Source organism: Algoriphagus terrigena DSM 22685, assembly GCF_000429445.1.
In the GTDB taxonomy this organism is placed as follows: Bacteria; Bacteroidota; Bacteroidia; order Cytophagales; family Cyclobacteriaceae; genus Algoriphagus; species Algoriphagus terrigena.
This window is the reverse complement of record NZ_AUBW01000012.1, coordinates 57,325-114,995: the sequence shown is the minus strand read 5'-3', so window position 1 is coordinate 114,995 and position 57,671 is coordinate 57,325. Positions and strand designations below refer to the sequence as shown.

The following is a 57,671-nucleotide window of genomic DNA, read 5'->3' as shown; positions in this document are numbered from 1 at the left end:
GTGCCCGATGTAGCGGGGATGCCGCTGCGTGATGCGCTTTTCATCCTGGAGAATAAAGGCTTGAAAGTAAACTACAAAGGCAAAGGCCGGGTGGTCGGGCAATCGCTCGCTCCAGGCTCCAAGCTGGGATCAAATGCAACGATAAATCTGATTTTAGGATAAATGAAAGTGCTCAAGGACATCTTATATAAAGTATCGCTGACCTCGACCATGGGAGACATGGAGCGGGCCGTGAGCGGTATTGTCTTTGACAGTAGAAAAGTCGAATCGGGCAGCGCTTTCGTCGCTGTGGCCGGGACTCAGGTGGATGGACATGAGTATATCTCTACTGCCATCGACAAGGGCGCTTCGGTCATCATCTGCGAAAAACTCCCAGAGTCGCTGATCCCGACGATCACCTACGTGCAGGTAGCAAGCTCTGCCAAGGCGCTCGGGATCATGGCTTCCAATTTCTACGACAATCCCTCGGAGCAGATCAAAGTTGTCGCCGTCACTGGCACCAATGGCAAAACGACCACCGTCACCTTGCTCCACCAGCTGTTTGTAGCGATGGGTTACAGCACAGGATTGCTTTCTACGGTGGAAAACAAGATCAACGAGGAAGTCATCCCGGCTACCCATACCACTCCGGATGCGGTGAGCGTTCAGGCTTTGCTCAGCAGGATGGTGGAGGCAGGCTGTACGCATTGTTTCATGGAGGCGAGCTCCCATGCGATTGTACAGGAGCGAATCGCCGGATTGAAGCTGGCTGGAGCTGTCTTTACCAATATCACACACGATCATCTCGACTATCACGGGACGTTTGACGAGTACATCAAAGCGAAGAAGAAACTCTTTGATGAGCTTCCGAAGGATGCTTTCGCGCTGATCAACGGAGACGACAAGCGGGGTTCGGTGATGGTGCAAAATTGCAAGGGAATCCATCAGACTTTTGCCTTGAAGTCATCTGCGGATTTCAAAGGCAAAATCATTTCAAATACACTGGAAGGCCTCGAGCTGGAGATCAACAATAAATTGATCTGGTTTCGGATGATCGGCGCCTTCAATGCCTACAATCTCCTCGGAGTTCTTGGTGTGGCGGTGCTGCTCGGAGAGGACGAGGACGAAGTGCTTCGCACACTTTCCGGTATTCGTGGGGCAAAGGGAAGATTTGACCGGATCGCCATTGGCGGGATCATCGCCATCGTGGACTATGCCCACACACCGGATGCGCTGGATAATGTCCTCAAAACCATCAACGGTGTCCGTACCGGAGCCGAGCAGCTGATCACGGTCGTGGGTTGCGGCGGAAATCGCGACAAGACCAAGCGTCCTGTCATGGCCAAGCTCGCCGTGAGCGAAAGCACGAAAGCCATCTTCACCTCAGACAATCCGCGATTCGAAGAGCCAATGGACATCCTGCGGGACATGCAGGCTGGAATTGGTCCTACGGAAATGAGAAAGACGCTGACCATCGAAGACCGGCGTGAGGCAATCAAGACTGCCGTGATGCTTTGCCAAAAGGGAGACATCATTCTGATCGCGGGTAAAGGACATGAAGACTACCAGGAAGTCAAAGGGGTAAAACACCACTTTGATGACGCCGAAGTAGTGACGGAGATCTTAGAACAAATGACTAACCACTGATATGCTGTATCCCATTTTTGACTACTTAGATCGAGTGCTGGACATCCCGGGAACGGGTGTGTTCCGCTACATCTCGTTCCGTGCGGGGATGGCAGCCGTGTTTTCGTTGATCATTACCATCACTTTCGGACAAAACATCATCGCCTGGATCCGCGGAAAGCAGATCGGCGAGACGGTCCGTGATTTGGGATTGGATGGACAGACGCAGAAGAAAGGCACACCGACCATGGGCGGCCTGATGATGATCGCTGCGATCCTGATTCCGACGCTCCTTTTTGCCAATCTGAATAATATCTACATCATCCTCTTGCTCATCTCCACGGTCTGGCTGGGATTGATCGGCTTCTTGGATGATTACATCAAGGTTTTCAGAAAAAACAAAGAAGGGCTGGCTGGCAGATTCAAGATCATCGGTCAGATCGGCATCGGAATCATCGTCGGTTCGACACTTTACTACAACGATGACGTCGTGATTCGGGAGTTTTCGACTCCGGTCTCTATCGAGGAAGGCGTGGTAGAGACGCCCTCTTTCCAGGATGTGAAAGCGCTGAAGACGACCATTCCTTTCGTCAAAAACAACGAGCTGGACTATGGGAAGGTCCTTGGATTCTTCGGAGAATCTATGGTTCCCGTCATGTACATCCTGGTGGCGATCTTCATCATCACAGCGGTGTCCAACGGCGCAAACATCACAGACGGAATCGACGGGCTGGCGGCAGGGACTTCGGCGATCATCGGTTTGGCGATTGCCATTTTTGCCTACCTGAGTGGTAACGCGATCTTCTCCCAATACCTGAACATCATGTACATCCCCAACTCTGGTGAGCTGGTGATCTTTGCCTCAGCCTTTATCGGGGCATGTATCGGTTTCCTCTGGTACAACGCCTACCCGGCGCAGGTATTCATGGGCGACACGGGCTCACTCATGCTCGGTGGTGTCATTGCGGTTTTGGCTTTGACGCTGCGCAAAGAGCTCCTGATCCCGATTATGTGCGGGATTTTCCTGGTCGAAAATGTAAGTGTGATGCTCCAGGTGAGCTACTTCAAATACACCAGAAAGAAATACGGAGAGGGCAGAAGGATCTTCCTGATGTCTCCCCTTCACCACCATTATCAGAAAAAGGGAATTCCCGAAGCCAAGATCGTAACCCGGTTTTGGATCGTCGGAATCCTCTTGGCAGTGATCACTTTGGCCACTTTGAAACTGAGATAGAAATGAACCAGATAGCCATCCTAGGAGCCGGAGAAAGCGGATTGGGAGCAGCAATGCTCGCAAGACGGGAAGGCTATGGGGTTTGGGTATCTGATTTGGGTCTGATCTCAGAGGAGCGAAAGCACACCCTGGAAGTATTCGGGATCGACTTTGAAGAAGGCGGACACGATGACACCATAATCCTGTCCTGTGATCTGATCATCAAGAGCCCGGGAATTCCTGACAAAGCTCCTTTGGTGAAAAAGGCCGTGGAAGCGGGTATTCCTGTCATCGACGAACTGGAATTTGCCTATCGGTTTAGCAAAGGGAAGGTCATCGCGATCTCCGGAACCAACGGCAAAACTACCACCACGCTGCTCACTTACCATCTGCTGAAAGAAGCGGGACTCGATGTCGGGCTGGCGGGAAATGTAGGCAAGAGCTGGGCTGGTCAATTGGTCGATAGAGATCATGACTGGTGGGTCATCGAGGTATCGAGTTTTCAGATTGACGGGTTTCGGGCATTTAAGCCGACGGTTGCAATCTTGACCAATATCACTCCGGATCATCTGGACCGGTACGCCTACAAGTTGGAAAACTACATCCTTTCGAAGATGAGTCTGTTCAAAAACATGACGGCTCAGGAGAAAGCGATTCTCAATCTCGAAGATCCATTGACCGAGAAAGGATTGGAACTGAATCGGCCAAATGCCGATATCCACTGGATTTCTCTTTCGAAGAATCAAGAGAAAGGCGGCTTCAGCGATGGCGAAATACTTGAGATCTCCGCAGGAGGCACTTCGGTTGCCATTCCTGTTTCAGTGCTTTCGATCAGCGGGAAGCATAACGTTCTGAATGCGCTTTGCGCGGGTACGGCGGCAGTCTTGGCCGGTTTGACCGAAGAGCAGCTGATCGCTGGGTTTAAAACTTTCAAAAACGCTCCTCACCGCATGGAGTTGATCCGCGAGGTGGGCGGAGTTCGCTTTGTCAATGACAGCAAAGGGACCAATGTCGAAGCGACTTATTACGCGCTGGGAAGCTTTGCCGATCCGATGATCTGGATCGCAGGCGGCGTGGACAAGGGAAACGACTATTCGGTGGTAACTCACTTGGTCGAAAACGGCAAGGTGAAAACCCTGATCTGTCTGGGAACAGAAAATGAGAAGCTGAAGAAAGCTTTCGCGGGCATCATCGGAGAAATCAGAGAAACCCAGGACATCCGCGAGGCGGTAAGCTGGGGGCAGGAATTGGCAGAAAGCGGAGAAGTGGTGTTGCTATCACCCGCCTGCGCCAGTTTCGATTTATTTAAGAATTATGAAGACCGCGGGGAGCAATTTAGAGCCGCGGTATTGGGATTAAAAGAAAAACAACAGGCATGACAGCGCTAAAGGCATGGATAGACGAGCAGTTTAAGGGCGATCCCATCATCTGGGCGATCGTGATCTTGCTGTCTTTGTTCAGTATCCTGGTCGTGTACTCGGCCACAGGGACACTGGCATATAAGACTGCAGGCGGCAATACTGAATTGTACCTGTTCCGTCATTCGTTTCTGGTATTCCTCTCACTTTTTGTGATGTGGCTAGCACATAAGATGCCGTACAGGAAGTATGCGCTCTATGCACGTCTCTTCATGTATTTGTCGATTCCACTGTTGGTGTTTACTTATTTATTCGGGTCTAATATCAACGATGCCAATCGCTGGCTGACCATTCCGGTGATCAATCAGGCCTTTCAGCCTTCGGATCTGGCGAAGCTTTCGTTGATCGCCGCACTGGCAGCAATGCTCGCCAAGGGCCAAAGCAACATCAAGGACTTTACGGGCACTTTTCTCCCGATCATCCTGGCGATCGGCGTGATCTGCGGTCTGATCGGGATGGCAAATATGTCCACTGCGATCTTGCTTTTGGTCACCTGCTTGCTGATCATGTTTATCGGCCGAGTGCCGGTGAAATACCTGGGGCTGGTGGTCATGGTAGGGGTGATGGGGCTGACGATTGCGGTCTTTACCGGACAAAGAGGAGACACCTTCTGGTCACGGATCGAGGCCTTCTGGGAGTCGAAAGAGGATGACAGCAAGATTCCTTTTCAGGCGGAGCAGTCATACATCGCCATCGCCACCGGGGGGATCTCCGGGAAAGGTCCCGGCAACAGTGAGCAGCGAAATTCCCTGCCACACCCGTATTCGGATTTTATCTACGCGATCATCATTGAGGAATACGGCATGGTCGGCGGAGCCACTGTGCTATTCCTATACCTGGCCTTGCTCTATCGGGGCATGCGCATCGTGGCCAATTCCAATAAAGCCTTCGGAGGATTACTTTCCGCAGGGCTGAGTTTTGCCCTGGTGATCCAGGCCTTGGTCAATATGGCCGTCGCCGTGGGATTGGGGCCGATTACAGGTTTGCCGCTTCCGCTCTTGAGCATGGGCGGGACGTCTTTGGTCTTCACCGGCACTGCGCTGGGCATTATCCTCAGCGTAAGCCGCGGCGATCATTCCGATGAAGTTAGTGCCTCGGCCGCGGAAGAAGTCAGAGCTAGTAACAGATTGAGAACAGCATAAACCCAAAAGCTATCAACACAGCAGCAACATATCGAATTCTCATCAGCGGTGGAGGCACCGGCGGACACATCTATCCCGCCATCGCCATTGCCAATGCCTGGAAGGAAAAACATCCTGCCAGCGAGATTCTGTTTGTGGGTGCTCTGGGAAAGATGGAGATGCAAAAAGTACCGGAAGCCGGGTATCAGATCAAAGGTCTGCCGGTCGCTGGATTGCAGCGCAGCTTGACTTTGGACAACCTGAGCTTTCCTTTCAAACTTCTGAAAAGTCTGAGGATTGCCTCTGGGATCGTGAAGAATTTTCGTCCGGATGCCGTGGTCGGCGTCGGAGGATATGCGAGCGGGCCGGTGCTCTATGCTGCGCAAAAAAAAGGAATACCTACGCTGGTGCAGGAGCAAAACTCTTACGCTGGTCTTACAAATAAGCTTTTGGCGAAAAAAGCCAACACAATCTGCGTCGCCTATCCTGAGATGGAGAAGTTTTTTCCTGCGGGAAAAATCCGAATCACCGGCAACCCGGTGAGAAAAGACATCCTCGACTTGTCCGGAAAGCAGGAAAAGGCGATTGAGCATTTTGGATTGACCCCAGAGCGCAAGACAATCCTTGTTTTGGGAGGGTCTTTGGGAGCAAGGACGCTCAATCAAGCGGTACTGAAGGATATGAAGAAGCTGGACGCGGATGGCTTTCAGGTGCTGTGGCAGAGTGGCAAGTTTTACTTCAAAGACATGCAAGCCCAGCTTGAGGAGTCTGGCCTGAAGCACATTCATCTGAGGGAATTCATCCGCGAGATGGACTTGGCTTATGCTGCTGCCGACGTGATCGTGTCGCGGGCCGGTGCGCTGTCGGTATCGGAACTCAGCCTGGTGGGTAAGCCGGTGATCTTCATTCCATCCCCCAATGTGGCCGAAGATCATCAGACCAAAAACGCCATGGCGTATGTGAACCATCGTGCGGCCTTGCTGCTGAAGGATACCGAGGCGGTTGGTCAATTGAAAAGTAAGATCGAAGAACTGATGCAAACTCCTGAATTGGCGGATGCATTGGGAAAAAATATGAAGGATTTGGCGAAGCCGGATGCGGCCAACGCTATCGTAAACGAACTGGAAAAATTAGTCAAATGACATTCAAAGGTATAAATAAGGTCTACTTCCTCGGAATCGGCGGCATTGGCATGAGTGCCTTGGCGCGGTGGTTTCGACATGAAGGCTATCCTGTTGCGGGATACGACAAGACCCCTTCGCCTTTGACGGAGGAGCTGGAGAAAGAAGGCATGCTGATCAGCTTTGTCGACTCTGCCGCCGACGTTCCTTTTGAATTCACTACCGATCCGGATGAGGTGTTGGTGGTGTGGACGCCTGCAATTCCAAAAGACAGCGTGTTGCTCAATTTCTTTGAGGCACACTATCAAATGAAGAAACGCTCCGAGGTGCTCGGCATGATCACCAAAGAGTTTTATACCATCGCCGTAGCAGGCACACATGGCAAGACGAGCACTTCATCACTGGTTGCCCATTTGTTGAAATCTGCCGGAAAACCTGTTGCAGCATTCTTGGGAGGAATCACCCAGAACTACAACAGCAACCTGATCTTGCCGGGCAAATCCAAAGAGCCGACCCTGGTTGTGGTGGAAGCGGATGAGTTTGACCGCTCTTTTCTGCGGCTTTTCCCAAATGAAGCTGTAGTCACCAGCTCAGATCCGGATCATTTGGACATCTATGGCGACGAGGCTACGATCCTGAATGGTTTTAGGGACTTTATCAAGCTTTTGGACAAGAAGGGAAAGCTCTATATCCAATCCCACGCATGGTATCGCTTGGGAGAAAATCTAGGCATCAACGCTGGAATCAGAGAATATGGGCTGAGATCTTCCGGGATTCATGCCGAGAATATTATTGCGAAGCCGGGGATTTTCCTCTTCGACTACATCGGCGCCAAAGTGCAGATCAAAGGCCTGGAGCTTCATATTCCGGGATTCCACAACGTGGAAAATGCCCTAGCCGCCATCGCGATTGCGGTCGATCATGGTGCAACAGAGGAGCAGATCAGAGCGGGAGTCAAATCCTTCCGCGGTGTAAAACGCCGGTTTGAAATTCACTCCTCGGCGCCGGGTCATGTCTATATCGATGACTATGCCCACCATCCGGAAGAGATCAAGGCTTGTCTCAGCTCGGTGCGTGCGATGTATCCGACGCAGCGACTGACGGTGGTGTTCCAGCCGCATCTGTTCACGCGGACGCGGGATTTTGCAGCCGGATTTTCCGAAAGCCTTTCGTTGGCGGACGAGGTGATCTTGCTGGATATCTATCCTGCCCGAGAGTTGCCGATTCCGGGAGTGACATCAGAGATGCTTTTGGACGGGATAAAAACCGGGAAAAAGACTTTAATCAACAAAGCGCAGGTAATGGACTACCTGAAGGAATCCCAACCCGAAGTCCTCGTGACGATGGGCGCGGGAGATATCGACCGGTTGGTGCCGGGCATCGCCGCCTGGATGAATTCTAATGCTAAACCAGAGGCGGTATGAGGAAGGCTAGACTGAAGAAGATACTTGGATTCCTGACCCTTTGCCTGGTCCTGGTTGGGTTTATCGGGTTTGTGGAAAAACAAGCTCAACTGAAAACCTACGATGGATTGGAGATTGATTTGGAGGCTGTGAGTGGGGTTTATTTCGTGGAGGAAAAGGAGATTGGTGAGATCATCGGCGCTGCTTTTCCAGAGTTGAAAGCTGGATTTCCGGTGACAGAGATTCCGCTGTCAGCGGTTGAAACACGGCTTGCCGGACATCCTTTTATCAAGTCTGTGCAGGCATCGATCGGGCACAAGGGGATTTTGAAAGTGAAGATCCACCAGCACGAGCCGATAGCCCGAATCGCCAGACCGATGGGAGCGGATGGATACATCACCACGGAAGGATTGATCATTCCGACCTCTCCGACTTACACGAGCCGGGTACTGATCCTGGAGGGAGAGTATGCCGAGCAGCTCATGGATCAGGGAAGCGTGGACTCCATGCCGGAACTGATGCCGCTGATCCGCTTTGTGACCAAGGACGAGTTTTGGAGCGCTCAGGTGACCGAGTTGGAGGTAAATAAAAAAGACGACATCCGGCTGCATCAGCAGGTTGGTAAGCAGGTGATCGAGTTTGGAGATGCGTCGGATATCGAGAGCAAATTCAGACGGATCGAAGTGCTGTATAAAGAGATTTTACCGAGAAAAGGCTGGAATGCTTACGAGCGGATCAGCGTGAAATTTAAGAATCAAATTGTTTGTGAATAATAGCTTGGGTATGGAAAACGACAATCTTATTGTAGGTCTGGATATTGGTACCACCAAAATCTGTGCGATCATCGGCCGCAAAAACGAGTTTGGAAAACTCGAAGTGATGGGCATGGGCAAGGCCGTCTCTGACGGTGTAGACCGTGGGATCGTCACCAATATCGAGAAGACCGTCCATGCTATCCAAAAAGCTGTAGAAGACTGTGCTAACATGGCCGAAGTGGATATCGGAGATGTGATCGTGGGAATTGCGGGGCAGCATATCCAGAGCAAGATCATGCATGGCAGCATCATGCGGGCCCCTACCGAGGAAGAGATCACGGTCGAAGACGTCAGACGCCTTTCGTCTGATATGCACAACATCGTGGTACCTCCCGGCAATAGCATTATTCACGTGATGCCACAGGACTACACGGTGGACTACGAAGGCGGTATCAAGGATCCGGTGGGAATGGCAGGCACCAGACTGGAGGCTGACTTTCACATCATCACTGCACAGACTACTGCGATTCACAACATCAACAAGTGCGTCAGAAAGGCAAATCTGGAATCCAAGCAGCTGATACTGGAGCCTTTGGCAAGTTCGCTTTCCGTCCTCAGCGATGAGGAAAAAGAAGCCGGAGTCTGCCTGGTGGACATCGGGGGTGGCACGACTGACATCGCGATCTTCTACGAAAACATCATCCGCCATACCGCGGTGATCCCCTTGGGAGGAAACATCATCACCTCCGACATCAAGGAGGGCTGCATGCTGATGCAAAACCAGGCGGAGACGCTCAAAACGAGATTTGGAAAGGCAATCGCAGAAGAAGCCAATCCCAATGAGATCGTGTCGATCCCGGGTTTGAGAAATAGACCTCCCAAGGAAATCTCCATCCGAAACCTTGCTGCAATCATCCAGGCAAGGATGGACGAAATCATCGAGATCGTCCAAAACGAGATCATGCAGAGCGGCTACTACAAGAAGCTCGCCGGAGGCATCGTCCTAACTGGCGGAGGGTCTCAGCTGCAGTGCATCTCGCAACTATTCGAATACATGACCGGTCTCGACACCCGGATCGGCTATCCCAACGAGCACTTGGGCAAGTCGGTGATCGAGGATGTGAAGAGTCCAATGTATGCGACCTCAGTCGGCCTGGTGCTGGCAGGGTTCAAAGCCTTGGATGACCGGGAGGAAAAATACCGGAGACGGGTAGCCAACGCAGGAGCACCCATCCCCAAGATCATGGTCAAGCGCGAAGCGATCGCCACCAATTTCTTTAAAAGCATTACCGAGCGTCTGAAGACTATTATCTCAGACGATATCGGCGAAGAATATTAATTACTAGGGCTTATGATTGGGGAGGTAGTCGGCACTGCAGATTACTTCCTCCTTTACCCTTTTTGATAGAAAATTAACAACAGCAGAATTTCACCAAACCAATAAATATGTCAGATAACATGAAAGATTACAGATTTGACCTCCCCAAAAACCAAAAATCCATCATCAAGGTAATTGGCGTGGGAGGCGGCGGCAGCAACGCCGTGAACCATATGTATGCCCAAGGCATCAAAGATGTGGAGTTTGTCGTGGTCAATACCGATGCGCAGGCATTGAAGTCCAGCCCGGTACCCTTGAGATTGCAACTGGGCGCCAACCTGACCGAAGGACTCGGCGCTGGAGCCAACCCTGAGCAAGGCAGAAATGCAGCCATCGAATCGGAAGATGAGATCCGCGAACTGCTGGCTGACAACACCAAGATGGTGTTTATCACTGCGGGGATGGGCGGCGGTACCGGCACCGGTGCAGCACCTGTCGTAGCCCGTATCGCCAAAGAACTGAACATCCTGACTGTCGGTATTGTGACAGCTCCGTTCATGTTTGAGGGCAAAAAGAAAATGTCGGTAGCGCAGCAGGGGATTGAATCTCTCCGTGAAAACTGCGACACCGTGCTGGTCATCCTCAATGACAAGCTGAGAGAGATCTACGGTAACCTGGCAATCCGCACTGCCTTCAGCAAAGCAGACAATATCCTGACTACAGCAGCCAAGTCAATTGCCGAGATCATCACGATCCATCAGGATGTAAACGTGGACTTCGAAGATGTGAAGACCGTAATGAAAGATGCCGGTGCTGCCGTAATGGGCTCTTCTACCGAAGACGGCGAAGGTCGTGCGATCCGCGCTGCCGGAGCTGCTATCTCTTCACCCTTGCTCAACAATGTGGACATCAAAGGCGCTCAGAAGATCCTCCTTTCCATCATGTCCGGCGAAGATGAGGAATTGTCTATGGACGAACTCAGCGAAATCACCGAATACATCCAGGAGAAAGCCGGCGACAACGCTGAGGTGATCTTCGGTCAAGGTATCGATCCGGAATTGGGCAAGGCTATCCGTGTGACCGTCATTGCGACTGGTTTCGAGATGGACAAGCTGACAGACAAACCGAGAAACAGAGAGTCTGCCGCTCCGGTATCTGCATTTGCCAATCCTGTCGCAAGCACCCTTGTGGCTACTCCCGACGTGGTCAAGACAGTCATTAACCTGGATTCAGGGAAGAGTGAGCAAGTTAAAGAAGAACCGATTTCTGGTGGCTCTACCTTTACATTCAACTTTCCGAAAGCTCCGATAGCTCCAACGGCCAAACCGGTGACCGAGGAAAATGAGGAATTTGTCTTCAAGATTTCCCCGATGCAGGAGGAAGCAGAAGAGCCGAAAGCAGAGGCTGTCGAGCCTGAGAAGATCGTTTTCCAACTCGAAGAGGAGCCGGTGAAGAAAACCGAATCCTTGCCTAAAGAGTCGGAGCCGGTACCGCAGGCTTTTGCCAACGACTACTATGAGCAAATGAAGCAAAAGGCGATTCAGCGCGCGCATGAGCGATTTGAAAAACTGCGTGGTAACCGCGCTTTTAACCCAAGTCCTGAGGAGTTGAAGGAAAAAATGAGCGTGCCAGCGTATCAGCGCAAGAATGTCGTGCTCAATGAGCCGCAGCACAGTTCAGAGCCTACTGTCAGCAAGTACAACCTGAGCGAAGAGAATGAGATTCTCGGCAACAACAGGTTCCTGCATGACAATGTGGACTAAGTCCTAAAACTCAAGCAGCATGTCTGCCTGGGTATGGAGCAAGTCCAAATAAAGCCTGTTGGTGAGCAGGTTATCTGACATATTTTGCTCGATTTTAGCAAGCTTCGGCTTGAGAGCGAGGACGTTCATACCCAGATAATGGAAGATGTCGGTGAGGTGGCTCAAAGCGATGCCACCCCCGCCTATTCCTGATGATATTCCCACCAGAGCACATTTTTTATTCCGGAAGGTATTCGGATAGGTCATCCCGTCGATGAAGGTTTTCAGGATGCCGGGAAAGGATCCGTTGTACTCGGGGACTACGAACACAAACTTTGTCCCGGACTTTACCTTGCTGTGGAAGGCGTTGTAGCCTTCGTTTCTCCCGTTGTTCTCATACAGCGCCGTCTCGATAAAATCCGCCGGCAAATGCTCCAACTCCAATATTTCCGATTCCGCTCCTCTTTCTCTGAGGATCTCCTGATAGAGTAAGGCGACGACTTTCGAAACTGAGTTTTTCCGGTTAGTTCCTACGATAATTTTGATCATGGGGTAAATTTTCTGATTCCTATACAAGCATGCCCTGTGAAAAGTTCTGCGCCTGAGCCAATCTTCTATCTTTACCCGAAAAACAGGCAAAAATCATGGACTACCTCAAGCAAATTCAGGAAGCTGTTTCATTTATCCAAAAGTTACATCCTTCCGCCATTCCGATTGGAATTATTTTGGGCACAGGGCTCGGAAGTCTGGGCGATCAGATCGATGTCGAGCTGGAGATAGATTACAAAGACATCCCACATTTTCCGCTTTCCACCGTTGAGAGCCACTCTGGCAAGTTGATCTTTGGGACCCTGTCGGGAAAGAAAGTGGTGGCCATGCGAGGCAGATTCCATTACTATGAAGGCTACTCCATGAAGGAAGTGACGCTGCCCGTGCGGGTGATGAGAAAACTCGGCGTTGAGACCCTGCTCGTCTCCAACGCTTGCGGTGGGCTCGACCCACTTCAGGAAGTCGGCGATGTGATGATCATCAGCGACCATATCAACATGTTTTCGGAGAACCCGCTGAGGGGAAAAAACTACGATGAGCTCGGGCCAAGATTCCCAGACATGAGCGATACCTACTCGGTGGATCTGATGGAGAAAGCCTTCGTGATCGCCGAGAGTCGCGGGATCAAGCTGCACCGCGGCGTCTATGTGGGGGTCGAGGGCCCCAATCTGGAGACGCCTGCGGAGTACCGGTACTTTCGGGTCATTGGCGGAGATGCCGTGGGGATGAGTACGGTACCGGAGGTCTTGGTGGCGCGTCATTCCGGGATGGAGGTCTTCGGGATCTCGGCAATCACCGATCTCGGTGTGGAAGGCAGAATCCACAAAGTTTCCATCGCAGATGTCCTCGCCGCCGCCGCCAAAGCCGAGCCGGTGATGGCTTTGATTATTCGAGAGCTGGTAGCCAAAATTTAGAGAGCGAAAGGGTCGGACAATTTTTGCAAAAATTTCATTCAACTTACTGCCCGGAGCCTAACCTCTGGGCTTTTTTGACAATACCGATTTGCTCATAACTGCATTTCCCCTTTTGTCTATTACGATTAGTAAGTTTCAATACATTTTGTAGTTTAGGTGGATATGAAGGGAATCCTCCTCTTTTTTCTGCTGACCGGGTTTGGCTATGGTGCTTTGGCTCAGACAGATTCCCTTTCTTTTTCCTTTGGAAAAATAGACGGCATCCATCCCCAAACTTACGTGCTGACGGGTAAGATCACCTTAAAGGAGAGCGGCGAACCTGTCCAAGGAGTAGGTCTCCATGTGGACGGGCTGTTTACCGGGGTAAGCACAGACCGGTTTGGCACGTATTACATTCCGATCGCACCGGGGGACCATCGGGTAGCTTTTAGGCATATCTCCAACGTTCCAATTTTCACCCAAATCCAGCTTTATGACAATGGGGTCGTCAACCTGCAAATGGTCGAGAAATCTTTTGAGCTAGAGGGCGTCGTAGTCATGTCAGATGAACCTGACCGGAACGTCAGAAATCCGATCACAGGCATTACCAAGTTGACTGCCACGGAGCTGAGGGCGATTCCTGCATTTCTCGGCGAGGCAGATATATTCAAGGGCCTCCAGCTCCTGCCCGGAGTAAGTTCGGTGGGCGAGGGTACCTCAGGCATCAACGTCCGGGGAGCCAAAGCAGATCAAAACCTTCTCCTGATGAACGAAGCCTTGGTGCTGAGTTCCAATCATGCGCTCGGGTTTTTGTCAGGATTCAATACAGACGTGACTGAGACTTTTACGCTGTACAAGGGAAATCTCCCCGCCAATTTTGGAGGCCGGGCAGGCTCGGCGCTCAATATCCAGATGAGACCGGGAAGCAAGGAAAGCTGGCAGGGTCAGCTGGGGGTGGGAACCTCCAACGGCAAAATCCTGATCGAGGGACCTCTGATGAAGGACAAAGTGTCGGTGATTTTGGGAGGAAGACTATCGAATGTCAACTGGCTGCTGAGTCAGGCGAGGGATTTGGATATCCAAAACAGTAAGTTGAATTTCTACGATGGGTATATGGGTGTCAATTGGGATTTGGGAAAAGGACATGTCCTTGAGGCGAATACCCTGGTCACGGGAGACGATTTTCAGTTTTCGGATCAGTTTGGGTACGATTGGGCAAACCGGATCAGTTCGCTGCGGTACAAAGGAGTGCTGTCTGAGAACATCTCTGTCACGGGACTTGTGGCCGACGGCAACTTTGACAATGCCTTTTTTGATCCTTCCGGAGTGGATGCGGCCCGCGTGGAGAATGGGATGCGGTACCAGCAGGGGAAATTCTCCGCCACCTGGGCCAATGAGGATTTGGCTCTGACAGGTGGTGTGGAGGGTGTTTACTACAAAGGAAAGCCGGAGCGGATGTTGCCTTTCAACGGAGAATCCGGCGTACAGGAGGAGCAAGTGGGCAAAGAAAGAGGGACGGAGTTTTCCGGATTTCTGTCACTGGAGTATGAGCTCGGGAAGAATACCGGCTTTGTGGCAGGCCTGCGCTATTCGGGATATTCCCAATTGGGCCCAGACACCGTTTACAGTTACAATGAGAATGCACCGATCAATGAGTCGGAAATTATCGGTGAAACTCCCTTCCCTTCCGGAAAGATCAAATCCTACTCCGGGCTGGAGCCGAGGTTTTCACTGCGGCAAAATATCACTCCAACGCTTTCGCTTAAGTTGAGCTATGCGCGGCTTTTCCAGTACATCCAGTCCATCTCCAATACCTTTGGGCCGACTCCGATCGATCTCTGGCAGTTGAGCACCACTTATATTCCGCCACAGCGCTCGGATAATTTTTCCCTGGGCCTGTTCAAAAATTCGAAGGATAACACCTGGGAATACTCCATCGACGCCTTTTACAGGATCAGCCAAAACCAAGTTGAGTATAGGGATTTTGCGCAGATCTTTCTGAATCCCCATATGGAAACGGAATTGGTCTTTGGTGACGGCGAGGCCTATGGTGCGGAATTTCTCATCAAGAAGAATCTGGGAGTCGTGACCGGTTGGTTGGCTTATACCTATTCACGTTCGTTTTTCACCTCAGTCAGTGAGTTTGAGGATGAGCAGATCAATCGCAACGAGCAGTTTCCCTCCAACTATGACAAGCCACACGAGGTTAATTTCATCCTGAGCCGCAAGATGTATCCACGCGGGTTGTTCAGCTTTTCGGTCAACTATGCTACCGGAAGGCCGGTAAGTGCGGTCAATGCTTCCTATATCTTGAATGGGGGCTTGGTGGTGCCGGATTATTCCGCACGAAACAAGTACCGGATTCCGGATTATTTCCGCGTGGATATTTCCTACACGGTGGAGAAGGTCTTCTCCAAGAAGGGGGACAGTCTGAATTTTGGTATCTATAATTTGTTTGGAAGGAAGAACGCCTACTCGGTTTTTTGGAAGAAAGACGGGGATTCCCAGCAGCTCAGGCCTTACCGTCTGGCGATATTGGGTTCGATTTTTCCATCCATTAGTTACAGCATTAAATTCGGAGGCAGCAATGAATAGGTTCGGGGTTTTTGGTTTGATGTGCGTTTTGCTGGCTTTCAATTCCTGCGTCGAGCGAATTGATTTCAAGCTGGACAAGCCAGATAGGGAGCGGCTGATTGTGTCGGGACTTCTGACGGATTTGGATGAACCTCAAATAGTCTATTTATCGGTGACCACTTCCAATTCTCGGGAGCCGCTGATGACTGAAGACAGCATTTACGTTTTGGACGATAAGCCGCGGCCCTACCCGTCGGCTGAAGTTCAACTCGTGGACATAACGTCCGGAAATACCTGGAGATACCAACAGACGAAACCTGGCCAATACGAACTTCACGGGTTTCTGCATCAGTCCTCGGATGCCAGGTATGTCCTGGAGATTGCGTCTGGAAGTTGGCTGTACAAATCAGAGCCACAGGCTATCCCCGAGGTGATCGGGTCCGATGAGTTGAGTCTTTCGTTTGAGCGAACGAGACTGAATGACAATCCGGAGGCCGCTCAGGTCGTGATTCGGACTGAGGCTACCCTTCCTGATCAGGTCGGAAATTATTACCTTCGATGGGCAGTGGATGAGGCGTATTTTTGGGATCTGACTTTTTTTCCAAATCCATTTAATACGCCGCCGCCGGTCTGTGTCGTATTCGGCTTTCCCGAACCCGAAAGGATTACTTTGGTCAACGGGGATCAACTCAATGCCCCCGGAGCAAAGACGACTCAGATCCTCGCCAAGAAATTGGTGGATCAGTCGTTTCTAAGTCGACACTACTTTAATGTGCGCCAACTGAGCATATCCAAAAATGCCTACGAATACTGGAGAAGAGTGCGTGAGTTGGTCAACAACTCGGGGTCAGTTTTCGATACTCCACCGGCTCCGATCAAAGGAAACCTCTACAGCGTGCACGATCCTGATGAGGTAGTGCTTGGTTATTTCGAAGTATCCAAGGCAAAACTAACCCGGATCTACTCCACCTCGGCCGATGTACCTTTCTTTTTGGAAAAAGTATGCGCGTACGAACCTGGGAAAGCGAGGGACCAGTACGAGCCCACCTGTCTTAGCTGTAACGAGTTTCCAAACAGCATCATGGAATTTCCTGAGTGGTGGTTTGATCAATGAGAGGATATATGTATAGGGTGGGAAGTCGCAAGCCTGAAAGCGTTGTTAGCAAAGCTTTTTTTAGTAAGTGGTAAGTCTTCAACTCTTACTTTTTTCCGTTGATAGAGGTTTTTATTTCAAAAAAAGCCCCTCTCCGGTCAGACCGAAGAGGGGTGTTCTAGTATCTAGCGTCTAATATCTAGCGTCTGCGATCTACTTTTTCGCTCCCATGTAATCCACCACAAAGTAGCTCATCACACGCATGCCCAATACAAATCCACCTTCGTCGATGTAAAAGTCAGGGGTGTGGTGAGAAGGGGTTTTGGTCGGGTCGCCGCCCTTTTTCATCCCACCGAGCGAGATGAACAATCCCGGCTTTTCACGCTGGAAGAAGCTGAAGTCTTCCGCACCTGTGATGGGTGGATTGGTGATGACGTTGCCTTCGCCAGCCGCAGCAAGTACGGTAGCAGCCATCTGCGCGGTCAGCGCTGGGTCATTTATCGTGGCGGGATAGAGCTTTGTGATGTTCACGTCTGCTTTCGCACCGGCACTTTCGGCAATGTTGGTGGCGATCTCGGTGATACGGCGGTGGACAAGGTCTTGCTGCTTTTCGCCGAAGGTCCGGATGGTGCCGATCATTTCGACTTTTTCCGGGATGATGTTGTGGCGAATGCCCCCGTGAATCGCACCCACAGTGACTACTGCGGGGTTTTCGGTGATATTCACATTACGGGAGAGGATCGTCTGCAATCCGGTGATGATCTGTGACGAGGTCACAATCGGATCTACACCAGACCAGGGAGAAGCGCCATGAGCCTGTGTACCGTGTACGGTGATCTCCAGGTTATCAACAGCTGCCATCGCCGGTCCCGAGCGGTAGCCGATCTTGCCGACTTCCATCTGGGAACCGATGTGAAGGCCAAACACCGCGTCGACGTCTTTCATGACTCCCTCTTCCACCATCTGCTTGGCACCCCAGGTAGTCACGCCTTCCTGATAGATTCCTTCCTCAGCAGGTTGGAAAAGGAACTTGACCGTCCCCTGGAGATCGCTTTTCATCCCCGCCAATACTTCCGCGACTCCCATTAGGATCGCCACGTGTGTGTCGTGTCCGCAGGCGTGCATGACACCCGTCTCCTGGCCGTTGTAGGTTGCGGTGACGGTAGATTTGAAAGGCAAGTCCACGCGCTCAGTCACTGGCAGAGCATCCATATCGGCTCGAAGAGCGACGGTTGGGCCGGGTTTTCCGCCCTTAAGGATTCCGACTACGCCGGTGACCGCTACTCCTTCTTGAACTTCAATGCCCAAGGCACGGAGGTGCTCAGCAATCATCTTGGCGGTGCGAGTCTCCGCGTTGCCAAGTTCTGGATTTTGATGAATGTCGCGTCTCCACTCGACGACTTTGGCCTCGATGGAGGCGGCTTTTGTGTCAATCTTGGGGCGGAGTGAGGTCTGTCCCATTGCTACACCACTCAAAAGGAATAGCGGGAGGATCAATTTATTCATGGAAAGTGAGGTTGATGGTTTAGAGAAGTGGCTATTTGGTTGGTTGAAAATAAGAAAGGAAGCCAATATATCGTTTTACCGAGGTGTAAAATCGGGAAATGAAGAACTTTTTCGCTCGATATGCTTTTGTATTGGAAACGCTATTTTATGGAACTGAAAAATAAAGTCGCCGTCGTCACGGGCGTCAGCAAAGGAATCGGACTTGAGCTGGTCAAACTTTTACTCGAAAAAGGTACCATCGTCGCAGGCTGGGGAAGGAATAGGCCTGAGTTTTCACATGAGAATTTTCACTTTTTCTCCTGTGATGTATCGGTCGAAGAGCAAGTGGAGGAGGCTTATTTGGCGACTGTCGGCAAACTGGGTTTCGACATCCGGGTGTTGGTAAACAATGCTGGGTTTGGAGTGGCCGGAAGTTTCGAGACCATGTCCTCAGAAGACTGGAAGGCGATGTTTGATACGAACGTCCACGGGATTTTTTATGTCAGCAAGCGCCTTGTGGCCGGGATGAAAGCCGCCGACGAGGGTCATATTGTCAATGTGTCCTCGATTGCCGGGTTAAACGGAGTCGCAAATCTGGCCGGATATGCGGGCACAAAACACGCGGTACGGGGGATTTCCCACTCGATGTACATGGAGCTCCGGGACTTTGGGATCAAAGTTTCGACGATCTATCCAGGCTCAACCCAAACCGGTTTCTTTGACAATATCGACGGGGCGGAGGCAAATGAACACATGATGCGTCCTCAGGGTGTGGCTCAGACAATTGTCCAGACATTGGAAACCCATCCAAACTATTTTGTGGCGGATGTGGAGTGCAGACCGCTGAGACCGAGAGGGAAGAAGTAGGCGGTTTTCAGAGAGAGACTGCAAACCGTCTATGCAAGCTGCTTTTTTTCCTTACTTTTGAGTGACTAAAAATCATTCATGTCGCTCCAAGTTTCTCAGCTAACCAAACTTTACGGTACCCAAAAAGCACTCGATGAGGTGAGTTTTTCAGCCTCGCCAGGGCGGATTCTGGGCTTCCTAGGACCAAACGGCGCAGGGAAATCCACCACGATGAAGATCATCACGGGGTATCTCAGTGCAGATTCAGGCTCGGTGGAGATCTTGGGAGAAAATGCACTGAAACACCCCCATCAGATCAGTCCCAAAATCGGGTACCTGCCGGAGCACAATCCGCTTTATCTGGATCTCTATGTCAGGGAATTTCTCGAATTTTCCGGAGGTCTCTACGGCATGAAGTCATCCCTGATCCAAAATCGAGTCAACGAACTGGTCGGAAAAACCGGTCTTTCGTCCGAGCAACACAAGAAAATCGGGCAGCTGTCTAAGGGCTATCGTCAGCGCGTAGGCTTGGCCAGAGCACTGATCCATGATCCCCAAGTGGTGATCTTGGATGAGCCAACTACTGGCCTTGATCCCAATCAACTGGTAGAGATTCGCAATCTGATCCGGGAAGTTGCGGAAGATAAGACTCTGATTTTTTCCACTCATATCATGCAGGAGGTGGAAGCGATCTGCCAGGATGTGGTGATCATCAACCGGGGGAAAGTACTTGCTGCCAGCCCGCTGTCTGAGCTGAGGGCTGGTTCGGGGCAGACTGAACTGATCTTGGAAACCGAAGAAGAACTTGAGCTGGAATGGTTTGAAGCGCTTGGGCAAGTTCGGTTTGGCGCAAAAAACAAAAGGGAATTGATCATCGTGACATCCGAGCCGACTGAGACCCGAAAGATTTTGATGCAGCAGATTGCCGAGCGCTCGCTTAGCCTCAACAGCCTCAACCAAAGCAAGAAAAACCTGGAGACGCTCTTCAGAGAAATCACCAACGCCTGATGAAAAGCCTCTTTTTGAAAGAAATCAACGCCTTTTTCGGAAGCCTGACCGGCTACCTGATCTTGGCGCTGTTTCTGGTGGCCTTGGGATTGATCGTTTGGGTTTTTCCTGAGAGCTCGGTGCTTGATTACGGCTTTGCCGATCTGGAGTCCTTATTCTCCTACACGCCTTATGTTTTCACATTTTTGATTCCGGCCATTTCTATGCGGACGATTTCCGAGGAGCGGAAGAGCGGTACTTGGGAGCTCTTGCGAACCTCACCGCTTTCTCTGGTTCAGATCATCGTGGCAAAATACCTTGCTTTGCTGGCCTTGGTTTTCCTGGCCGTGTTGCCGACACTTCTCTATGCCTACAGCATCGTGCAGCTAGGCGATCCTGTCGGCAACCTTGACCTTGCGGGATTCTTTGGAAGTTGGATTGGGCTGTTGATGATCGGGGCGACGTTTGCTGCGGTGGGGCTTTTTGCGAGTGCACTGACCTCACAGCAGGTAGTAGCCTTTGTCTTGGGTGTGTTTCTATGCTTTGTGCTATACTTTGGGCTGACGGCCTTGGCGGGGATGCTGACCGGAGATGCCGCCTATTGGGTGGAGGAGATGAGTCTGAGCGGGCATTACATTAGCCTCAGTCGCGGAGTGGTGGATAGCCGGGATGTATTTTTCCTCTTGGGAATGGTGTGGTTGTTTTTGGGAGCTTCTGTTTTGGTATTGAGAAACAAATGACGAAATCAGCAATCCATACTGCAAAGCCATTTTTGATCCTTTTTGGAGGGATTTTGCTGCTGCTTTTGTCTGGCCTATTTCTGCGGTTTAGGATCGACTTGACAGAAGAGAAGCGCTTTTCCCTTCATCCCGCTACCGAAGAATTGCTGGAAGGCCTGGATCGACCGATCCATGTAGATATCCTTTTGCAGAGCGAAAATCTGCCCGGCGGTATGCGTCGCCTTCAAAGATCCATCGAAGAAACCGTCCGGACTTTCAACGCTTATTCTTCCGAAACTATCACCTATTCGTACTTTGATCCCCTGGCCGTGGTCGATTCTCTTCAGGAAGATTTTATCTACACGCTGGCAGACTATGGCATCAATCCTACAAATGTCTATACGAGTCAAAATGCAGGTCAGCAAGCCCAGTTGATCTTTCCCGGGATCTTGGTCAGTGATGAAGAATACGAAACAGGAGCCTTGGTTCTCAAGGGCGAGCAAGGGATGTCGCCCGATCAGATATTAAATACATCGATAGAAAATCTCGAATTTGAGCTCAGCAATGCCATTCGAAAGCTGTTAAATCCGGAGAAGACCGCAGTGGCGATGATCATCGGGCACGGAGAACTTTCTGAGGACGATGGATTTGGGATGGTGGAGGCGCTGGACGGGCAGTACGAAGTTTTCAAAGTACCCCTTGATCAGGCCAAGGTGCCGGGCGATTTGAGTTCGTTTGGGATTGTTTTTATCCTGGGACCAAAGCAAACCTACACCGAACGGGAGCTTTACCTGCTGGATCAGTATGTGATGCAGGGCGGTAATCTCGTCGTGGCTGCAGAAGGGGTAGACGTGGATCTGGCGAAGGCCGGAGGTGAGGGGACGTTTTCCTTTCCGTTGGAAAATGAGCTCGATCGCCTGTTGTTTAGATATGGCATTCGGATCAATAAAGACCTGATTCAGGATCTGAATTTGAGTTACATCCCGGTGCTGGGAGGTAATTTTGGTGACCAAGAACAGCTCGTTCCTCTGCCTTGGCCATTTTATTTCAATGCTGGACGGGTTCAGAGCCATCCAATCACCAAGACACTGGATCAGGTAAATTTCCGATTCGCCAGCAGTCTGGATACTGTGAAGGCAGACGGAGTCACTAAGACTCCCCTGATTTTTGGTTCGGAAAATGAGAGAATCCTTCCCGCACCGTCGAGAGTGGCTTTTTCGGATATGGAGTTGGAGCCCAATGTCGCTGAGTTTTCAGTTAAAAATTTACCATTGGGCTATTTGCTGGAGGGAGAGTTTACCTCACTTTTCAAAAACAGGTTCGTCCCTGATGGATTTGATAAAACGACATTCTTCGAAAGCGGAAAAGGGAAAGTGGTTGTTTTTGGCGACGGCTCTTTGTTCCAAAGCCAGATGAGTTTGCAGGGAAATCAGCCCTTGACTTTGGGAGAAGATCCATTTGCGCAGGCGACCTATGCCAACAAACAATTGCTTCAAAATCTGGTGCAATACCTGAGTGACCCCGAGGGGATCATTGCTGCCAGATCCCGCTCCCTGCAGATCAGACCGCTCGACAAGACGAAGGTGTCCCAGCAAAAATCCTTCTGGCAGGGCCTGAATGTGATACTTCCGGTAGTGATTCTGGGGCTGATCGGCGGTGTTATTCTTTATCTGAGAAAGCTCAGGTATGCCAAAAACCAAGCGAGCTGAGGTTCGGAAAATTAGATTAGAAAATTTCGGGGAAAGCCAATTCCGACCAACCGAATTAGCATTTTATTTATAAATTTACCCCCGCTGGATTAAAACTAAATACTAAGCCCTACGATATGAAATCGAGCTTGACGAAGAACCTCACACTGAGGGATGATCTTCGGCACTGCGAGAATTCATATGACCATTGAAAATAAAAATATAATTATATGAAATCGAGCATGACTATTACGTCACATACCGGTAGGACTATCAACAATGCGAGATTCCATATGGCAACTGAAAAACAAAATATAATCATATGAAATTTATTGTTTCCTCTTCTGCTTTGCTGAAGCAGCTTTCGGCCATCAACGGTGTCGTGACTACAAATCCGGTGGTTCCCATCTTGGAGAACTTTCTGTTTGAGATCAAAGATTCTGTGTTGACCATCACGGCTTCTGATTTGCAGACCTCTATGATGACTCAACTTCATGTGGAGGCAAAAGAGGATGGCAATATTGCAGTTCCTGCGCGTATTCTGATCGAGACCCTGAAAAACCTGCCAGAGCAGCCGGTGACTTTCAGCATCGATCACGATACCTATGCGGTGGAAATAAGCTCCGACAACGGCCGCTACAGACTTGCCGGCGAGAATGCCACAGACTTTCCAAAGATCCCGACTGTATCCAATGCTACTACTGTGGACATGTCCACTGAGGTGCTTTCTTCGGCGATTTCCAATACCATCTTTGCAACCAGCTCGGACGAACTCCGACCTGCGATGACCGGTGTCTACATCAACTTGAGCGCGACCAACACCACCTTTGTAGCCACGGACGGTCACCGACTGATCCGCTACAGACGGGTCGACGTGGCTTCTCCAAACGGAGCCAGCCTGATCATCCCAAGAAAGGCGCTTAACCTGCTGAAATCTACTCTGCCAAGCGAAAATGTGCCCGTCACTGTGGAATTCAACCAGTCTAACGCATATTTTAAATTCAACAACATCAAGATGATCTGCCGTCTGATCGACGAAAGATATCCTGATTACGAAAATGTGATTCCGGTAGACAATCCAAACCGTATGAACATTGACCGTCTGGAATTGCTTGGGTCACTTCGCCGAATCGCGATCTACGCAAATAAAACCACCCATCAGGTAAGATTGAAGTTGACCGGTAGCGAATTGATGATCTCTGCAGAGGATCTGGACTTTTCTAACGAAGCAAACGAAAGACTCTCTTGCGACCACGAAGGCGAGGATATCGAGATCGGGTTCAACGCCAAATTCTTGGTGGAGATGCTCAACAACCTAGGCTGCAAAGAAGTGAGTCTTAGATTTAGCGCTCCTAACCGCGCAGGCTTGATCCTGCCTGCTGAGCAAGATGCAAACGAAGACATCCTGATGCTGGTCATGCCGGTGATGTTGAACAACTACGTGTAATTAATTAACCACAAACCATAGCATGAAAGGCCTTCAGAACACGAAGGCTTTTTTTATTTTAGGCCTTTTTCAACCGATAAAGCCAGTAGCCGAGTCCCACGGTACTGAGGAAAAATACCACCAGTGCCCATTCGATCGCTCGTCGCTCAGTCAGTTTGTTTTCGATCTCCTTGTCCCGCTCAGCGACTGCTCTCTTGAGTGCCTGCACATCTTTCTCTAGCTTGAGCGTAATCGACTTGTAGTCGTCTTTATCTTGGGTGATGGTGGTGGTTTCGATCGAGCCGATCATCCGGAGTTCATCCATGATCTGGTTGTCTTTGGTGATAATCCGCTCCAGCCATTCATTAGTCTCGATCATGTCCTTTTTGGTACGGTTGCCAAAGATTCCAGACTTTTTGCTCTCGGAAGTTCGCCATTCCGCATGAAGCTGATCCCGCTCTTGAACCATTCGTTCGAGCTTTGCTCCATCGAGTTGTGGAGCCTGGAAAAGTGTAAATAATAGCGCTCCAATAAGGTTTAACATGGTTTCCTGGTTTTTGATTTTCGCAATAAAAACAAAATATAGGCCAGTTTTAGCGAACAGTTAGCAGACGCAGTGTTCATTAAATTGTAAGTAGTAAATGGTGAGTAGTAAGTTCTGTTTTCCATTACTTACTACTGACCACTTACTATTTACCTCTCACCAAGCTGCCAACTGACCTCTGAAAACTGATCACTGACCCCTGCCTTTCCAGCCCCGGGTTGTCTCCTTCTTACCCGGAGGACCAGGTACAGTTTCGACCTCCAAGCCGAGCGCTTTGAGATCCCGCTTCAGCTGGCCGGTGGCACTATACGTGGCAAATAAGCCGCCTGGCCGCATTGCATCGGTTACTTTTTGCAACGTTTCTTTTTTCCAGAGTTCCGGTTGCTTGCTTGGGGCAAATGCATCGAAAAACACCACGTCCGAAGGGTAAAGTTGTGCTTCCTCTAACGTAACGTTGTCTTTTTTGAAATTGAAATATTCTGAAACCGGGCCACCTTCATTCCAGGGAGCGTTGTGGAGGGGTTCGAAGTACTTGTGGAAGTGCCAGATGCTGTGATCGTGCTCGATGTAGTTCAGTTGGCTGTAGATTTCTTTCTCAAGCGGGTAGGCCTCGATGGTATGGTAGAGCACGGGAATGCGGTTTTGTTCCGCCCAGACCAAGGTCAGCCAGGCATTAAGCCCGGTCCCAAATCCCATTTCGAATATCCGGATGGGGTATTTTTGGGGATTCCTCGCCAGCCAGGAATCCAGTCCATAGATCATGTAGATGTGGATCGATTCCCTGAATGCTCCCGCTGAATTGTGATAGGTCTCCTGTAGCTCCGAATTATAGAGCGAATGGGATCCGTCTCCCGTGGTGATGATTTTTAGTTTTTCACTCATACTCTATAAATCAAGGCTGCGCAATAGGCGGATATGCCTTCTTCTCTCCCCACAAACCCCATCCACTCGGAAGTGGTTGCTTTGATCGAGATGTCTCCTTCGGCGACGCTCATAACGTTGGACAGGCAGGTTTTCATCTCGGGGATGTATGGGTTCACTTTAGGCACCTGCAAGCAGATCGTGCTGTCCAAGTTTCCGACTTCGTATCCGGCCTCCCGGATCATTTTCATCACTTCTGTGAGCAGGACTTTGCTGTCGATCCCTTTGAACTGCGGGTCTTTATCGGAGAAGTGATAGCCGATATTTCGCATGTTGGCGGCGCCGAGCAGGGCATCGCAGATCACATGAATTAGTACGTCTGCGTCGGAGTGACCGACGGCACCTTTGTCGTGATCGAGTTTGATGCCTCCCAGCCAGAAGTCATAGCCTGGCTGCAGCTGGTGGACGTCGTATCCGAAACCTATTCTGAATGGAGTCATTGCTTGATCGATTGATAGTAGAGAACTGAAGCCTGATCTTCCCGGAGCAAGTCTCGCGCCCAGGATTTGATTTGCGGTGCTTCAATCTTCGATTTTTCTTCAAATTCCTGCCAATATAATTCAGGATTGCCCAAATGGGCAAAGTAAGCCAAGTTCATCGCCCGGTTGAGGAGCTGAATGGATTCGTAGGTCTTCATGGCTTCTCCCTGATTTTTGATTTTCTGGAGGTTTCTTTCCGGGATCTCTTCGGTCAGAAACTGATCAAGCGCTTCGTCCAAGGCTCTTTCCGCTTCTTTGGCAGAGATGCTGGGTTCCATCTTTCCAGAAAAAACCAGCAGACCCGGATCCACGGAGCCCGTGATGTATCCGCCAACCGAGGCGAAGATTTTTCCGTTTTTGACCAGTCTTTGCTCCAACAGGGAAGATTTGCCTGAGCCTAGGATGTCACTGATCAAGTCCGCTTCCAGATAGCCGGGGGAGCCTTTGGCGGGCATTTTGTAGACTTTGTACAGGGCGTCTGTAGGGACTTTGGACTGATGCTCCAGGGATCGCTTCGTGGTCTGTTGAAGCTCGGGAGTGATGGTTTTTGGCACGGGAGGAGCGGAGGGAATTGGCCCAAACCATTTTTTCGCCAAATGCTCGATTTGAGAACGTGTGACATCCCCTGCCACAACCAAGATCGCGTTGCCGGGATGATAGTGACCTTGGTAGAAATCCCACACATCATCTCTCGTGTAGCCTTCTATATCGGCAAGATTTTGCCCGATGGTTGGCCAGCGGTAGGGATGAGTTTCATACGCCATATTCCTCATCAGATGCCAGACGTCGCCGTAAGGCTGGTTGAGATACCGCTGTTTGTACTCTTCCATGACTACTTTTCGCTGAGTTTCTATCGTCTTCTCGCTCAGTGTCAGTTGGAGCATGCGGTCGGATTCCAGCCAAAAGGCCGTTTCGATGTTTGCAGCAGGCAGCGTCATGTAATAATTGGTGATGTCGGGGCTGGTGAAGGCATTGCAGGAGCCGCCCACCAGCTCCAATTCCCGGTCGAAGACGGGGACGTTGGCAGAACTTCCGAACATCAAGTGCTCGAAAAAGTGAGCCAGTCCTGTTTTTCCGGGCTGTTCAAACCGTGAGCCTACCTTGTAGAGTAAATTGAAAACGGCAATCTTGCTGGTGTGGTCCTCATGGACGATCACCTCAAGGCCGTTGTTGAGAAAAAACCTGTGGTAGGGAAACATTTGGGGTGAGATTGGCGTGTTTTGTTACGTTGAAAGGACAGGATAAGATTGTAAAAGAGCTTTGAAAACGAGAGATTTTTCTTTTTTACACCTTATCGCTACCATTTGTAGAAGTTGTCCGGATTTTTACAAAAAAAACCGAACTTTGGTTCGTATCGCTAAGTTAGAGTTCCCAAACATACTTCACCCATTCTGATGAAAAAACACTGCGTAGATCTGAATAAGACGGGACAGTTTTCGAGATTTTTTTTGGATTACATAGAGGGAAAGGAGTCATTAAAGCCGTTTTATTCACATCTGCCGAGGCTGGAAAGTTTCAGGGATGCAATCGCAGCCAAGAGTTTTCCTCCGGAAAATCGAGTCATCCTTCATCAAGCTTTACAAAATCAGTATCACGGTGTGGAGGTGTTGGAAGTGGTCGGTGAAAATGTGGACTCGCTTCTCAGCGAGAAAACGTTCACGGTCACTACGGGGCATCAGCTGAATCTTTTCACGGGGCCGCTTTACTTTATATATAAGCTGGTCTCGACGATCAATCTCGCTAAGCAGCTTCAGGCCGCCTATCCGGATTTCCATTTTGTGCCGGTGTATTGGATGGCGACGGAGGATCATGACTTCGATGAGATCAACTACTTCAAGCTGGACGGGAAGAAGTACCAATGGTCCAGCGATCAGAAGGGCGCCGTTGGGGATTTTGAATTGGACGCGTCGTTCAGGGACTTTCTTCAGAAAGTCCCTTTTGCACCGGAAGCATTCATGAAATCCTACCAAAGCAGCAAAACACTGGGTGAGGCTGTGCGGAAATATGTAAATGCGCTTTTTGGAGCGTATGGACTCGTGGTCGTGGATGGAAATGATGCGGGACTCAAATCCCTTTTCAAATCGGTCATTGCTGCGGATTTGTTTGCCAATGCACCGTTTGAGCAGGCTAGGAGATGTACGGAGGACCTGGAGAAATTGGGCTATAAAAGCCAGATTTTCCCACGGGAGATTAATTTGTTTTATCTGGAGAAAGGGCTTCGCGAGCGGATAGAGCAAAGCGGTGAGCGATTTCAGGTCTCGAACTCGGATATCAGCTTTTCTGCCGATGAACTGAAATCCCTGATCGATTCAAATCCGGAGCGGTTTAGTCCAAATGTGGTGCTACGGCCTTTGTACCAAGAGATGATCCTGCCAAACCTCGCCTATCTCGGCGGCCCCGCCGAGGTGGTTTACTGGCTGCAGCTGAAGGGAGTCTTTGACTTTTTCAAAGTTCCGTTTCCCGTGCTTATGCCTAGGAATTTTGCGTTGATACTGGCCGGGCCGGTTTTGGAGAAAGCTGGTAAGCTTGGATGGAATCATGCTGATGTCTTTGGTGATTTTGAAGTTTGGAAAAAAACTTTCGTTGCCCAGCAGTGTCAGGTAGATTTCCTCTTGAAAGAGGAAAAGCAGCTTATTTCAGAACTTTTTCACAAAAAAGGGACCGAAGCTGCTACGCTGGAAAAGAGTCTGCTCTCAGCCTTTGAAGCGGGAAAAGTCCGCAGTCTGAAGATTCTCGATCAATTGGCAGCAAAATTGAGAAAGGCAGAGGAAAGAAGGCTGCAAGTGGATCTGGATCGGGCAAAGGCTGTATTGGAATTTGCAGCACCCGGAGGAAGTCCGCAGGAGCGGGTGGTGAATATGATGCAATTTTATCTCAGTAATCCCGCTTTGATCGAAGACTTGATCGCCTGCTTTGATCCATTTGATTATACCATGATGGTGTTGGAAACCAATGAAAAATAAACAAGATCTCCGCGCAGCGTACAGACAGTTGCGAAAAAGCCTTCAACCCGCCGTGATTGAGGCTAAGTCCCAAGCCATCAACAGTCAGTTTCTGGACTGGCTGGCCGATAGAAGCGACCTTCAGCACTTTCACCTGTTTTTTCCGATCGACCGGTTCAATGAAGTCAACACCTTTTATATCAAAGAATCGCTCGATCAGCTGGGTAAGACACTCTACACGTCCCAGGTCAATCGGGGCGAGACTGAATTGGAGACCTTAAAGCTTCCAAAGCTGGTGGCCTTCTTTCTAGACGAGTGGGGGATTCCGGTGCCTCAGGAATCCATCATGGTATCGCCAAGTAAGATTGAGGTGGTTTTTGTTCCACTTTTGGCCTACGATCTAGCCGGTAACCGGGTTGGATTTGGAAAAGGTTTCTATGACTCGTTTTTGGGTAAGTTGAAGCCGGAGGTCATCAAAATAGGCCTTAGTTTTTATGAGCCAGAAGAAAGTATTCAGCCAGACGCGCACGATGTCAGGTTGGATTATTGCATTACTCCCGAAAAAGTTTTTACTTTTTGACAGGAATCAACCCGTTAGTCCTTGAAAAAATCACTTTTACTCTCATTCGCCGTCTGCATGATGGCGATAATCTTTGCTATTCCCCAAGCCAGCGCGCAGCAGGGGTATTATAACACCATGGTCGGGTTTCGTGCGGGCACTTCTTTGGGAGGTTCCGTGAAGCGATTTGTGACAGACCAGTCGGCTGTCGAACTGATGGTGTTCAACAGATGGAAGGGGTGGAATGCTGCATTGCTCTATGAATACCACATGGACATCCGGGAATTTCGGGGGATGGAATGGTACTTGGGAGGTGGAGGGCACTATGGAGTTTGGAAAGAACCGAAGGCAGAACCGCCTTGGGTCTACAAGGGAACAGAGGATTACACAGCCTACGGCATCGATTTTATAGCGGGCTTGGAGTACAACTTTTACAATACAAACATTTATCTGAGTTTTGACTGGAAGCCAGCATATAATTTCGTTGATTTCACAAAGCTTTGGTGGGATGAAGCAGCCTTCACTTTAAGATATTCCTTTTGAAAATGGAAAACCGGTCGTAAAACGAACCGGTTTTTTAATTTTCAGCAAAAAATGACGCATTTTATTGGATATTTGAAACGTTAAATTCTGATTTTTTGAAAATTACAATTTTTTAAGATTGGTTTTCTGACACTGTCGAAATAATATCTATTTTAATATTGGTTATATAGAATAATATTCTTACAAACTACATAAATGCAGGTTTATCTGCCAGAAAATTTTTATTTTGAGTAAAAAGAAAAATTTTTAAAATAACCTTTCCCTACTTTTTTCAAAATATTGTTTGCTTAATGTTAAAAAATCCAACCATTTGCGTTAAGAAATGTTAACAATATCGATTGCTACCAAATAATTCTAATTTCCGACCATTCAAACAAATTATCTACCGCTTTTGACATTGTGACAGAATGTTTTTTACTTACCAGTATCAACTAAACTAAATACCTTATGAGAAAAGCTTTACTCTTTGTTGTTGCGCTTTTCACCATGATCCTCAGCTATGAGGTATCGGCGCAGCAACGGGTAATTACCGGAACGGTAATTTCCGAGGAAGACGGACTTGGGTTGCCAGGGGCAACAGTTCTCGTGAAAGGTACGACAGTGGGTACTACCTCCGACCTGGATGGTAACTACTCCATCAACGTACCAGCGGGTTCTGATGTCTTGATCTTCTCTTTTGTGGGTCTCAAGACCCATGAGGAGGCGATCGGCAACCGATCCGTAGTCAACATCACTCTCACGACCGACGCGTCACAACTATCTGAAGTGGTAGTCACGGCGATCGGTATCGAAAGAGAGAAAAAGGCACTGGGTTACGCAGTAACTACAGTGGACAACACGCAGCTGGAGAATCGTCCAGAATCTGACGTAGCGCGGGTACTTCAGGGCAAAGTACCTGGGGTGAGCATCACCTCTACCAACGGGATGTCAGGATCAGGAACCAACATGGTCATCCGGGGCTATTCCTCAGCGACCGGTTCTAACCAACCACTGTTTGTTGTGGATGGGGTACCGTTCAACACCAGTACCAATGCCCAAAACGGTTTCACAACCGGTGGTGGTGCCACATCTTCCCGATTCTTGGATATCGATCCAAACAACATCGAGAGCATGTCGGTATTGAAAGGTCTCTCAGCGACAGTACTCTATGGTGACCAAGGCAGAAACGGGGTAATCCTGATTACGACCAAGTCCGGTGCGTCAAAAAGAAAGGCGGCTGAAGTAACCATCAACCAGTCGTTGTTCACCAACAAGGCTGCTTCTCTGCCGAGCTATGGACAGATTTATGGTAACGGCTTCCAGCAAGCGCCTGGGTTCTTCTTCTCTAACTTCGGTCCGAGGATGGATCAGGGTCTGACGATCCCTCACCCTTATGCAACCTCCTCTGTTGCAGCGGTTCGTAACGCCTTCCCTGAGTTTTGGGTAGATGGAATCGTGGGCGGTACTCCGGTACAGTATGAGTATAAGGCCTATAAGGATCCTTCGGAGATCTTCTTCAGAACCGGCTTGGTGTCCAACACCTCCGTGCAAGTAGCCGGTGGATCAGACAGAACAAGCTTTAGTGCAAGTTTTGGTTACACCAAAGATGAAGGGTATGTCCCGGGTAACGAGCTGGACAAATTCAACTTTGGCTTGGGTCTGAATTCTGCGGTGACAGATAAGTTGACCATCAATTCCTCCTTCACCTTTGCTATCACTGATCTGGAGACTCCTCCGGTCAATGCTTCGGGCGGTTCGGGTAGTGATATCCCCTCCGTTTTTGGCCACGTGTTGTTTACCCCGCGTTCCGTTGACTTGGAAAACCTTCCATACGAAAACCCGGTGGACAAGAGCTCCGTCTATTTCAGAGGGGGTAACGACATCACAAACCCTAACTGGTTGGTGAAATATTACACCAATACCTCTGATGTGAAACGATTCTTCAACGCCACGTCTCTGAACTATGATCTTTCGGACGATTTCTCTATCACCTATCGTTTGGGTCTGGATACCTATTCGGAGTTGCAGGAAGTGAAATATAACAAGGGCGGAGCTACCGCAAACCTTGCGACCAGAAACGGGTATTACAAGTCGATCAATATCACCAACACCATCTGGAATCAGGATCTGATCCTAAACTGGAAGAAGGAAATCAGTGACAAGATCGGTATGAGCGCATTGCTTGGAGGAAACTCCCGATACGATTTTTATACTCAAAATGGTATCGCATCTCAGGGTCAGCTCGCTTTTGGTTTGTTTAGACATACTAACTTCCAGACCTCTGCCAACAGGGATGCTTACTCTCAGGCGGCCTTGGATTATACAGAGGAGGAAAGAAGATATGGGATTTATGCCAACGTGACCTTGGACTACGCCGATTACCTCTTCTTTAACCTGTCTGCAAGAAATGACTGGACCTCTACTGTGGAAAAAGACAACAGAAGCATCCTGTATCCGGGTGCATCGGTCTCTTTCATCCCTACCACAGCATTCAATTGGAGTTCTTCTACATTGAATGACTTGAAGTTGAGATTGGGATATGGCACCTCTGCAGGTTATCCTTCCCCTTACAGTACACGAAATGTCTTAGCTCAGTCCGCTAGAGCATTTGATGTGAACGGAGCGGTAACTACCACGCATGCAGTATCCAATGAATTAGGTAATCCAAACCTGAAGCCAGAGCTTCACGGTGAGTTGGAATTCGGTGTCGAAGGTGTCATGTTTAACAACAAGCTGAGATTCGACATCTCTGTATATGAGAAAAACACCAAGGATTTGATCACCAGATCTCCAATTGATCCGGCGACAGGATTTACTGAGACTACCATTAACATCGGTAAGATCCGAACCAGAGGTGCGGAAGTCCAGGCAACGGTGACTCCAATCTCTACTGCCTCAGGGTTTGAGTGGAATACCACTTTAAACTGGTCCAAATACGCAACTGAAGTGCTTGAGCTTGGAGGAGGCTTGGAACAATTGATCATTGCCGGTTATTCCAATGACGTAGCAAACTTCGCTATCCCGGGCGAACCGTTCAACGTAATCAAAGGTATCGGTTTTGAACGAGTCCCGGATGGTCAAGAGTTTGCAGGTCAGCCAATCATCCTCTCCACTGGTGTTCACAAGCCGACCGCAGATTTCGTGGTATTGGGCGACCCGAATCCGGCATGGAATGGCTCATGGATCAACACCTTCACGTTCAAAGGATTTACATTAAGCGCGATGTTGGAATACAGACACAAAGGTGTGGTGTACTCCAATACGGTGACCGCTACTCTTGCCCGTGGAGTGACCGAAGATCCAGTGGCAGATCGTGAAATGACCTTCATCATGCCAGGTGTAAGACAAGATGGGGTTGATTCAGAAGGAAAGCCTAAATATGTCCCTAACGACTATCAAATCTCTGCCTCCGATTACTTCTTCTCAGGTTATCAGGGTGCAACAGATGAACCGAACGTATTCGACGGGTCGATGATCCGATTGAGAGAAGTTTCTTTGGCCTATCAGCTGCCAAATACCCTGATTTCTAAGACACCGTTCAAAAGAGCATCTATTGCTTTAAGCGGTACCAACCTTTGGTTTGAGGCACTGAACTTCCCTCCAAACATGAACTTTGATGTCGATGTGTTGGGTACAGGTGTGGGCAACGGTCTTGGATTTGACTTTGTAACTGGTCCTAGCTCTAAGAGAATGGGTGGAACGTTAACTCTTACTTTCTAACCCCAAATGGAAATGACTATGAAAAGATTTATATATGGCTTGACGGTTGCGACCTCTTTGGTTTTCGCGACGTCCTGCGATGAAAAACTGGATGAATTGCTGGAAAATCCGAATGCTGTAAATGCTTCTACCGCATCTCCGGATTTTCTCTTGAACAGAATCCAGTTGGATTACAAGGATTTATGGTATGGAATAGCAGATGACGGTGCCCGACTTACCCGTCAGATCAACCAGGGTTCTTCTCTGTATATCAACGCCTATACGGCGGTTTCAACAAACGGAACTTGGGAAGATGGGTATTCCTCGATTCTTGCTGATATCAAGTTCTTGGAGCCATTGGCAGTGGAGGCCAACTTCCAGAGACATTTGGGAATTGCCAAGACCATCAAGGCGATGGTGCTGTTTGATTTGGTGGATACGTATGGAGATGTTCCTTATTCCGAAGCCTTGGATCCTGCCAATTTCTTTCCAAAGACAGACAGTGGAGAGTCGATCTATGACGCGGCGTTTGCTTTGTTGAATGAAGCGGCTGGTCACTTTACCGCGACTTCTGCCGGTACTCCAAATGACTACTACTATGCCAGAGACTATACCCGCTGGATTAAGTTGATCAACACGCTGAAACTGCGCTACTTCTTGAACACCAAGATGGTGGATGCTGCGGCTTCTACGGCCGGCATCAATGCCTTGATCGCTGAAGGCAATATGTTGGGTGCTGCAGATAACTTCATCTTCCGATTTGGCACTACGGCCGCGGATCCGGATTCCAGACATCCTAAGTTTGGCGGTCAGTACACCTCAGGCGGTGGTGACTATCAGTCCACTTATTTCATGCACCATTTGACGGTAGCCAAAGGCTTTGATGATCCCCGTGTAAAATACTACATGTATCGTCAGGTCCTGACTAATACTACCAGTGTAGATGAGCAGGAGTGCGTATCTCAGATAGCCCCACCTCACTATCTGTCAGGCAATTATCCATATTGTAACCCCGCTGGGAACAAGGGCTACTGGGGACGTGACCACTTGGATCCGGATGGTATTCCGCCAGATGGGTTGAAAAGAACTGCTTACGGTGTTTATCCGGCCGGTGGTCGATTTGACAACGATAGTGGTGTTCCGGTTAACAATCCTGCCTTGGGCGCAAAAGGAGCTGGTATCCATCCCATAATGTTGTCTTCCTATGTTGACTTTATGTTGGCAGAGGCAGCACTTACATTGGGTACAAATGGTGACGCGAAGGCTTACCTGACATCAGGTGTGACCAAAAGCATCAACTATGTCAGAGCATTCTCTCTCTCTACCAGCGAAGCTTCGGTCATCACGGGTAAAATCCCTGACGCAGATCACGTGCGTCAGCGAGATGCCTATGTGGCTTATGTAGGTACGCAATTCGATGCTGCTGCATCTGCAGATGCGAAGCTAAACGTGGTTGGACTGGAGTACTGGTTGGCGCTGTATGGCAACGGAAAGGAAGCCTATAATTTGTACAGAAGGACCGGTAAGCCTGCAAACATGCAACCGGGGCTGGAAGCCAACCCGGGGCCGTTTGTTAGATCATTCCTGTATCCTAGCAACTACATTGTAACTAATAACAATGCCGTTCAAAAGCCTGACGTAGCTGAGCAAGTGTTCTGGGACAAGAATCCTGCATCACCTTGGATTTATTAATCAAAAAATCAGAAAAGATGAAAATGCTAAAATATAGTTTCGGCTTATTTGCAACTGCGCTCATACTTCTGAGCTCTTGTAGAGACTCGGTGGAACCGAATGTTCCATACAGTACTTTCGATAACGGTGCTTATTTGAGAACAATTACCACTTCAACCAACAGCACAAGCTTTAACTTCTTCAATCTGGCAGCGTCCAAGTTTGCGTTGACTTTGGAAGCGGTCGATAAGGAAGATGGAGCCACAGTTGATAATGTGGAGATCCGCGTGAGACACAGCAGATTGATCGCCGGGGTAGGATTTGAATACACTCCTGCTACTGATGTGTTGGTGAAGACAATTCAGGCCTCTGATTTTGGGCCGAATGCTGATTCCAGATTCCTGAGAACCTCTTTCGAGGTTTCTGCCGCTGATGCAATCGCGGCGGTGGGATTAACACCTGCGGATATGGAAGGCGGAGATGTGTTTGAATTCAGACTGGTGCTGAATGACAAGCAGGGACGCTCTTTCTCTACTAATAACGTGACCACCAACGTGGCGGGTGCGCCATTCTATGCTTCACCGTTCCAATACAGAGTAAGTGTAGTCTGTCCTTCAGATTTGGCGGGTACCTATGAGTTCTCCCAATCGGACATGCAGTCGGTGTATGGAGACTGTGCAGGTACGATTACCGGGACTACCACCTGGACCGCTATAGCTGGCACTACTAGCTATAAGATCACAGACGGTACATTTGGTTTCTGGGATTGCTACGGCGACACCTGGGGTGCCGGCGACGTTAGAATTGGTGATGCTTGCGGTAACCTGTCTATGTCAGGCGCTGACAAGTACGGCGTGGCTTATTCCATGACGGTTTTGAGCGTTACACCTACCGACTTGGTGTTTACTTGGATCAACGGAGACGATGAAACGGGTACGGTGACTGTCAAATCTAACGCCGGTAAACCTTGGCCGATGTGATTTTAACCGATTTGTAAGTTTATAAAAGCAGCGCTCCCAAGGCGCTGCTTTTTTGTTTTGTTCAAGAGCGAATTTAATATTTGTTAAAGCAAATAAGCGGTTTTTTATTCCGAGGCGCAGGGCTTAGCTTTGCGTAGTTCTCAAAAACTCACTATGGATAAATTCTCTTTTATCGCAAATGCGCACGTCTCGTATATCGATGAGCTCTACGCATCTTACAAAAATGAACCCACTGCAATAGACCCGAGCTGGAAGGAATTTTTTGATGGGTTTGATTTTGCATTAACCAACTACGGTGCAGAAGAAAATGGCAACGGAAAACCGGAAGTGGATGCTAAACCTGCGCCGAAGAATGGTGCCCTGGCTACTCCAGGTACTATCATGGACATGGAGCAGCTGCCGAAGGAGATCAAGGTTCGCGCCTTGATCCATGCTTATCGCTCTAGAGCGCACCTAAAATCCAAAACCAATCCCGTAAGAGAACGGAGAGATCGCAAGCCGATGGTGGATCCTGAATATTTCGGATTGGGCCAGGAGGATATGGCGACTGTTTTTCAGGCGGGAAATGAGATCGGAATCGGAAGCGCCACGCTGACGGAAATCCTCGCAGCACTGAAGACTATCTATGAAGGCCCAATGGGCTTTGAGTACCTATACATCAGAGACGCGGAGATTCTCGATTGGTTCAAGACCAAAGTGGAGAAGGAAGCATTGGCCTTCAATCCGTCTCATGAGGAGAAAAAACGAATTCTTTTCAAACTGAACCAGGCGGTTGTTTTTGAAAATTTTCTTCATACCAAATACATCGGCCAGAAGCGATTCTCACTGGAAGGTGGGGAAAGTACCATTCCGTTCTTGGATGCCGTCATCAACACTGCGGCCCAGTTTGGGGTGGAAGAGGTCATGATCGGGATGGCCCACCGTGGCCGATTGAACGTTTTGGCAAATATCATGGGGAAAACCTATGAGCAAATCTTCTCGGAATTTGAAGGAACTGCCAAGCCGGACTTGACCATGGGTGATGGTGATGTGAAATATCACATGGGCTACTCCTCAGACATTGTCACTCCGGAAAACAACAAGGTTCACTTGAAACTTGCACCAAACCCGTCTCACCTCGAAGCAGTAAATCCGGTGGTTGAGGGATTCTTGAGGGCAAAGATCGACCATGCCTACAAGCATGATGCGACTAAGGCTCTTCCGATCCTTATCCATGGTGATGCGGCAGTTGCCGGACAGGGTATCGTCTATGAGGTGACGCAAATGGCGGGCTTGAAAGGTTACAACACCGGCGGTACGATTCACTTTGTGATCAACAACCAGGTCGGATTTACCACGGACTTTGACGATGCCAGAACTTCAATCTACTGTACTGACGTTGCCAAGATCATCGATGCGCCGGTCATCCACGTGAACGGTGACAACGCGGAAGCTGTCGTATTTGCCTCAAGACTCGCTGCAGAATATCGTCAGAAGTTCAGCAAGGATATTTTCGTAGACATGGTCTGCTACAGACGTCATGGCCACAACGAATCCGATGAGCCTAAATTCACGCAGCCGGAGCTGTACAACATCATCTCAAAGCACCCAAATCCAAGAGAGATCTACGTGAAGAGACTGACTGATCGGGGAGATTTTGATGCGAAGATTGCTGCTCAGATGGATGAGGAATTCCGACAGCTGCTTCAGGATCGCCTAAATATGGTCAAGGAAAAGCCGCTTCCTTATCAAGCGACGAAGTTTGAAAGAGAGTGGGCAAACCTGAGAAGATCTACGCCGGCGGATTTTGAAAAATCTCCTGATACCGGCATCCCCACTGAATCGATCGAAAAGGTGGCTGAAGCCCTGACTTTCATACCGAAGGGATTCAAGCCGATCAAGCAGATCGAAGCACAAATGAAGCAGCGCAAGGACATGTTCTTTGAAACCAAAGAACTCAACTGGGCCTCTGCCGAATTGCTGGCCTATGGCTCTTTGCTTTTGGAAGGAAAGACCGTCAGAATAACCGGTCAGGATGTCCAGCGGGGTACCTTCTCCCATAGACATGCTGTGCTTCACGATGCCAACACCAATCAGCCCTACAATTCCCTCAAGGAAATGAAGGACAGAAAGGGGCCTTTTTACATCTACAACTCCCTGCTTTCTGAATATGCTGTCTTGGGCTTTGAATACGGATATGCCATGGCAAATCCTCATTCTTTGACCATCTGGGAAGGACAATTTGGCGACTTTGCCAATGGCGCACAGACCATGATCGATCAGTTTATCACTTCTGGAGAGTCTAAGTGGCAGAAGATGAACGGATTGGTGATGTTGCTGCCACATGGCTACGAAGGCCAGGGCCCAGAGCACTCCAATGCCCGTCCGGAGCGATTCTTACAGCTCTCTGCAGAATACAATATTGTGGTCGCCAACATCACTGAGCCATCCAACTTCTTCCATCTTTTGAGAAGACAGCTGGCCTGGGAATTCAGAAAGCCCTGCATCGTCATGTCTCCAAAGTCGCTTCTGAGACATCCAAAGGTCGTTTCTCCGATTTCGGAGTTCACTTCCGGCGGATTCAGAGAAGTACTTCCTGACACCACTGTCGCGGCCAAAGACGTGAAGCGTGTGGTACTTTGCACCGGTAAAATCTACTACGATCTGGAAGAAGCCCGTGAAAAAGAAAAGATCAAAAACGTGGCTATCGTTCGAATAGAGCAACTTCATCCACTTCCTAAGAAGCAGATTATGGAAGTACTGAAGTCTTACAAAGGAGCTGAGATCGTCTGGGTACAAGAGGAGCCGGAAAACATGGGCTACTGGAACTACCTGTTGAGACTGCTTTACAAAGAACTTCCGATGGAACTTATTTCCCGTAAAACAAGCGCGTCTCCTGCCACCGGATACAACAAAGTCCACGTAGAAGAGCAGAAAAACATTGTTTCTCAAGCGCTAAAAATCTAACCTTGAGGACAGTCCCGATTTTTTAGGGATCGTTTTTGAATATAAAATCATCTTAACCCTCCTTCCAAAATAACCCGAAGGGAAAAATAAAGAACCATGAGCAAAGAAATGAAAGTACCCACGGTGGGAGAATCCATCTCTGAAGTCACAGTTGGGCAATGGTTTAAAAAAGACGGAGATTTGGTACAGTTGGACGAAGTCCTCTGCGAACTCGAGTCCGACAAAGCAACTTTTGAATTCCCATCCGAAGCAGCTGGGATCCTTAAAATAGTAGCCCAGGAAGGCGATACCGTCGAGATCGGCGGTCTGATTTGTACCATCGAAGAGGGCGCCAGCCAAGCAACTTCCGCACCGGTTGCAGCAGCTTCGTCGGCCCCTGCAGCTAAAGCTTCTGCAAGTGGTGAAGTGAAGGAAATGATCGTGCCGACTGTAGGTGAATCTATCACCGAAGTTACTTTGGCCAATTGGATCAAGAAGGACGGAGATTTTGTGACCCTCGATGAGGTAATCGCTGAGGTAGATTCGGACAAAGCCACTTTCGAGCTTCCTGCAGAAGCCACCGGAATATTGAGACAGGTAGCCAAAGAAGGTGACGTCTTAGAGATCGGCGGTTTGATTTGCAAGATAGAAGTGACTGAAGCCGCTCCGGCAAAAGAAGCTCCAGCTTCCGCTCCGGCCGCTGCAAGTTCGTCGGCTCCGGCATCTGAGAATTACGCATCAGGCCATGCCTCACCGGCCGCTTCAAAGATTTTGTCTGAAAAAGGAATACCTGCTACCGCTGTTGCCGGTTCTGGAAAAGACGGACGTATCACCAAAGAAGACGCGATGGGCGCCCAGAAAACAGCTCCGGTAGCTACGCCTGCGGCGGCTCCTGCCGCGAAGATGGAGGAAAAAGCTCAGGCCGCTCCCGTAGCAGGATCACGAAATACCCGAAGAGAGAAAATGACCTCTTTGAGAAAGACCGTTTCCCGTCGCTTGGTTGCTGTGAAAAACGAAACGGCCATGCTCACGACTTTCAACGAAGTGAACATGAAACCAATCATGGATCTGAGATCCAAGTTCAAAGATCAATTCAAGGAAAAGCATGGGGTAGGTTTAGGCTTTATGTCCTTCTTCACCAAGGCGGTCTGCGTCGCTTTGAAAGAATGGCCAGCAGTGAACGCTCAGATAGACGGAACAGAGATCGTTTACAACGACTTCTGCGATATCTCAGTGGCAGTGTCTGCTCCCAAAGGACTGGTCGTTCCGGTGATCAGAAATGCCGAAGCGCTGTCATTTGACCAAATTGAAAAAGAGATCGTCAGACTTGCTGGAAAAGCAAGAGACAACAAGCTTTCGATCGAAGAGATGACGGGTGGAACTTTCACCCTGACTAATGGGGGGATCTTCGGATCCATGATGTCCACACCGATCATCAATGCGCCGCAGTCTGCCATCCTCGGCATGCACAACATCGTCGAGCGCCCGATGGCAGTAAACGGTGAAGTGAAGATCCTTCCGATGATGTATCTGGCACTATCCTACGATCACCGAATCATCGACGGTCGTGAATCCGTCAGCTTCTTGGTGAGAGTGAAGCAATTGCTGGAAGATCCGACGAGATTGATGTTTGGAGTTTAATTATTGTACGAAGTACAATGTACCAAGTACAAAGTATGCGGAGATAGTTATTTAGGTGTCTTTAGGTTAGATTCATAGTATATTTTTAACCTAAAACACTTTTATATGAACCGGTACAAAGAACTACTCGTTTGGCAAAAAGCAATCGACTTAGCTGTCGAAGTTTATCAAATTACTGAAAAACTACCGAAGGAAGAACGCTACGGCTTGATCAGTCAAATCAACCGAAGTGCGGTGTCAATTCCTTCTAATATTGCGGAGGGAGCTGGACGAAACACGAATAAGGAGTTTAATAATTTCTTGGGAATCGCCCAAGGTTCATCTTTTGAATTGGACACTCAGTTGATTATTTCCAATCGACTGAATTTCATCTCAAATGACGAATATCAAAAGATAGAATTGCAGCTTGAGTACATCCAGAATATGGTCGCCAAGCTCAAAAAGAGTCTAAATGTTTAACTTCCGGCTACTTGGTACTTTGTACTTGGTACCTGGTACAAAGGCAAAAAAATGTACGACGTCATAGTAATCGGTTCTGGTCCGGGTGGATATGTAGCAGCGATCCGCTGTGCCCAACTAGGGATGAAAACCGCCATTGTAGAAAAGTACCCAACACTTGGAGGCACCTGCCTCAATGTGGGCTGTATTCCTTCCAAGGCACTTTTGGACTCTTCCGAGCATTATCACAATGCTTCTCATACTTTCAAAACCCACGGAATAAACCTGTCAGACCTCAGTGTGGATCTCGGTCAGATGATCACCCGCAAAAACGACGTGGTTAAGCAAAATACCGACGGCATCCAGTTTCTGATGAAGAAAAACAAGATTGACGTCCATCAGGGCTTTGGGTCTTTTGTGAATGCCACGACCGTGAAAGTTACCAAAGACGACGGTTCTGCTACAGATATTCAGGGCAAAAACATCATCATCGCGACTGGCTCCAAGCCATCCAGTTTGCCTTTTATCAAGCTGAACAAAGACCGTGTCATCACTTCTACTGAAGCCTTGAATCTGAAGGAAATTCCAAAACACTTGGTCGTGATCGGCGGTGGAGTAATCGGTTTGGAGTTGGGATCTGTTTATGCACGTCTGGGAGCCAAAGTTTCCGTAATCGAATTTATGGATTCTCTGATTCCGACCATGGATCGCACGATGGGCAAGGAGCTCCAGAAGTCCTTGAAAAAGATCGGTTTCGAATTCTATCTGAAACACAAAGTGACTGCAGTCGAGAGCAAAGGCAACGAAGTCACGGTGAAAGCCGACAATGATAAAGGTGCAACTGTGGAGATCAAGGGCGATTATGTCTTGGTTTCCATTGGTAGAAAACCTTATACGGATGGCCTCAATGCCGAAGCTGCCGGCGTCAAAATCACCGACCGAGGTCAGATCGAAGTCAACGATCACTTACAAACCAACATCTCGAATATCTACGCGATCGGTGACGTGGTGAAAGGCGCGATGCTTGCTCACAAGGCTGAGGAAGAAGGTGTATTTGTCGCCGAGACTTTGGTAGGCCAAAAGCCGCATATCAATTACAACTTGATTCCGGGAGTTGTCTACACTTGGCCGGAAGTTGCGGCGGTGGGATATACCGAGGAGCAACTGAAGGAGCAAGGCAGAAAATACAAGACCGGGAAGTTTCCTTTCTTGGCTTCCGGCCGTGCGAGAGCTTCGATGGACACCGACGGTCTGGTTAAAGTGCTCGCTGATGCCGACACAGACGAAATCCTCGGTGTGCACATGATCGGCCCACGTACTGCCGACATGATCGCCGAGGCCGTGGTAGCAATGGAATATCGCGCTTCTGCTGAAGATGTCGCCAGAATGTCCCACGCGCATCCGACCTATACAGAAGCTTTCAAAGAAGCCTGTCTGGCAGCGACTGATAACCGGGCACTGCATATTTAAGCATTGCAATTTCAATATTCTACGAAGCCATCCTGATCAATCGGGATGGCTTTTTCTTTTGTTTAAAATTGCCTTAATTCCATCATGAAGTTCAAAATAGCCATCTTGGGTGCAGGAAACGTGGCATGGCATCTAGCTCCAGCCTTGGAGGATGCGGGTCATGAGGTTACGGAAGTGTATGCCAGAGATCTGGAAAAAGCGACCCAAATCACCGAGCGGGTGTATTCCGCTGAGCCTAAAGACGATCTGGATTTTTCAGACAGCAAAGCGGAGATTTTTATCCTTGCGGTCAAGGATGACGCGATCTCCGAAGTCGCCGATGAGGTGATTTTGCCGGAGGGTAGCATCTTGGTTCATACCTCGGGTGCCATATCACTGGATGTGCTGGGATACAGCTCGGCGAGCTATATGGGGATCTTGTATCCGCTTCAGTCCTTTACCAAAGGCAAAAAAATCGACTTGGAGGAGGTTCCTTTTCTGGTTGAATCAGACGATGAAGGAAGTCTCCAGAAACTGAAGAAATTGGCCAAGAGCCTCTCGCCGTTGACTTACTTGGTTCGCTCCAGAGACAGAAAGGCAGTTCATGTGGCGGCGGTATTTGCCAGCAATTTCACCAATCACATGATCCGGATCTCTGAGGAAATCATGAGAAGACAAGGCTTGGACTTTGAGATGCTGAAGCCGCTGATCATTGAGACGATCTCAAAAAGCCTCCAAATTGGCGCTAAAAACGCCCAAACCGGCCCGGCAGTTCGGGAGGACTATGATACGATGGAGGAACATCATCGGTTTTTGAACTTCAATGATCAGGTGGCCGAGATCTACCGGGCGATCTCCCAGGATATCATTGACAGCTGATCAATGGCTCCGGTCTCTTGCAAAAAAGGTGTCGAGCTATTTCAGGAGTTTATCCAGTTCGAGGATCGTGTGAAGCAGGACATTGGCACCGTTTGCAATATCGGCCTTAGATGAATACTCAGCCGGAGCGTGGCTGATTCCATCTTTGCTTGGGATAAAAATCATCCCCATGGGAGCGATGCGAGCCATCTCCTGCGCATCGTGACCTGCACCGCTGGGTAGACTTTTGGTGCCGTATCCCAATTTTTCGGCTTGAGCTTGAATAACTTTTCGGATTTCTGGATCAGCCAAAGCGGGTTTGCTGGCAACCTCGATGTGCTTGATGGCTAGTTCTGTTTGGCTTTCCAGGGCGAGTTGTTTTCCTCTTGCCTCGATGTCCGCGTATATCTTCCAGATTTTCTCCGAGGAAAGATCACGGAGTTCTACGTTTACTTTGACTTCACCCGGGATCACGTTGCCAGCGCCGGGGAAAGCCTGGATTTTACCGACGGTTCCTACTTGTCTTCCTTCGTAGCTATTCACGATTTCGTTCACTGCTAATACAAATTGCGCTGCCGGGAGCATGGGGTCATTTCGTTTGTTCATTGGTGTCGTACCGGCGTGATTGGCTTTTCCGGCGAACGTGAATTCCCACCACTCGATGGCTACGATTCCCTCGACGACTCCGATGTCCAGCTTTTCTGCATCCAAGATTCCCCCCTGCTCGATGTGGAGTTCCAGATAGGCTGCCAAATCCCCCGGGTTTCTTTTCAGCTCTGGAATGCGTTCAGGATTGCCCCCAAGCAGTTTAATCCCATCGTATTGGGTCACGCCGCTATTGCTGACTACCTGTAGGGCGTCTTCGCTCAGGGCTCCCGCCAAAGCCCGGCTTCCCACTACGCCGCCTTCCTCGTTGGCGAAGATGATTACCTCAAGTGGATGGTCGGTGGTGATGTTGTTTTCTGAAAAGGTCCGTACCACTTCGATTGCACCCATGGACCCTACCGGTCCATCGTAGTCACCACCATTGGGCACTTCATCGATGTGAGAGCCAAAGGCGATAGGCTTCAGATTTGGGTTTTTGCCGGCTTTTCTTCCAATGATGTTTCCTGCAAAATCAATCGATACATCAAGTCCCGCTTCTTTCATCAGACCTTGGACGTATTCCCTCGCATGGAGATCGTAGGAACTGTACGCCACCCGATCCGAACCTCCAGCGGCATTCTTGCCAAAAGTGGAAAGCTTCATCAAACTCTCATGAAGCCGGTCGGGATTCACTTTTGGGGTTTGGGAGAATGCTGGATAGGATAGAAAAAATGAAAGTAAAATCGGGAGGTATTTCCGGTTTGTCATGATTTGATAGGCTGGAGGAAAAACAAGTTAGCACAAAAAAAGTCCCTCTTTTCAGAAGGACTCTAGTTGATTTCGGGTGCTTATTTTAGCCAGGCTAACTTCACCTCGTCGGGAGCTTTCATCCGGTCAGCTACTCGCATATATCGATCGGCCAGCTTTACCAAGTAGTCTTGCGCTTTTGCGGCAGCAGAGTCCAGGCCGGTCAGGGCCTCGATTTTCCAAAGGCTCACCAAGTGCTCGATGATCCGGGCATAATCCCAGCTGGTGTAGATGCCTACTTTTTGGGTGATTTCAGAAAACTGGGTAAACAGCGAAGGGTTGGAGCCGCCTTCTCCCATCATTACTGCGGGCATCACGATCTGTTTTCTCATCAGTTTTTCAAAAGCGATGATGGCGCCATTTGGATCAATCTCGAAGATTCTTGACATGAAGGATTTGTATGCCTTTTCGTGTCGAGCTTCGTCACCTGCGATTTGTTTGCAGATTCTTCCCAGGATAGAGTCCCCTGCGATGTCTGCCAGCTTTCCGGTATTGACGTGGGAGATCTTTGTCGCTCTTTCCTGAAAGGAAGTATAGACGATCGCCTGGTACGGATCTCCGCCGGAATTGGGATCAAAGCCATTCATCAGCAGTCGGTGAATCGTCCGCTCGACGGCTTTCATATCCACTCTACCTGTCATGTAGAGGTATTTGTTGAGCAGGTCTCCGTGTCGGTTTTCCTCGGCGGTCCAAGTCTTGGACCATCTTACCCAGCCTCTTGGGGACAGGAGGTTTCGCTCAGGGTTGATTCCTTCCAGCATGTTGAAATAGGTCTGATAGCTAGGGAGCGCCTCTTCGGTGATCATATTGCCAATCAGAGAAGTCAATACCGTGTCTGGAATTCCTTCCGCTCTTTGCTGAAGAAGCTTGATTTCCTCGTGAATGTCTGGATTTCCGAAGTCTGGCAGAAAATCCGACGGCTGCCAGCATTTATCCGGATCTACGAGGATGTTATCAACGGCATCATCAACCAAGTCATCCAATTGTGAGATGACCTCTATGTTCTTTTCTAGTTCGTAATTGATTTCGGCTGATTTCATCGGGAACCTGATTTACCCGGGTGGGTTAGCCCCGGAGAGTTATGAATATGAGGTGAAAGGTACGGACAAATCCGCTTATTTGTGACAGAAATACTCCATTTCAGCTTTAGGTTTCCACAGATGGAACTTGAGTCGCAGAGATTTCTTACAGTTTTATATACGAGAAAAGCCCCGACTAAAGAGGCTTTTCAAATCAGAAGATCGCGATAGATCAATAATCCAGCTTGTAAGCCGCGACTTTATTCTTAAAGAAAGTCGGTACATAGACGATTTTTTCAGCTGCATTGTATCCGATATCTGCCGTGTTGGATTCTGCGCCTTTGGTGTCAAGTATCAGAGTTTGAGTAGAATCATTGGCGAAATAGATCTCTCCCTGCCATCTTGATGCGATGTAGTTGCCGTCGCCCAAGATGATCAAGCCATCGCCTCCGGTGACAGTTGAATTCAACACAGAAGCAGAGCCATCGGCGTCCCACTTTTTCAGCCCGGAAGCATCCAATCCGTAGATCGTACCGTCGGTGCCGACAGCCAAGCCGTTGATGGATTCATGTCCTTCTGATATTGTTGCAATCTCGCCGTTGGCAAAAGAGTGGACTTTGCCGGCTTTCATATCGGTGAAATAGACCGTTCCGTTGTGCGCCGCGGCGTCATTCAGAAATTGTGCGCCTTCTACTTTCCATTTGTTAGACACTTTGGAGGTAGCAATGTCGATTTCTACGAGCTCATCGATGTCAGTCACGTAAAGTTTTCCGTTGGCAATCGCCATTCCTTTTGGAGCGTTTAGTCCGGAGATCCATGCCGGATTGACGATTTTCCCTTCTTTGGAAATGATCGCAATGGAACCTTTGCCGTCCTTTTCCGAAGGGTCTTGTCCTTCGATATTTGCTACATAGATCGTTCCGGTGGACTCATCATAGAGCACAGATTCATTGGTCATCAGCGAATCTGGCGTTTCCCAAAGGAGCGTCAGTGTGGGAGTTTTGGTCTCCATCACTTCTACTTCTGTCACTGTTTCTTCGGTTTTCTGTGGTCCGCAGCTGAATAATGCAGTAGAAGCCGTGAGCGCGAGCGCCGAGTATTTAAAAATTGCTTTCATACGATTGTTGTTTGATGAGTGTGTCTTATCAAATTTCAATAATTATGCCTACAAAAGAAAATCCTGATTCGGGTGAATTGGTGCCTGATCTTGGGATTATGGTGCCGAAAATCTATCTGTAATTAGGTGTTTATTTCGAAAATCGGGGAATGTGAGTCCATTTTCGAATGCCATTTGTGGATTTTTTACCCGGAGATTTTTGAAAAGATGATAACTTCCCACTTAACCTAACCTACCGCCGATCATGAATAAATTACCTTATCTCGCTGGACTGCTCATTCTGGCGTTTTCCTGCGCTCCCAAGGAGGAAGTCATCGACTATACCAAAATGTCGGACGAAGAGCGGCTCAAGGCTGCTACCGAAATCGCCCAATCTACCATTATGGTAGATGGTCACGTAGATCTTCCCTACCGAATGAAAGTCGGAGGCTTCACACTCCAGCGGGAGATTTTGGATGTATCAGTTCGCACGCCTGATGGGAATTTTGATTTTCCCCGGGCGAAAGAAGGTGGGTTGGACGCGCCGTTTATGTCCATCTACATTCCCGCAGGAAATCAAAAAACACCGGGAGCATCGAAGGCTTTGGCGGATTCCCTCATTGCGATGACCGAACGCCTGGCGACGACTTTTCCGGATAAGTTTGCCATGGCCTATAGTCCGGCAGACATTGAAGCCAATTTTGCCAAAGGTCTTATCTCACTTCCGATGGGCATGGAAAACGGCGCCGGCATCGAGGATGATCTGGCAAACGTGGAATATTTTTACAAAAAAGGAATCCGCTACATCACCCTGACTCATGGCACCGACAACCTGATCGGCGACGCGAGCTACGACACCACCGGCACCTATGGTGGGCTGAGTGAGTATGGAGAGCAGGTGGTCGCTGAGATGAACCGCGTTGGCATCATGGTGGATCTGAGCCACGTGTCTGACAACACGTTCAGGGATGCGCTCGCTATTACGAAGGTTCCTATTATCGCTTCGCACTCTTCAGTGAGAAAATTCACCCCGGGTTTTGAGCGAAATATGAGTGATGAGCTCATCCGGGCCATGGCAAAAAATGGCGGTGTGATGATGATCAATTTTGGAGGAAGCTTTATTGATTCGGCCTATGCGGCTGGCTCTACCAAGATCAGAGAGCATCTCGTCAACTACATGGCCGAAAATAATCTCTCTAGGAGCGACTCCGCATATCGGGCCTATGCTGCTGAGTACGCCGCCGCCAACAATCCTTTCCCCACCGTCCAGCGCGTAGCGGATCATATTGATCACGTGAAAAATTTGGTGGGCATCGATTATATAGGTCTCGGTTCTGACTTCGATGGAGTTGGCGACACGCTGCCGACCGGATTGAAAGATGTATCGATGTTTCCAAATCTGATTGCTGAGCTTTTGAAAAGAGGCTATTCAAAAGAGGACATTGAGAAAATCTGCTACAAAAATGTCTTCCGGGTGTGGAACGCGGTGGAGGAATATGCCGCTGCGCAAAAAGCAGGTTGATTGGATTAGCGCTTACCCATCAAATTGGTGGGCGTCGAACTGGAGCACCATAAAATTTTCGACAACTGACTTTTCTCATAAAATTGCCGTCGGTTTAATAATATCCTTGTGTTGAAGTTTTTGAAATCTGAAACCGTAAGAGGCGTTAATTGTCCAAAATCTATGAAAATCAAACTTAGTTTACTGTTGTTTCTGGGCGTCATGACTCAGGCATTTTCCCAAGAAGGTTTGGCGCTGCACCTCAAGGGAGTGGAAGGGTGTTACATCGATTATTATTCGGCCTTCGTAAACAAAGGAGCGGGTGAAGTCTCTGACGGAGAGCATGAGGTAGTCATTTCAATCCTCTATCAAAACAATAGTGAATGCTACATGGGCAAAGTGACGGTGAAGGGTGGGAAATTCGTGGCTCCCGTCCAAATTCAAAAAGACGACATGTCCTATTCTACGTTGACTCCCATCTTCAAAGACTTTAGCCCGCAATGGCTGGCGATGCAAGATCCGAATACGCTCTACGAAATCAATGGAGGGATGAGTAAGATGTTTGTGAGCCAACAGGGTTATCAGCTTCAGATGTTTTTCCCAGAGTTTCTCAACAAGAATTCCGGTGTAAACAAAAAGGCACCTCCGGCCAGCGAACTACTCAAAGGAAACTAACAAAGACCCCGTCAGCAATGGCGGGGTTATTTTTTTCATCCTACTCGGAGGATTTCTGAGAGATTGGGCTTCGAAAGTTCCTTGACTGGAAAAATTCTAGGTTTTGAAACGCTGCGATTCCGCTGTATTTTAAACATCAGACTGAGGAAATAATGGCTTGATTAAATAAAATACGTAGCCGTCTTCCCTGTCAAAATTTCCATTTTTCATGGAAAACATACTTTTTTCCAGCCACTCTGGCTGAAATTTGCCCTTGGCGAAACATTTGAGCTTGGTGGAAAAGACTAACACCACTAACACACCACTATGGACTTCAACCAATTTACCATCAAATCGCAGGAAGCAATTCAGAAGGCCGCCGAACTTTCAGCCGCGGCGGGCGCTCCGGCGATCGAGACGCCGCATTTGCTGAAGGGCATCTTTGACGTCGACGAAAATGTGGCCGATTTTCTCTTCAAAAAGCTGGGCACGAATAAGCAATTGATCTCTCAAAAACTCGATCAGGAGCTTGCCAAGTTGCCCAAAGTGAGCGGAGGAAACCAGCAACCTTATTTGTCGGGATCAGCCAACCAAGTACTGGCCAAGGCCAAAGACTACCTCAAGACATTTGGAGACGAATTTGTGGCCATCGAGCACTTGCTTTTGGCTATTTTGGCGGGAAGCGATGCTACCGCCCAGCTGCTCAGAAATCAGGGTTTGGCTGAAAAGCCGCTGATCGAAGCTATCAAGGAACTTAGAAAAGGAAATAAAGTGACCGATCAAAACGCAGAAAGCAAATACAGGGCTTTGGAGAAATACTCCAAGAATCTGAATGATCTCGCCAAGAAAGGCAAGATCGACCCCGTCATTGGCCGTGATGAAGAGATTCGTCGCGTGTTGCAGATTCTTGCCCGCCGGACCAAAAACAATCCCATTCTCTTGGGTGAGCCGGGCGTGGGTAAGACCGCGATTGTAGAGGGATTAGCGCAGCGAATTGTGTCCGGCGACGTGCCGGAAAACCTGAAGTCCAAGACGCTGATCTCATTGGATATGGGCTTGCTGGTCGCTGGCGCAAAGTACAAGGGCGAGTTTGAGGAGCGTCTGAAGGCCGTGATCAAAGAGGTGACCGACGCCGAGGGCGAAATCATCCTGTTTATCGATGAGATCCACACCCTGATCGGCGCCGGAGGTGGAGGCGAGGGCGCGATGGATGCGGCCAACCTGCTCAAGCCGGCCTTGGCTCGTGGCGAATTGCATGCGATCGGCGCTACTACACTGAAGGAATACCAAAAATACATCGAAAAGGATAAGGCGCTGGAGCGTAGATTCCAGTCGGTCCTGGTAGATGAACCGGATGCGGCTGATGCAATCTCGATTCTCCGGGGGATCAAAGACAAGTACGAATTGCACCATGGAGTGCGAATCAAGGACGACGCGGTCATCGCAGCTGTCGAGCTTTCGCAGCGCTATATCTCTGATCGGTTTCTTCCCGACAAAGCCATTGACTTGATGGACGAAGCTGCCGCCAAATTGCGGATGGAGATCGATTCCCTGCCGCAGGAGCTAGACGAACTGAACCGTCGAATCATGCAGCTGGAGATCGAGCGCGAGGCGATTCGAAGAGAAAATAACCGTGACAAAGAGACCGTCCTGAGCAAAGAAATCGCTGAGCTCTCGGAGAAGCGCCAAAGTGTGAAAGCCAAGTGGGAAAGTGAGAAGGCGGTGATCATGGGCATCCGACGCGAGAAGGAAGCCATAGACAAGTTGAAAGTCGAAGCTGAGCAAGCGGAGCGCGCGGGAGATTTTGGCAAAGTAGCCGAGATCCGATACGGTAAGATCGTGGAGGCAGAGAAGAAACTGGAATCTTTCAAAAACCAATTGGATGAGATGCAGGCGGGCTCTCCGCTTCTTAAGGAAGAGGTCGACCAAGAGGATATCGCTGCCGTGGTAGCCAAGTGGACGGGAATCCCTCTGTCGAAGATGATCCAATCCGAGCGCGAAAAACTCCTTCATCTGGAGGAGGAGCTTGGCAGGAGAGTCGCTGGACAGCGGGAAGCAATCTCTGCTTTGTCTGATGCCGTGCGCAGAAGTCGGGCGGGTCTCCAGGATCCCAAGCGGCCGATTGGCAGCTTTATCTTCATGGGCACTACCGGTGTCGGGAAGACTGAGTTAGCTAAGGCGCTGGCCGAATACCTCTTCAATGATGAGAACGCCATGGTCAGGATCGATATGTCCGAGTATCAAGAGCGTCATGCGGTTAGCCGGCTCGTGGGAGCGCCTCCAGGCTATGTAGGCTATGACGAGGGTGGTCAGCTGACCGAAGCGGTGAGGAGAAAACCTTATTCTGTGGTGTTGCTGGATGAGATCGAAAAGGCGCATCCCGATGTCTTCAATATCCTGCTTCAGGTGTTGGACGACGGTCGCTTGACGGACAACAAAGGCCGTATCGCCAACTTCAAGAATACAATCATCATCCTGACGACCAATATTGGCTCTCATTTGATTCAGGAGCGATTTGCTGACATGGAAGAGTGGAACAAAGACGAGATCTTGGAGAAGACCAAAGCTGAAGTGTACGACTTGCTGAAGCAGTCGGTGAGGCCGGAGTTTCTAAACCGAATCGACGAGACGATCATGTTTGAGCCGCTAAACAAGCAGATCATCCGCAAGATTGTCGACATCCAATGGAAGGAGATTCAGAATCGTCTGTCTGAAGCCAATATTGAGATTGAAGCCACCAAAGAGGTGTTGGATTACCTTGGCGAGGTTGGGTTTGATGCGCAGTTTGGGGCTAGACCGCTGAAGCGAACGATGCAGCGGCTGATTCTGAACGAGCTTTCGAAGCAAATCCTGTCAGGCTATATCAAAAACGACTCGGCAGTCTTGGTGGATTTGGATGCAGACAAGCAGGTTTATTTCAAAAACGTCGAAACAGCGGATATCTAATCAAGTCGCCATATCAAAGAAAACCCTTGGGGAACGATCTCTGAGGGTTTTTTCGTCTAGTCCCGAGATTTGAAGTTTGAATACAAGCAGGTAAAGGCAGGGTAAATGTTCTAGGCATTGGTAAAATGAGTGCAGTGGACTTGCTTTTCGTTCGATGTAGTACTGCGTCTTCGGCTCTGGTTATCTGGGGCTTAAGCTGAAGGTAGCACCAGATTTATATGAGCTAAAGAGCCTGTTGTCCATTTGACCTTGGTTAAAGTCATTGTAATTTTCGTAGAAACTGAAGATAGTTGAAAATAAGTATAATATTCCGAGAAACGCTTGATAAACGAGTATGTTAGAAGATTTTAAGGGGGCTAGCGAAGAGTTCAGTAATATATTCCGTAAATCATATTGGAAATAATCCAATTTTTTAGTTCGATATAGTTAGCTGGCCGATTGTGATTTGCATGGTTAGGTGGGATTTCTTAAAATAACCCAGTAAATAATTTTTCACAACAAAACCAATAACAACTATAAAAAGCCAACAAATGACGAGATGGAGATCTTCATTGGAGGGTGGAAGGGTTACTGTAGGATTTGTTTGCCCTCTTGACAATAGAAGGCTCCCAAGGTCATATCCTTTCAGGCGTTGGAGGTTTTGCACGTAGCTTTGTCGGTGAACAGGGGAATTTTAATGAGATGTTTTTATGAAACTATATGTGTCTGTTTATTTTGTGGTTTTAAGTTTAATTTTTCCTTGGAAAGAGAATTCTGATGAAAGATTAATTGGTCGTTGGAAGTTGATTTCCTATGATGCTATAGATGTAATTCGGCTTTCTGATGGTTATCAATTAGCTGATGAGTATAGTAGGAATATGTTAGAAGATTCTTTTGAAATGACTTTCGATAGCACTTACTATGAGTTTGGCGCTGATACGTTGAAGTACAGTAGCGTGGAATCTGATAATGTTGTGCATAGAAGAGCTATATGGAAGTTGATTGATGATACTTTGATGATCAAAGAAATTGATAGAATTTATTTTAGAAAAGCCCTTCTGCGAAGAGTTTCAGATGAAGAGTTGGTGATTTCTCCGATTATTAATGATGTTGCTGGCGAGAATGAAATGATTTTTAAGAAAATCCAGGATAGTGACTTTTAGAAAGCAGTAGTCATCGGCAGGATGATACCTTCATTCTTGTTGAGTAGGGAGGGGGCGCTTTTTGATTTGTGCTATTGATGAACTCACTAGAGGGGGACGACTTCATTAAAATTTGTTCGACCTTTCGCAGTGTGTTAAGAAAGATACTTGGAAATGAATTTTGATTTGGTGAACTGAGCCAGTCGTTTATTTACAATCAGTGGTTTATGGTATTCGCAGTGTCCCGAACCATAACCATCAAATTTTCAAGTGGGCGCTTCGGAGGAAGGCTTTATGTGTAAGCAGAAAAAAAACAAACCCCTGCCGAGTTGCCTCAGCAGGGGTTTTAATCCTAGTTGGTTTAATTATTTCACAGAAGCTGCATACGCTTCAAATCCGTTGGAAGCAGTCACCTTGAAGCTGATCGCATCCGGGTAGCTTGGCTTGTTGATGGTGTAGATTTTATGAAGGCCCTGAGGATTGTCGATTACCTCAGTGTGGATCATCTTGTCTCCATCGTAGATTTGAACAGTTACGTCTTTAGACTCCAGGCTAGAGACCAATAGTCTGTATTGGTTGTCGCCCATCTCAGTCACTCGTGTGAACACCAATGGCTTCACTACTACTTCAGTGTTGAAGGTTGCAGTTCTCAAAGTACCGTTCGCGTCAGAAACTTCGATTGAATAATCGCCTACTGGAAGTGCATTCAGGTCGTATCTTTTTGCAAAAGCTTCAGTTTTGGTGATTCTGTCACGCAATACCAGACGGTTGTCAGCATCGGTGATCTTCACGGTCAATACTCCTTCAGGAGCAGAGGCAAAAGCTACCATTACTTTAGCTGGCTCAGTTTGTCTGATTTCCACAGACTTCTCATCGTTTTTGGCAAATACTCCTGTTGCGATCCCCGCAACAAAAAGCATAGTGAATAATTTTTTCATGTTTCTAGTTGGTTTGAATAGGTTGTAGATTTTGTTTGTAACCGCTGGATAGACTGATTCTATCGAGGGGAGATTTTGGGTTACATGGCATCGATGCGATTCGAATTACATTACAAAGATACTACACGGAAACTCAATTACAAATGTTTCAATGAAACTTTAAAATAATTTCTGAATCATTAACAAAAACATAATATAATTGAAAAAAGCATAATTTAAGGCTGATATCGATTGCGAACACAGTTTTGTGATGCCTTTCTTGTTGATTTCAGAATAAAAATTTGTATTATGCTATTAAATCCAAATGATGTAATTACATCAGTATGAATTTTACCTTTCTCGCAATCGATTGTGGAAGTTGAAAAAAAATTAAATTTATTTTAGGCTGAATGCAAAAAGCCCGGAATTTCCGGGCTTTTGATGTTGAAAAGCGAAAATCAGGTTTCTTTTTTTGGTCAATTCACCTGTGCGGTAGCCTTCGCAAGAGCTTCTTGGGTAAATTTTCCCTTCAGCTCAATCACCATGAGGTCGCCTTCGTTTTCATCTTCTACCAAAATCACCAAATCGGAGATGATTGAAGCTCCCTTGGAGTAGATCATCACGCCGCCTTTTCCTTCCGCGGCTTCCATGAGGAGTTCGTAGCGCTCCTTTTCCAGCCCTTTCTGCAGCGTCTTGTATTCAGAGAAAGTGTCGGAGCCATCGGGAAGGGTGAAGAAATTCAGTTTTTCGACGGATTTGGCGACTGTTGCAAGGTCATCCTCGTCGATGTCGATCTTGAAACCTTCTGCGAAATTCATAAAGCTACCTCCCAATTCGAGGTGGAAGAAGTCGTCGTCAGCTTTGTATTTGTCTTTTAAGGAGGCGACACTTTTGCTTTGTGCTTGGGCAACCATGACCACAGCCAGAAATGAGAGTGTTAAAAGGAGCTTTTTCATATGTTTATAATTTGTCGTTTAAAGGCCATATGGAATCTTCGCATGGTGATATCATCCCAGTGTGTGACGTTCGTCGTCATGCTCGATTTCATGTATTGAGTTGGTGTTGGATTAGTTGGTAAGGTTTTTTTAAAGAGTATTTATTTAGGTCCCTTGGGCCCTTTGCCATACTGATCCATGCCTGGGATGTCGGTCTTTTCGGCCAGAAGATTCAGGTCTTCGTAGGTGAAGCTGCCGAGCATGGAGAGCAAGGTGAAGGATTTGGCATCGCCGGATAGCATTGTTAGCTCTTTGATCAGTCCGCCTTCTTCGCGCACCATAAACTTCAGGCTGCTTCCCTTGTCCTGGATGTCCATTAGTTCTTCGTACTGGTTTTTGTCCAAGGTGGCCATCGCATCTTTATAAAGAGTCATTCCCTCGACTTCTTCAGAAGACAGGATTCTGATTCCTTTGATCTTGCCGATCAGCGTACCGAGCTCTTTTGCCTCTGCATCAGTCCCGGCATTGCTTTTAAGAAAGCCGCCGGCCATCTGCATCATCTTCGGAGAGATATACACTCTCGAAAAGCGGTCATCCTCCATGTATTTGGAGAAAAACTTCTGGATGGCGTCGTCCTGGGCCATAGACACGTTCGCGATGCCAATTAGGAATAGCAGTAATAGAAGGGACTTTTTCATATGATTACAATTTTTTTTAGAGGCTATATGGAATCTCGCACCGCTTATAATTGTGCTGATGTGTGGGGTTTCGCCTCGTGCTCGATTTCATTGTGTTTGTTTTTGATTCAGTTGGAAAAGCTGATTCGTTGTGTTCAAATATTTCAGGTCATTGAGCGGTTGCAGCTGTTGTTGACCTTTGGATAGGTTCGTCTGGATCATTGCCAAAGCTTGCATGACCTCTTGGTAAGCCTGCTCTTCAGCTTGCTTTTGCTCGTAGACCGACCAGCCCCTGTAGGTGCCAAGCAGGATTGCAACCGAAGCAGCCCATCGCGTCCATTGGGGTATTAGCCTACGGGTTTTTCCTTTAGGGATGCTCAGATTCTGCGGTTCCAAAGATTTGAAGTGCCCAAGTGCAGCAAAAAGCTCCTTTTCCTTTTCATAGCCTTCGGCTTCGAGGATTAGCTTTCGAAGCTCTTTTTCTTCGCTCAGGGAGGTTTCTCCCTCCCAATATTTCTCCAGCAGTTCTTCTATGTGTGACATCATCTCGTAATTCCTTGGTTGATTAATTTTTCCCGAAGGGTCTTTCTCGCCCGATGGAGGTTTACTTTCACCTGGTCGAGACTGATTTCCATCTGAGTGGCTATTTCTTCATAGCTCATTTCCTCGACTTCTCTGAGTTGGAAGATCTCGCGTTGCTTTTCCGGCAGGCCATCCACCAAGTCAAAGATCAGTCGATGCGATTCTGCTGACTCCAGCGCGTCTGGTTCGATCACCGCCGGCTCCTTCATGTTTTCAATTCCTTCGAGCCGGTGGTTTTTCCGGTGGTGCATCAGTACCTCATTTTTCAGACTTTTCACCATCCATCCCATCAGATTGGGATGTGATTGGAGTTCCTTTTGACGCTCCACGGTTTTTTCGAAGACATTCTGAAGCGCATCCTCCGCCAGGGACTGGTCTTTGATCCAGAGATAGACCAGGCGGTAAAGCCTGCCTCTCATTGGCCAGATGTGCGTTTCGAAAAATGAATTCATTTAAGTAGATGATGCGGCAAGTCCTGAAATGTTACACTTCAGTCTGAAAAATCGCGAAAATATTTTCCGATGCCTAAAGCAGCTTGTTTTGAGTGGGATAACTCTGGGGAAGTGGGCGTTTTAGCACCGCTGCCTGGCTTAGATTCAATTTAAATTTGGATCAATAAATAGTATGCATGCAGACTATTTTATATTTTGCATGGATGAAAAAATCGCTTTTGAGCCCCGAAAATTTGAGAAAAAGGCAAAAAAAATCCCGATCCGTGGGGATCGGGAGGGTGGTGATAAGTGGACTCGAACCACCGACTCACGGATTTTCAGTCCGATGCTCTACCAACTGAGCTATATCACCGACTCGTAAAGTGATGCAAAGGTAGAAATTTGACCATTTGAACCAAACCATTTTGAGAAAAAATAAGCCTAAAACTACAAAAAACACGCTAATCAGATCAATATGAGCATTTTACAACAACTCGCATTTGTGCTGATTCTGGGTGCCGCGGGGTATATATTGAGTAAGAGGATCAAATTTCTCCGGAGGAACATCCTCTTGGGAAAAACCGAAACCCGAAATGACCAACCAGCTCTTCGATGGAAGACGATGGGACTGGTCGCCTTGGGTCAGCAGAAGATGTTTAAGCGCATTGTTCCTGCGTTTTTACACCTGTTGATTTATGTGGGATTTCTTGTGATCAATCTCGAGGTGCTGGAATTTGTCCTCGACGGGATTTTGGGGACGCATCGGCTTTTCGCCCCATTTCTGGGGGGATTCTATACTGCTGCGATGAATATGTT

48 protein-coding genes and 1 tRNA gene (2 of these 49 only partly in view) are annotated in these 57,671 nt (G+C 48.6%); 34 read left to right on the top strand and 15 right to left on the bottom strand.

What is annotated here, in order from left to right:
* The 10 genes from G459_RS0112495 to ftsZ all read left to right on the top strand — a co-directional run.
* Window positions 1-162, top strand: the 3' portion of a protein-coding gene (locus G459_RS0112495; protein WP_026967964.1) for a penicillin-binding protein. It extends 1,947 nt beyond the left edge of the window; only the last 162 of its 2,109 coding nucleotides appear in the window; its start codon lies off the left edge, out of view; its stop codon occupies window positions 160-162.
* Window positions 163-1,626 carry a UDP-N-acetylmuramoyl-L-alanyl-D-glutamate--2,6-diaminopimelate ligase gene (locus tag G459_RS0112490; protein ID WP_026967963.1) on the top strand — a complete coding sequence of 488 codons (1,464 nt, stop codon included), beginning with the start codon at window positions 163-165 and terminating at the stop codon, window positions 1,624-1,626.
* A 1-nt stretch (window position 1,627) separates the two neighbouring features.
* On the top strand, window positions 1,628-2,839 hold the full coding sequence (gene mraY, locus G459_RS0112485) for a phospho-N-acetylmuramoyl-pentapeptide-transferase (protein ID WP_026967962.1): 1,212 nt from the start codon (window positions 1,628-1,630) through the stop codon (window positions 2,837-2,839).
* 2 nt (window positions 2,840-2,841) lie between these two features.
* The gene (gene murD / locus G459_RS0112480; protein ID WP_026967961.1) at window positions 2,842-4,197 is read left to right on the top strand and encodes a UDP-N-acetylmuramoyl-L-alanine--D-glutamate ligase; all 1,356 of its coding nucleotides are present in this window, start codon (window positions 2,842-2,844) and stop codon (window positions 4,195-4,197) included.
* Complete coding sequence (locus G459_RS0112475; RefSeq protein ID WP_026967960.1) at window positions 4,194-5,378, top strand: FtsW/RodA/SpoVE family cell cycle protein; 1,185 nt, start codon at window positions 4,194-4,196, stop codon at window positions 5,376-5,378. The genes murD and G459_RS0112475 overlap by 4 nt, the downstream gene beginning before the upstream one ends.
* An 11-nt stretch (window positions 5,379-5,389) precedes the next feature.
* A complete protein-coding gene (gene murG / locus G459_RS0112470) occupies window positions 5,390-6,499 on the top strand; it encodes an undecaprenyldiphospho-muramoylpentapeptide beta-N-acetylglucosaminyltransferase (RefSeq protein WP_026967959.1) in 1,110 nt (369 codons plus the stop codon).
* On the top strand, window positions 6,496-7,902 hold the full coding sequence (gene murC, locus G459_RS0112465) for a UDP-N-acetylmuramate--L-alanine ligase (protein WP_026967958.1): 1,407 nt from the start codon (window positions 6,496-6,498) through the stop codon (window positions 7,900-7,902). Before murG ends, murC begins: the two co-directional genes overlap by 4 nt.
* Window positions 7,899-8,654, top strand: coding sequence for a cell division protein FtsQ/DivIB (locus tag G459_RS0112460; RefSeq protein ID WP_026967957.1), 756 nt, complete (start codon window positions 7,899-7,901; stop codon window positions 8,652-8,654). Before murC ends, G459_RS0112460 begins: the two co-directional genes overlap by 4 nt.
* A 10-nt stretch (window positions 8,655-8,664) precedes the next feature.
* Window positions 8,665-9,975 (top strand): cell division protein FtsA, encoded by a 1,311-nt coding sequence (gene ftsA / locus G459_RS0112455; RefSeq protein WP_026967956.1) that lies wholly within the window; start codon window positions 8,665-8,667, stop codon window positions 9,973-9,975.
* 119 nt (window positions 9,976-10,094) lie between these two features.
* A complete protein-coding gene (gene ftsZ, locus G459_RS0112450; protein WP_026967955.1) occupies window positions 10,095-11,717 on the top strand; it encodes a cell division protein FtsZ in 1,623 nt (540 codons plus the stop codon).
* A gap of 3 nt (window positions 11,718-11,720) precedes the next feature.
* Here ftsZ and G459_RS0112445 read toward each other — a convergent pair whose 3' ends face one another.
* Window positions 11,721-12,245 carry an NADPH-dependent FMN reductase gene (locus G459_RS0112445; RefSeq protein ID WP_026967954.1) on the bottom strand — a complete coding sequence of 175 codons (525 nt, stop codon included), beginning with the start codon at window positions 12,243-12,245 and terminating at the stop codon, window positions 11,721-11,723.
* 95 nt (window positions 12,246-12,340) lie between these two features.
* Here G459_RS0112445 and G459_RS0112440 point away from each other — a divergent pair, with 95 nt between their 5' ends.
* The 3 genes from G459_RS0112440 to G459_RS0112430 all read left to right on the top strand — a co-directional run bounded on the left by G459_RS0112440 (window position 12,341) and on the right by G459_RS0112430 (window position 16,826).
* Window positions 12,341-13,159: a purine-nucleoside phosphorylase gene (locus G459_RS0112440; RefSeq protein WP_026967953.1), complete on the top strand. Its 819-nt coding sequence runs from the start codon at window positions 12,341-12,343 to the stop codon at window positions 13,157-13,159.
* Between the two features lie 162 nt (window positions 13,160-13,321).
* The gene (locus G459_RS0112435) at window positions 13,322-15,733 is read left to right on the top strand and encodes a TonB-dependent receptor (protein ID WP_026967952.1); all 2,412 of its coding nucleotides are present in this window, start codon (window positions 13,322-13,324) and stop codon (window positions 15,731-15,733) included.
* Window positions 15,726-16,826 (top strand): DUF4249 family protein, encoded by a 1,101-nt coding sequence (locus tag G459_RS0112430; protein ID WP_084454477.1) that lies wholly within the window; start codon window positions 15,726-15,728, stop codon window positions 16,824-16,826. Before G459_RS0112435 ends, G459_RS0112430 begins: the two co-directional genes overlap by 8 nt.
* A gap of 192 nt (window positions 16,827-17,018) precedes the next feature.
* On the opposite strand, the gene G459_RS0112425 is transcribed toward G459_RS0112430, so the two are convergent.
* Window positions 17,019-18,311 carry an amidohydrolase gene (locus G459_RS0112425; RefSeq protein WP_026967950.1) on the bottom strand — a complete coding sequence of 431 codons (1,293 nt, stop codon included), beginning with the start codon at window positions 18,309-18,311 and terminating at the stop codon, window positions 17,019-17,021.
* A 147-nt stretch (window positions 18,312-18,458) separates the two neighbouring features.
* Between G459_RS0112425 and G459_RS0112415 the strand changes: the two genes are divergently transcribed.
* The 5 genes from G459_RS0112415 to dnaN all read left to right on the top strand — a co-directional run bounded on the left by G459_RS0112415 (window position 18,459) and on the right by dnaN (window position 23,977).
* Entirely contained in the window at window positions 18,459-19,157 is a 699-nt protein-coding gene (locus G459_RS0112415) for an SDR family oxidoreductase (protein ID WP_026967949.1), read from the top strand.
* A 78-nt stretch (window positions 19,158-19,235) separates the two neighbouring features.
* Window positions 19,236-20,144 (top strand): gliding motility-associated ABC transporter ATP-binding subunit GldA, encoded by a 909-nt coding sequence (gldA, locus tag G459_RS0112410; RefSeq protein WP_026967948.1) that lies wholly within the window; start codon window positions 19,236-19,238, stop codon window positions 20,142-20,144.
* A complete protein-coding gene (gene gldF, locus G459_RS0112405) occupies window positions 20,144-20,863 on the top strand; it encodes a gliding motility-associated ABC transporter permease subunit GldF (RefSeq protein WP_026967947.1) in 720 nt (239 codons plus the stop codon). Before gldA ends, gldF begins: the two co-directional genes overlap by 1 nt.
* Window positions 20,860-22,551 (top strand): gliding motility-associated ABC transporter substrate-binding protein GldG, encoded by a 1,692-nt coding sequence (gene gldG / locus G459_RS0112400; protein ID WP_035455813.1) that lies wholly within the window; start codon window positions 20,860-20,862, stop codon window positions 22,549-22,551. The genes gldF and gldG overlap by 4 nt, the downstream gene beginning before the upstream one ends.
* A 301-nt stretch (window positions 22,552-22,852) precedes the next feature.
* Window positions 22,853-23,977: a DNA polymerase III subunit beta gene (gene dnaN / locus G459_RS0112395; RefSeq protein ID WP_026967945.1), complete on the top strand. Its 1,125-nt coding sequence runs from the start codon at window positions 22,853-22,855 to the stop codon at window positions 23,975-23,977.
* A gap of 58 nt (window positions 23,978-24,035) precedes the next feature.
* On the opposite strand, the gene G459_RS0112390 is transcribed toward dnaN, so the two are convergent.
* The 4 genes from G459_RS0112390 to G459_RS0112375 form a co-directional block, all read right to left on the bottom strand.
* On the bottom strand, window positions 24,036-24,500 hold the full coding sequence (locus G459_RS0112390; RefSeq protein ID WP_026967944.1) for a hypothetical protein: 465 nt from the start codon (window positions 24,498-24,500) through the stop codon (window positions 24,036-24,038).
* A gap of 189 nt (window positions 24,501-24,689) precedes the next feature.
* Window positions 24,690-25,382, bottom strand: a complete 693-nt coding sequence (gene mnmC2, locus G459_RS0112385; protein WP_026967943.1) for a tRNA (5-methylaminomethyl-2-thiouridine)(34)-methyltransferase MnmC2 — start codon at window positions 25,380-25,382, stop codon at window positions 24,690-24,692.
* Entirely contained in the window at window positions 25,379-25,861 is a 483-nt protein-coding gene (gene ispF, locus G459_RS0112380) for a 2-C-methyl-D-erythritol 2,4-cyclodiphosphate synthase (protein WP_026967942.1), read from the bottom strand. The genes mnmC2 and ispF overlap by 4 nt, the downstream gene beginning before the upstream one ends.
* Entirely contained in the window at window positions 25,858-27,099 is a 1,242-nt protein-coding gene (locus tag G459_RS0112375; RefSeq protein WP_026967941.1) for a M16 family metallopeptidase, read from the bottom strand. The genes ispF and G459_RS0112375 overlap by 4 nt, the downstream gene beginning before the upstream one ends.
* 195 nt (window positions 27,100-27,294) lie before the next feature.
* Here G459_RS0112375 and bshC point away from each other — a divergent pair, with 195 nt between their 5' ends.
* The 11 genes from bshC (at window position 27,295) to G459_RS0112320 (ending at window position 43,605) form a co-directional block, all read left to right on the top strand.
* Entirely contained in the window at window positions 27,295-28,863 is a 1,569-nt protein-coding gene (gene bshC / locus G459_RS0112370; protein ID WP_026967940.1) for a bacillithiol biosynthesis cysteine-adding enzyme BshC, read from the top strand.
* Entirely contained in the window at window positions 28,853-29,422 is a 570-nt protein-coding gene (locus G459_RS0112365; RefSeq protein ID WP_026967939.1) for a 5-formyltetrahydrofolate cyclo-ligase, read from the top strand. Before bshC ends, G459_RS0112365 begins: the two co-directional genes overlap by 11 nt.
* Window positions 29,423-29,443: 21 nt before the next feature.
* Window positions 29,444-29,944 carry a hypothetical protein gene (locus G459_RS0112360; RefSeq protein ID WP_026967938.1) on the top strand — a complete coding sequence of 167 codons (501 nt, stop codon included), beginning with the start codon at window positions 29,444-29,446 and terminating at the stop codon, window positions 29,942-29,944.
* A 447-nt stretch (window positions 29,945-30,391) separates the two neighbouring features.
* Window positions 30,392-33,643 (top strand): SusC/RagA family TonB-linked outer membrane protein, encoded by a 3,252-nt coding sequence (locus tag G459_RS0112355; RefSeq protein WP_026967937.1) that lies wholly within the window; start codon window positions 30,392-30,394, stop codon window positions 33,641-33,643.
* A gap of 18 nt (window positions 33,644-33,661) precedes the next feature.
* A complete protein-coding gene (locus G459_RS0112350; RefSeq protein ID WP_026967936.1) occupies window positions 33,662-35,314 on the top strand; it encodes a SusD/RagB family nutrient-binding outer membrane lipoprotein in 1,653 nt (550 codons plus the stop codon).
* Window positions 35,315-35,331: 17 nt separating this feature from the next.
* Window positions 35,332-36,273, top strand: coding sequence for a hypothetical protein (locus G459_RS0112345; protein ID WP_026967935.1), 942 nt, complete (start codon window positions 35,332-35,334; stop codon window positions 36,271-36,273).
* 153 nt (window positions 36,274-36,426) lie between these two features.
* A complete protein-coding gene (locus tag G459_RS0112340; protein WP_026967934.1) occupies window positions 36,427-39,219 on the top strand; it encodes a 2-oxoglutarate dehydrogenase E1 component in 2,793 nt (930 codons plus the stop codon).
* Window positions 39,220-39,315: 96 nt separating this feature from the next.
* Window positions 39,316-40,839 carry a 2-oxoglutarate dehydrogenase complex dihydrolipoyllysine-residue succinyltransferase gene (odhB, locus tag G459_RS0112335; protein WP_026967933.1) on the top strand — a complete coding sequence of 508 codons (1,524 nt, stop codon included), beginning with the start codon at window positions 39,316-39,318 and terminating at the stop codon, window positions 40,837-40,839.
* A 105-nt stretch (window positions 40,840-40,944) separates the two neighbouring features.
* Window positions 40,945-41,298, top strand: a complete 354-nt coding sequence (locus tag G459_RS0112330; protein WP_026967932.1) for a four helix bundle protein — start codon at window positions 40,945-40,947, stop codon at window positions 41,296-41,298.
* A 51-nt stretch (window positions 41,299-41,349) separates the two neighbouring features.
* Window positions 41,350-42,747, top strand: coding sequence for a dihydrolipoyl dehydrogenase (gene lpdA, locus G459_RS0112325; RefSeq protein WP_026967931.1), 1,398 nt, complete (start codon window positions 41,350-41,352; stop codon window positions 42,745-42,747).
* An 84-nt stretch (window positions 42,748-42,831) separates the two neighbouring features.
* Entirely contained in the window at window positions 42,832-43,605 is a 774-nt protein-coding gene (locus tag G459_RS0112320) for a Rossmann-like and DUF2520 domain-containing protein (protein WP_026967930.1), read from the top strand.
* 36 nt (window positions 43,606-43,641) lie between these two features.
* Here the strand turns inward: G459_RS0112320 and G459_RS0112315 are convergent, their stop codons facing one another.
* The 3 genes from G459_RS0112315 to G459_RS0112305 form a co-directional block, all read right to left on the bottom strand.
* Window positions 43,642-44,937 (bottom strand): Zn-dependent hydrolase, encoded by a 1,296-nt coding sequence (locus G459_RS0112315; protein WP_035455810.1) that lies wholly within the window; start codon window positions 44,935-44,937, stop codon window positions 43,642-43,644.
* A gap of 80 nt (window positions 44,938-45,017) precedes the next feature.
* A complete protein-coding gene (locus G459_RS0112310; RefSeq protein ID WP_026967928.1) occupies window positions 45,018-46,016 on the bottom strand; it encodes an acyl-ACP desaturase in 999 nt (332 codons plus the stop codon).
* A 211-nt stretch (window positions 46,017-46,227) separates the two neighbouring features.
* Window positions 46,228-47,112 (bottom strand): SMP-30/gluconolactonase/LRE family protein, encoded by an 885-nt coding sequence (locus G459_RS0112305; RefSeq protein WP_026967927.1) that lies wholly within the window; start codon window positions 47,110-47,112, stop codon window positions 46,228-46,230.
* Window positions 47,113-47,356: 244 nt separating this feature from the next.
* Here G459_RS0112305 and G459_RS0112300 point away from each other — a divergent pair, with 244 nt between their 5' ends.
* The 4 genes from G459_RS0112300 to G459_RS0112280 all read left to right on the top strand — a co-directional run bounded on the left by G459_RS0112300 (window position 47,357) and on the right by G459_RS0112280 (window position 53,334).
* Window positions 47,357-48,613, top strand: coding sequence for a dipeptidase (locus tag G459_RS0112300; RefSeq protein WP_026967926.1), 1,257 nt, complete (start codon window positions 47,357-47,359; stop codon window positions 48,611-48,613).
* Between the two features lie 162 nt (window positions 48,614-48,775).
* Window positions 48,776-49,267: a hypothetical protein gene (locus tag G459_RS0112295; protein ID WP_026967925.1), complete on the top strand. Its 492-nt coding sequence runs from the start codon at window positions 48,776-48,778 to the stop codon at window positions 49,265-49,267.
* Between the two features lie 306 nt (window positions 49,268-49,573).
* Window positions 49,574-52,192 carry an ATP-dependent chaperone ClpB gene (gene clpB, locus G459_RS0112285; protein WP_026967924.1) on the top strand — a complete coding sequence of 873 codons (2,619 nt, stop codon included), beginning with the start codon at window positions 49,574-49,576 and terminating at the stop codon, window positions 52,190-52,192.
* Between the two features lie 689 nt (window positions 52,193-52,881).
* On the top strand, window positions 52,882-53,334 hold the full coding sequence (locus G459_RS0112280; protein ID WP_026967923.1) for a hypothetical protein: 453 nt from the start codon (window positions 52,882-52,884) through the stop codon (window positions 53,332-53,334).
* 344 nt (window positions 53,335-53,678) lie between these two features.
* Here the strand turns inward: G459_RS0112280 and G459_RS0112275 are convergent, their stop codons facing one another.
* The 6 genes from G459_RS0112275 to G459_RS0112245 form a co-directional block, all read right to left on the bottom strand.
* Window positions 53,679-54,251: a hypothetical protein gene (locus tag G459_RS0112275; RefSeq protein WP_157373325.1), complete on the bottom strand. Its 573-nt coding sequence runs from the start codon at window positions 54,249-54,251 to the stop codon at window positions 53,679-53,681.
* 455 nt (window positions 54,252-54,706) lie between these two features.
* On the bottom strand, window positions 54,707-55,186 hold the full coding sequence (locus G459_RS0112265; RefSeq protein ID WP_026967921.1) for a DUF4252 domain-containing protein: 480 nt from the start codon (window positions 55,184-55,186) through the stop codon (window positions 54,707-54,709).
* Between the two features lie 140 nt (window positions 55,187-55,326).
* A complete protein-coding gene (locus G459_RS0112260) occupies window positions 55,327-55,863 on the bottom strand; it encodes a DUF4252 domain-containing protein (RefSeq protein ID WP_026967920.1) in 537 nt (178 codons plus the stop codon).
* Window positions 55,864-55,950: 87 nt separating this feature from the next.
* A complete protein-coding gene (locus G459_RS0112255) occupies window positions 55,951-56,388 on the bottom strand; it encodes a hypothetical protein (protein ID WP_026967919.1) in 438 nt (145 codons plus the stop codon).
* The gene (locus G459_RS0112250; RefSeq protein ID WP_026967918.1) at window positions 56,385-56,876 is read right to left on the bottom strand and encodes an RNA polymerase sigma factor; all 492 of its coding nucleotides are present in this window, start codon (window positions 56,874-56,876) and stop codon (window positions 56,385-56,387) included. The genes G459_RS0112255 and G459_RS0112250 overlap by 4 nt, the downstream gene beginning before the upstream one ends.
* A 279-nt stretch (window positions 56,877-57,155) precedes the next feature.
* A tRNA-Phe gene (locus G459_RS0112245) sits at window positions 57,156-57,228 on the bottom strand.
* 102 nt (window positions 57,229-57,330) lie between these two features.
* Here G459_RS0112245 and G459_RS0112240 point away from each other — a divergent pair.
* A protein-coding gene (locus G459_RS0112240; RefSeq protein ID WP_026967917.1) for a 4Fe-4S dicluster domain-containing protein crosses the window boundary here: on the top strand, window positions 57,331-57,671 show its 5' portion. Its footprint extends 991 nt past the window's final position; the window shows 341 of its 1,332 coding nt (coding positions 1-341); its start codon is at window positions 57,331-57,333; the stop codon falls past the right edge of the window.

Coding starts and splice junctions, on each gene's coding strand:
- G459_RS0112490 (WP_026967963.1), top strand. CDS start 163: ATGAAAGTGCTCAAGGACATCTTATATAAAGTATCGCTGACCTCGACC.
- mraY (WP_026967962.1), top strand. CDS start 1,628: ATGCTGTATCCCATTTTTGACTACTTAGATCGAGTGCTGGACATCCCG.
- murD (WP_026967961.1), top strand. CDS start 2,842: ATGAACCAGATAGCCATCCTAGGAGCCGGAGAAAGCGGATTGGGAGCA.
- G459_RS0112475 (WP_026967960.1), top strand. CDS start 4,194: ATGACAGCGCTAAAGGCATGGATAGACGAGCAGTTTAAGGGCGATCCC.
- murC (WP_026967958.1), top strand. CDS start 6,496: ATGACATTCAAAGGTATAAATAAGGTCTACTTCCTCGGAATCGGCGGC.
- G459_RS0112460 (WP_026967957.1), top strand. CDS start 7,899: ATGAGGAAGGCTAGACTGAAGAAGATACTTGGATTCCTGACCCTTTGC.
- ftsA (WP_026967956.1), top strand. CDS start 8,665: ATGGAAAACGACAATCTTATTGTAGGTCTGGATATTGGTACCACCAAA.
- ftsZ (WP_026967955.1), top strand. CDS start 10,095: ATGAAAGATTACAGATTTGACCTCCCCAAAAACCAAAAATCCATCATC.
- G459_RS0112445 (WP_026967954.1), bottom strand. CDS start 12,245: ATGATCAAAATTATCGTAGGAACTAACCGGAAAAACTCAGTTTCGAAA.
- G459_RS0112440 (WP_026967953.1), top strand. CDS start 12,341: ATGGACTACCTCAAGCAAATTCAGGAAGCTGTTTCATTTATCCAAAAG.
- G459_RS0112435 (WP_026967952.1), top strand. CDS start 13,322: ATGAAGGGAATCCTCCTCTTTTTTCTGCTGACCGGGTTTGGCTATGGT.
- G459_RS0112430 (WP_084454477.1), top strand. CDS start 15,726: ATGAATAGGTTCGGGGTTTTTGGTTTGATGTGCGTTTTGCTGGCTTTC.
- G459_RS0112425 (WP_026967950.1), bottom strand. CDS start 18,311: ATGAATAAATTGATCCTCCCGCTATTCCTTTTGAGTGGTGTAGCAATG.
- G459_RS0112415 (WP_026967949.1), top strand. CDS start 18,459: ATGGAACTGAAAAATAAAGTCGCCGTCGTCACGGGCGTCAGCAAAGGA.
- gldA (WP_026967948.1), top strand. CDS start 19,236: ATGTCGCTCCAAGTTTCTCAGCTAACCAAACTTTACGGTACCCAAAAA.
- gldF (WP_026967947.1), top strand. CDS start 20,144: ATGAAAAGCCTCTTTTTGAAAGAAATCAACGCCTTTTTCGGAAGCCTG.
- gldG (WP_035455813.1), top strand. CDS start 20,860: ATGACGAAATCAGCAATCCATACTGCAAAGCCATTTTTGATCCTTTTT.
- dnaN (WP_026967945.1), top strand. CDS start 22,853: ATGAAATTTATTGTTTCCTCTTCTGCTTTGCTGAAGCAGCTTTCGGCC.
- G459_RS0112390 (WP_026967944.1), bottom strand. CDS start 24,500: ATGTTAAACCTTATTGGAGCGCTATTATTTACACTTTTCCAGGCTCCA.
- mnmC2 (WP_026967943.1), bottom strand. CDS start 25,382: ATGAGTGAAAAACTAAAAATCATCACCACGGGAGACGGATCCCATTCG.
- ispF (WP_026967942.1), bottom strand. CDS start 25,861: ATGACTCCATTCAGAATAGGTTTCGGATACGACGTCCACCAGCTGCAG.
- G459_RS0112375 (WP_026967941.1), bottom strand. CDS start 27,099: ATGTTTCCCTACCACAGGTTTTTTCTCAACAACGGCCTTGAGGTGATC.
- bshC (WP_026967940.1), top strand. CDS start 27,295: ATGAAAAAACACTGCGTAGATCTGAATAAGACGGGACAGTTTTCGAGA.
- G459_RS0112365 (WP_026967939.1), top strand. CDS start 28,853: ATGAAAAATAAACAAGATCTCCGCGCAGCGTACAGACAGTTGCGAAAA.
- G459_RS0112355 (WP_026967937.1), top strand. CDS start 30,392: ATGAGAAAAGCTTTACTCTTTGTTGTTGCGCTTTTCACCATGATCCTC.
- G459_RS0112350 (WP_026967936.1), top strand. CDS start 33,662: ATGAAAAGATTTATATATGGCTTGACGGTTGCGACCTCTTTGGTTTTC.
- G459_RS0112345 (WP_026967935.1), top strand. CDS start 35,332: ATGAAAATGCTAAAATATAGTTTCGGCTTATTTGCAACTGCGCTCATA.
- G459_RS0112340 (WP_026967934.1), top strand. CDS start 36,427: ATGGATAAATTCTCTTTTATCGCAAATGCGCACGTCTCGTATATCGAT.
- odhB (WP_026967933.1), top strand. CDS start 39,316: ATGAGCAAAGAAATGAAAGTACCCACGGTGGGAGAATCCATCTCTGAA.
- G459_RS0112330 (WP_026967932.1), top strand. CDS start 40,945: ATGAACCGGTACAAAGAACTACTCGTTTGGCAAAAAGCAATCGACTTA.
- lpdA (WP_026967931.1), top strand. CDS start 41,350: ATGTACGACGTCATAGTAATCGGTTCTGGTCCGGGTGGATATGTAGCA.
- G459_RS0112320 (WP_026967930.1), top strand. CDS start 42,832: ATGAAGTTCAAAATAGCCATCTTGGGTGCAGGAAACGTGGCATGGCAT.
- G459_RS0112315 (WP_035455810.1), bottom strand. CDS start 44,937: ATGACAAACCGGAAATACCTCCCGATTTTACTTTCATTTTTTCTATCC.
- G459_RS0112310 (WP_026967928.1), bottom strand. CDS start 46,016: ATGAAATCAGCCGAAATCAATTACGAACTAGAAAAGAACATAGAGGTC.
- G459_RS0112305 (WP_026967927.1), bottom strand. CDS start 47,112: ATGAAAGCAATTTTTAAATACTCGGCGCTCGCGCTCACGGCTTCTACT.
- G459_RS0112300 (WP_026967926.1), top strand. CDS start 47,357: ATGAATAAATTACCTTATCTCGCTGGACTGCTCATTCTGGCGTTTTCC.
- G459_RS0112295 (WP_026967925.1), top strand. CDS start 48,776: ATGAAAATCAAACTTAGTTTACTGTTGTTTCTGGGCGTCATGACTCAG.
- clpB (WP_026967924.1), top strand. CDS start 49,574: ATGGACTTCAACCAATTTACCATCAAATCGCAGGAAGCAATTCAGAAG.
- G459_RS0112280 (WP_026967923.1), top strand. CDS start 52,882: ATGAAACTATATGTGTCTGTTTATTTTGTGGTTTTAAGTTTAATTTTT.
- G459_RS0112275 (WP_157373325.1), bottom strand. CDS start 54,251: ATGAAAAAATTATTCACTATGCTTTTTGTTGCGGGGATCGCAACAGGA.
- G459_RS0112265 (WP_026967921.1), bottom strand. CDS start 55,186: ATGAAAAAGCTCCTTTTAACACTCTCATTTCTGGCTGTGGTCATGGTT.
- G459_RS0112260 (WP_026967920.1), bottom strand. CDS start 55,863: ATGAAAAAGTCCCTTCTATTACTGCTATTCCTAATTGGCATCGCGAAC.
- G459_RS0112255 (WP_026967919.1), bottom strand. CDS start 56,388: ATGATGTCACACATAGAAGAACTGCTGGAGAAATATTGGGAGGGAGAA.
- G459_RS0112250 (WP_026967918.1), bottom strand. CDS start 56,876: ATGAATTCATTTTTCGAAACGCACATCTGGCCAATGAGAGGCAGGCTT.